Annotated in this window: 46 protein-coding genes, 1 tRNA gene and 1 pseudogene; 23 read left to right on the plus strand and 25 right to left on the minus strand. The window is 37.2% G+C overall.

Features of this window, described 5'->3' with window-relative positions:
- Positions 1–156 precede the first annotated feature (156 nt).
- Positions 157–232: transfer RNA gene (locus AVJ19_RS11600), tRNA-Asn, on the minus strand.
- A 245-nt stretch (positions 233–477) separates the two neighbouring features.
- Between AVJ19_RS11600 and AVJ19_RS11605 the strand changes: the two genes are divergently transcribed.
- A complete protein-coding gene (locus AVJ19_RS11605) occupies positions 478–933 on the plus strand; it encodes a hypothetical protein (RefSeq protein ID WP_111859857.1) in 456 nt (151 codons plus the stop codon).
- 22 nt (positions 934–955) lie between these two features.
- On the opposite strand, the gene AVJ19_RS11610 is transcribed toward AVJ19_RS11605, so the two are convergent.
- The 4 genes from AVJ19_RS11610 to AVJ19_RS11625 all read right to left on the minus strand — a co-directional run bounded on the left by AVJ19_RS11610 (position 956) and on the right by AVJ19_RS11625 (position 5,875).
- The gene (locus AVJ19_RS11610; RefSeq protein ID WP_111859858.1) at positions 956–2,383 is read right to left on the minus strand and encodes a cryptochrome/photolyase family protein; all 1,428 of its coding nucleotides are present in this window, start codon (positions 2,381–2,383) and stop codon (positions 956–958) included.
- Between the two features lie 181 nt (positions 2,384–2,564).
- Positions 2,565–3,047, minus strand: coding sequence for an FKBP-type peptidyl-prolyl cis-trans isomerase (locus AVJ19_RS11615; protein WP_111859859.1), 483 nt, complete (start codon positions 3,045–3,047; stop codon positions 2,565–2,567).
- 143 nt (positions 3,048–3,190) lie between these two features.
- A complete protein-coding gene (locus AVJ19_RS11620) occupies positions 3,191–4,477 on the minus strand; it encodes an NAD(P)/FAD-dependent oxidoreductase (protein ID WP_111859860.1) in 1,287 nt (428 codons plus the stop codon).
- 129 nt (positions 4,478–4,606) lie between these two features.
- Entirely contained in the window at positions 4,607–5,875 is a 1,269-nt protein-coding gene (locus AVJ19_RS11625; protein ID WP_228203354.1) for a D-alanyl-D-alanine carboxypeptidase PBP6B, read from the minus strand.
- 168 nt (positions 5,876–6,043) lie between these two features.
- On the opposite strand from AVJ19_RS11625, the gene AVJ19_RS11630 reads away from it, so the two are divergent.
- Positions 6,044–7,747 carry a M61 family metallopeptidase gene (locus AVJ19_RS11630; RefSeq protein WP_111859862.1) on the plus strand — a complete coding sequence of 568 codons (1,704 nt, stop codon included), beginning with the start codon at positions 6,044–6,046 and terminating at the stop codon, positions 7,745–7,747.
- 74 nt (positions 7,748–7,821) lie between these two features.
- Here AVJ19_RS11630 and AVJ19_RS11635 read toward each other — a convergent pair whose 3' ends face one another.
- The 4 genes from AVJ19_RS11635 to lipB all read right to left on the minus strand — a co-directional run bounded on the left by AVJ19_RS11635 (position 7,822) and on the right by lipB (position 11,935).
- A complete protein-coding gene (locus AVJ19_RS11635; protein ID WP_111859863.1) occupies positions 7,822–9,207 on the minus strand; it encodes an APC family permease in 1,386 nt (461 codons plus the stop codon).
- 263 nt (positions 9,208–9,470) lie between these two features.
- Positions 9,471–10,658, minus strand: coding sequence for an iron-containing alcohol dehydrogenase (locus AVJ19_RS11640; protein WP_111859864.1), 1,188 nt, complete (start codon positions 10,656–10,658; stop codon positions 9,471–9,473).
- A gap of 3 nt (positions 10,659–10,661) precedes the next feature.
- On the minus strand, positions 10,662–11,195 hold the full coding sequence (locus tag AVJ19_RS11645; protein ID WP_111859865.1) for a hypothetical protein: 534 nt from the start codon (positions 11,193–11,195) through the stop codon (positions 10,662–10,664).
- Positions 11,196–11,275: 80 nt separating this feature from the next.
- On the minus strand, positions 11,276–11,935 hold the full coding sequence (lipB, locus tag AVJ19_RS11650) for a lipoyl(octanoyl) transferase LipB (protein WP_111859866.1): 660 nt from the start codon (positions 11,933–11,935) through the stop codon (positions 11,276–11,278).
- Positions 11,936–12,276: 341 nt separating this feature from the next.
- On the opposite strand from lipB, the gene AVJ19_RS11655 reads away from it, so the two are divergent.
- Together AVJ19_RS11655 and AVJ19_RS11660 are read left to right on the plus strand one after the other, a co-directional pair.
- Positions 12,277–13,170 carry a M24 family metallopeptidase gene (locus tag AVJ19_RS11655; protein ID WP_111859867.1) on the plus strand — a complete coding sequence of 298 codons (894 nt, stop codon included), beginning with the start codon at positions 12,277–12,279 and terminating at the stop codon, positions 13,168–13,170.
- 81 nt (positions 13,171–13,251) lie between these two features.
- Positions 13,252–14,136: a metal-dependent hydrolase gene (locus tag AVJ19_RS11660; RefSeq protein ID WP_111859868.1), complete on the plus strand. Its 885-nt coding sequence runs from the start codon at positions 13,252–13,254 to the stop codon at positions 14,134–14,136.
- 85 nt (positions 14,137–14,221) lie between these two features.
- Here the strand turns inward: AVJ19_RS11660 and AVJ19_RS11665 are convergent, their stop codons facing one another.
- Positions 14,222–14,509 carry a YbeD family protein gene (locus tag AVJ19_RS11665; RefSeq protein ID WP_065994933.1) on the minus strand — a complete coding sequence of 96 codons (288 nt, stop codon included), beginning with the start codon at positions 14,507–14,509 and terminating at the stop codon, positions 14,222–14,224.
- A 115-nt stretch (positions 14,510–14,624) separates the two neighbouring features.
- On the minus strand, positions 14,625–16,571 hold the full coding sequence (gene rpoD / locus AVJ19_RS11670) for an RNA polymerase sigma factor RpoD (protein ID WP_265736087.1): 1,947 nt from the start codon (positions 16,569–16,571) through the stop codon (positions 14,625–14,627).
- A 335-nt stretch (positions 16,572–16,906) separates the two neighbouring features.
- Here rpoD and AVJ19_RS11675 point away from each other — a divergent pair, with 335 nt between their 5' ends.
- Both AVJ19_RS11675 and AVJ19_RS11680 read left to right on the plus strand, forming a co-directional pair.
- Complete coding sequence (locus tag AVJ19_RS11675; protein WP_111859870.1) at positions 16,907–17,116, plus strand: PA3496 family putative envelope integrity protein; 210 nt, start codon at positions 16,907–16,909, stop codon at positions 17,114–17,116.
- 66 nt (positions 17,117–17,182) lie between these two features.
- Entirely contained in the window at positions 17,183–17,707 is a 525-nt protein-coding gene (locus tag AVJ19_RS11680; protein ID WP_111859871.1) for a YecA family protein, read from the plus strand.
- Between the two features lie 129 nt (positions 17,708–17,836).
- On the opposite strand, the gene AVJ19_RS11685 is transcribed toward AVJ19_RS11680, so the two are convergent.
- A complete protein-coding gene (locus AVJ19_RS11685; protein ID WP_111859872.1) occupies positions 17,837–18,859 on the minus strand; it encodes an ELM1/GtrOC1 family putative glycosyltransferase in 1,023 nt (340 codons plus the stop codon).
- Positions 18,860–19,128: 269 nt separating this feature from the next.
- Between AVJ19_RS11685 and AVJ19_RS11690 the strand changes: the two genes are divergently transcribed.
- Positions 19,129–19,542: a hypothetical protein gene (locus AVJ19_RS11690; RefSeq protein WP_228203355.1), complete on the plus strand. Its 414-nt coding sequence runs from the start codon at positions 19,129–19,131 to the stop codon at positions 19,540–19,542.
- A gap of 117 nt (positions 19,543–19,659) precedes the next feature.
- Here AVJ19_RS11690 and AVJ19_RS11695 read toward each other — a convergent pair whose 3' ends face one another.
- From AVJ19_RS11695 to trpS, 3 genes are all read right to left on the minus strand, one after another.
- Positions 19,660–21,378, minus strand: coding sequence for a flotillin family protein (locus AVJ19_RS11695; RefSeq protein ID WP_111859873.1), 1,719 nt, complete (start codon positions 21,376–21,378; stop codon positions 19,660–19,662).
- Positions 21,379–21,406: 28 nt separating this feature from the next.
- Positions 21,407–22,051, minus strand: coding sequence for a YqiJ family protein (locus tag AVJ19_RS11700; protein ID WP_111859874.1), 645 nt, complete (start codon positions 22,049–22,051; stop codon positions 21,407–21,409).
- Between the two features lie 648 nt (positions 22,052–22,699).
- Positions 22,700–23,713 (minus strand): tryptophan--tRNA ligase, encoded by a 1,014-nt coding sequence (gene trpS / locus AVJ19_RS11705; protein ID WP_111859875.1) that lies wholly within the window; start codon positions 23,711–23,713, stop codon positions 22,700–22,702.
- Between the two features lie 207 nt (positions 23,714–23,920).
- Between trpS and AVJ19_RS11710 the strand changes: the two genes are divergently transcribed.
- Together AVJ19_RS11710 and AVJ19_RS11715 are read left to right on the plus strand one after the other, a co-directional pair.
- Entirely contained in the window at positions 23,921–24,847 is a 927-nt protein-coding gene (locus AVJ19_RS11710; RefSeq protein ID WP_111859876.1) for a DUF808 domain-containing protein, read from the plus strand.
- Between the two features lie 54 nt (positions 24,848–24,901).
- The gene (locus AVJ19_RS11715; protein WP_111859877.1) at positions 24,902–25,792 is read left to right on the plus strand and encodes a neutral zinc metallopeptidase; all 891 of its coding nucleotides are present in this window, start codon (positions 24,902–24,904) and stop codon (positions 25,790–25,792) included.
- Between the two features lie 43 nt (positions 25,793–25,835).
- Here the strand turns inward: AVJ19_RS11715 and AVJ19_RS11720 are convergent, their stop codons facing one another.
- Positions 25,836–26,381, minus strand: coding sequence for a hypothetical protein (locus AVJ19_RS11720; protein WP_111859878.1), 546 nt, complete (start codon positions 26,379–26,381; stop codon positions 25,836–25,838).
- Positions 26,382–26,620: 239 nt separating this feature from the next.
- Here AVJ19_RS11720 and AVJ19_RS11725 point away from each other — a divergent pair, with 239 nt between their 5' ends.
- Positions 26,621–28,120, plus strand: coding sequence for a cation:proton antiporter (locus AVJ19_RS11725; protein ID WP_111859879.1), 1,500 nt, complete (start codon positions 26,621–26,623; stop codon positions 28,118–28,120).
- 68 nt (positions 28,121–28,188) lie between these two features.
- On the opposite strand, the gene AVJ19_RS11730 is transcribed toward AVJ19_RS11725, so the two are convergent.
- The 3 genes from AVJ19_RS11730 to AVJ19_RS11740 form a co-directional block, all read right to left on the minus strand.
- Positions 28,189–29,064: a histone deacetylase gene (locus tag AVJ19_RS11730; RefSeq protein WP_111859880.1), complete on the minus strand. Its 876-nt coding sequence runs from the start codon at positions 29,062–29,064 to the stop codon at positions 28,189–28,191.
- 13 nt (positions 29,065–29,077) lie between these two features.
- On the minus strand, positions 29,078–30,052 hold the full coding sequence (locus AVJ19_RS11735) for a hypothetical protein (RefSeq protein WP_111859881.1): 975 nt from the start codon (positions 30,050–30,052) through the stop codon (positions 29,078–29,080).
- Positions 30,053–30,290: 238 nt separating this feature from the next.
- Positions 30,291–31,256, minus strand: coding sequence for an alpha/beta fold hydrolase (locus AVJ19_RS11740; RefSeq protein WP_111859882.1), 966 nt, complete (start codon positions 31,254–31,256; stop codon positions 30,291–30,293).
- A gap of 102 nt (positions 31,257–31,358) precedes the next feature.
- On the opposite strand from AVJ19_RS11740, the gene AVJ19_RS11745 reads away from it, so the two are divergent.
- Positions 31,359–31,691 carry an MGMT family protein gene (locus AVJ19_RS11745; RefSeq protein ID WP_111859883.1) on the plus strand — a complete coding sequence of 111 codons (333 nt, stop codon included), beginning with the start codon at positions 31,359–31,361 and terminating at the stop codon, positions 31,689–31,691.
- A gap of 1 nt (position 31,692) precedes the next feature.
- Positions 31,693–32,109 (plus strand): hypothetical protein, encoded by a 417-nt coding sequence (locus AVJ19_RS11750; protein ID WP_111859884.1) that lies wholly within the window; start codon positions 31,693–31,695, stop codon positions 32,107–32,109.
- Positions 32,110–32,159: 50 nt separating this feature from the next.
- Here AVJ19_RS11750 and AVJ19_RS11755 read toward each other — a convergent pair whose 3' ends face one another.
- Positions 32,160–32,591, minus strand: a complete 432-nt coding sequence (locus AVJ19_RS11755) for a universal stress protein (protein ID WP_111859885.1) — start codon at positions 32,589–32,591, stop codon at positions 32,160–32,162.
- A 322-nt stretch (positions 32,592–32,913) separates the two neighbouring features.
- Complete coding sequence (rsmI, locus tag AVJ19_RS11760) at positions 32,914–33,753, minus strand: 16S rRNA (cytidine(1402)-2'-O)-methyltransferase (protein ID WP_111859886.1); 840 nt, start codon at positions 33,751–33,753, stop codon at positions 32,914–32,916.
- 10 nt (positions 33,754–33,763) lie between these two features.
- Here rsmI and AVJ19_RS11765 point away from each other — a divergent pair, with 10 nt between their 5' ends.
- The 4 genes from AVJ19_RS11765 to AVJ19_RS11780 all read left to right on the plus strand — a co-directional run bounded on the left by AVJ19_RS11765 (position 33,764) and on the right by AVJ19_RS11780 (position 36,811).
- Positions 33,764–34,714 (plus strand): penicillin-binding protein activator, encoded by a 951-nt coding sequence (locus tag AVJ19_RS11765; protein ID WP_111859887.1) that lies wholly within the window; start codon positions 33,764–33,766, stop codon positions 34,712–34,714.
- Between the two features lie 24 nt (positions 34,715–34,738).
- Complete coding sequence (locus AVJ19_RS11770; RefSeq protein ID WP_111859888.1) at positions 34,739–35,173, plus strand: YraN family protein; 435 nt, start codon at positions 34,739–34,741, stop codon at positions 35,171–35,173.
- Between the two features lie 65 nt (positions 35,174–35,238).
- Entirely contained in the window at positions 35,239–35,925 is a 687-nt protein-coding gene (locus AVJ19_RS11775; protein ID WP_111859889.1) for a BON domain-containing protein, read from the plus strand.
- Positions 35,926–35,971: 46 nt separating this feature from the next.
- Positions 35,972–36,811: an alpha/beta hydrolase gene (locus tag AVJ19_RS11780; protein ID WP_111859890.1), complete on the plus strand. Its 840-nt coding sequence runs from the start codon at positions 35,972–35,974 to the stop codon at positions 36,809–36,811.
- Between the two features lie 29 nt (positions 36,812–36,840).
- On the opposite strand, the gene nudC is transcribed toward AVJ19_RS11780, so the two are convergent.
- The 3 genes from nudC to dnaQ form a co-directional block, all read right to left on the minus strand.
- Complete coding sequence (gene nudC, locus AVJ19_RS11785) at positions 36,841–37,608, minus strand: NAD(+) diphosphatase (RefSeq protein ID WP_111859891.1); 768 nt, start codon at positions 37,606–37,608, stop codon at positions 36,841–36,843.
- The gene (locus AVJ19_RS11790) at positions 37,608–39,251 is read right to left on the minus strand and encodes a chemotaxis protein (RefSeq protein WP_111859892.1); all 1,644 of its coding nucleotides are present in this window, start codon (positions 39,249–39,251) and stop codon (positions 37,608–37,610) included. The genes nudC and AVJ19_RS11790 overlap by 1 nt, the downstream gene beginning before the upstream one ends.
- A gap of 251 nt (positions 39,252–39,502) precedes the next feature.
- A complete protein-coding gene (gene dnaQ, locus AVJ19_RS11795) occupies positions 39,503–40,933 on the minus strand; it encodes a DNA polymerase III subunit epsilon (protein ID WP_111859893.1) in 1,431 nt (476 codons plus the stop codon).
- 218 nt (positions 40,934–41,151) lie between these two features.
- On the opposite strand from dnaQ, the pseudogene AVJ19_RS11800 reads away from it, so the two are divergent.
- From AVJ19_RS11800 to AVJ19_RS11825, 6 genes and pseudogenes are all read left to right on the plus strand, one after another.
- A pseudogene (locus AVJ19_RS11800) lies at positions 41,152–44,435 on the plus strand (LysM peptidoglycan-binding domain-containing protein).
- 42 nt (positions 44,436–44,477) lie between these two features.
- Positions 44,478–46,322, plus strand: a complete 1,845-nt coding sequence (locus tag AVJ19_RS11805) for an extracellular solute-binding protein (protein WP_111859894.1) — start codon at positions 44,478–44,480, stop codon at positions 46,320–46,322.
- 57 nt (positions 46,323–46,379) lie between these two features.
- Positions 46,380–47,459, plus strand: a complete 1,080-nt coding sequence (locus AVJ19_RS11810) for a microcin C ABC transporter permease YejB (protein WP_111859895.1) — start codon at positions 46,380–46,382, stop codon at positions 47,457–47,459.
- The gene (locus AVJ19_RS11815; protein WP_111859896.1) at positions 47,459–48,472 is read left to right on the plus strand and encodes an ABC transporter permease; all 1,014 of its coding nucleotides are present in this window, start codon (positions 47,459–47,461) and stop codon (positions 48,470–48,472) included. The genes AVJ19_RS11810 and AVJ19_RS11815 overlap by 1 nt, the downstream gene beginning before the upstream one ends.
- Complete coding sequence (locus tag AVJ19_RS11820) at positions 48,447–50,045, plus strand: ABC transporter ATP-binding protein (RefSeq protein ID WP_111859897.1); 1,599 nt, start codon at positions 48,447–48,449, stop codon at positions 50,043–50,045. The genes AVJ19_RS11815 and AVJ19_RS11820 overlap by 26 nt, the downstream gene beginning before the upstream one ends.
- A gap of 117 nt (positions 50,046–50,162) precedes the next feature.
- Positions 50,163–51,407, plus strand: coding sequence for an NADH:flavin oxidoreductase/NADH oxidase family protein (locus AVJ19_RS11825; RefSeq protein WP_111859898.1), 1,245 nt, complete (start codon positions 50,163–50,165; stop codon positions 51,405–51,407).
- On the opposite strand, the gene AVJ19_RS11830 is transcribed toward AVJ19_RS11825, so the two are convergent.
- Positions 51,404–52,108 (minus strand): glutathione S-transferase, encoded by a 705-nt coding sequence (locus tag AVJ19_RS11830; protein ID WP_111859899.1) that lies wholly within the window; start codon positions 52,106–52,108, stop codon positions 51,404–51,406. The genes AVJ19_RS11825 and AVJ19_RS11830 overlap by 4 nt on opposite strands.
- A gap of 91 nt (positions 52,109–52,199) precedes the next feature.
- Here AVJ19_RS11830 and AVJ19_RS11835 point away from each other — a divergent pair, with 91 nt between their 5' ends.
- Positions 52,200–52,796, plus strand: coding sequence for a YiiX family permuted papain-like enzyme (locus AVJ19_RS11835; RefSeq protein ID WP_111859900.1), 597 nt, complete (start codon positions 52,200–52,202; stop codon positions 52,794–52,796).
- The last annotated feature ends 94 nt before the right edge of the window (positions 52,797–52,890 follow it).

The raw sequence follows: 52,890 nt of genomic DNA on the forward strand, positions 1-52,890 counted from the left end.
GCTTAGAAAGCATTCGCAGGGCTTAATTACTATTTTAAATATGTTCACTGCCATGTAGGCAGCTTAGAAAACATCAATCCAAATAAATCCATTAATGTTGTATCTATTTTTAGGCATAAAAAAGCCCACTTCATGATGAGTGGGCTTTTTAGTATTTGGCTCTCCAACCTGGGCTCGAACCAGGGACCTGCGGATTAACAGTCCGTCGCTCTACCGACTGAGCTATTGGAGAATCTGCATGCGATTATAAGGATATATCATTAGCGGTCAAGCCTTTCATGTCATGTTTTCTTCATTTTTATGTTGTATGCTTTTTATTTGAACAAAAATGCTCAAATTCAAAAAAAATCACCGAAAGGGTTGCAATCATTTAAATGGCTTGCTAGATTAAATTTAGAAAGTGAGTTTAAGCCGTTGCTTAAACCGTGTGGATTTAACCAACTTGCCAGCACTAAAATGGCTAAATAGGAGACAGCGATGAATACGCTTAGCATTTCCGATATTTTTTCAAATTTCTCTTTTTACCAAGAAAACTATCTTTCGATTCTTCAAAATCCTGAACACTATTACACTGAAATTGAGCAAGCTTATTTTGAAGTTTGGTCTTTTGGTGAGAAAAAATTATTTTTGGGTGATTTATTGCAGCTTTGGTTTAGTGAAAAATGGCTGATCAATGCAAAGTGCCAACTTCTAACAGATTCAAATACAAAAAATACCAAAACAGCGATCCAACGTGAGCATGATTTATACTTATTTCAATGGGTGGGGAGTACTTTTTCAGGTGCAAATCATGCCAAAGTATGGTCTATTTCTGAGCAAAAAGTCATACACATTGCTTTAGATCGTGTCTTTAAATATTACTGTTTCTTTGAATCAATCGAACGACCAAAATTTTCTCAATTATCATTTAAACATTTTAGACAAGCTGTTTAAGCATATTTGAGATAATCGGCTTTTAGGCTGTTAAATGCTTAAAAGCCTCAATCGCTCTGAGTCGACTCATTTTCAAGTCAACAATGGGCTTTGGATAATCGAGCTGTAAATTAGGATTTTTTGCATACGGCGCATGGATGGTTTTTGCGTCTAAATGTGCAATTTCAGGTAACCATTTTCGTAAATAGTCACCATTTTCATCAAACTTTTGAGACTGACTGATCGGGTTAAAAATACGGAAATAGGGTACTGAATCTGTACCTGTCGAGGCACACCATTGCCAACCACCATTGTTTGCTGCCAAATCACCATCAATCAAGTGCTGCATAAACCACTGTTCACCCAAACGCCAGTCGATGAGCAAATTCTTACTAAGAAACATTGCCACGATCATACGTACACGATTATGCATCCAACTTGTTTTTAACATTTGACGCATACCTGCATCAACGATAGGAATGCCCGTTTTCCCTTGTTGCCAAGCGTTTAAATCTTCAGGGGAATTTCGCCATTTTAAATATTGTGTATTGATTTTAAAGGGAAGGTTTTTAGAAACTCTTGGAAAATCAAACAGGATATGTTGATAAAATTCTCGCCACAGCAGTTCATCTAGCCATGTTTGTTGTCCGATATTGTCAATGTGAAAATGTCCGTGTTGCTGACGAAATAGGGCATTGAGACATTGGCGAATCGACAAAATTCCTAAGTTTAAATAAGGTGAGAGCTGACTGGTAGCTTCAAGATGTGGAAAATCTCGTGCTGTTTGATAGTCTTTCACTTGGTATTCTATAAAATTGTCTAATACCGTATGGGTATGATTTTCGCCCACTTGCCATGTTGAATTAAAATGATTTGGCTCAAAACCTAGCTGTTGTAAATTAGGAATGTCATGTTTAATTTTATGTTCAATATCTAAAAAATTTTGCGGTGCAGGTATTGGATAAGACTGTGGAATTGAAATGCTGAGTTGGTCGTAGCAATACTTTTTAAATGCACCAAAGACTTGATAGGGCTGATTGGATTTATTACGGATCGAACCTACAGGGAAAATGCTGCGATCATGGTATAAAATTAAATCATGACCATGCTGATTTAACAGTTGTTGTACTTGAAAATCACGCTGTAATTCATTGATTCCACATTCGATATTGGCATGTATATTTTCAATATTTAAATTTTGACAGTGTTGCAAAACATGTGCTGCAAGGTTTTTCCATTCAGGAATAATATCAATAATTACTGGAATATTGAGCTTTTTGAGTTGTTGTTGTAACTGCTCTAATTGTTTTAAATAAAAATTGATTTTGATCGGTGCATCATGATGTTTACGCCATTGCTGAGGAGAAAGGGCAATGAATGCAATCGTTTGTCCTTCCTGTGTCGCATGCCACAAGGCGCTATGGTCTTGAATACGTAAATCTTGGCGAAACCAAATCAGTTGTCGTTTCATGATCTTTAATATTGGGCTTGGAGATTAGGGAAATGGATGAATCTAAAATAGAATGATATTGATTTTAGGGTAAAACCTAAAATTCACAAAGTCACCAAAATAAGAATAACGAGAATAAAGCGCACAGTGCATAAAAAAGGCAAAGTATCAAACTTTGCCTTTTTGTCAGATCGAAACGATCTTAGTGGTGATGACCACCTGCACCGTGAACATGACCATGTTCTAATTCTTCAGCAGAAGCATCACGAATTTCAACGATTTCTACTTCAAAAGTAAGATCTTGACCAGCAAGTGGGAAGTTAGCATCTACAACAACGTTGTCACCTTCAACTGCTTTTACAGTCACGATTTGAACGCCATCTTCAGTTTGTGCTTGGAACTGCATGCCCGCTTCGATGTTTTCCACACCTTGGAACATTTGAGCAGGAACTTCTTGAACTAAATCAGGGTTGTATTCGCCATAACCTTCAGCAGCAGGTACGTTTACTGTAAATTTTTCGCCTACAGTTTTGCCTTCTAATGCTTTTTCTAAACCAGGAATGATGTTACCTGCACCATGCAAATATGCAAGTGGCTCACCTTGTGATTTATCGAGAGTTTCACCCTCAGCGTTAGTCAACGTGTAGTGGAAAGAAACCACTTGGTTATTTGCAATAGCAGTCATGTTATTGATCCATACGAAAATAGATAGTTATAAGCGTACATCATAAAGTGAAATGCAATTTTTGTAGACTAAATTTACGAAAAAAAAGCACTTTTACCACTTTTTTGATGGTTTTTTCATTAATAAGGGCGAATTATTAAATTTCAATGCAATTTTATCCGTGGTGCGATTTTCCGTGTAACAAAATCTTTAGCCGTGAGTAATCCTGCATGTGCATAACCATAAATGGTTGCTTGATGTAAACGGTATAGTGATACATACATCGACTTTGCTACAAAGCCTTGTACATTGACCTGACCGAGTAATTCACCCACTGCTTTATTTTTGCTCAGTGATACCAATGAGCCTTTTTCGGAAAATTGGAACATCGGCTGTTTATTACCATTGATACGTGCTTTGAGTGCATCAACCATAAAAGTCGCTTGTTGACTTGCCACTTGGGCACGTGGTCCGAGAGGAGCTTCTCGTGCATCTAATATACAGTTGGCACAGTCACCAATGGCAAAAATGCTTGGATCAGTTTTAGTTTGTAAAGTGGCATAGACTTCTAAACGTCCCATGCGGTCTTTTTTAAAATCAGGTAAATCTGCAATCACTTTTGGTGTTTTGATGCCTGCAGCCCAAACTTTGAGTTCTGCTTGAATACTCGTACCATCATTAAAATAAACTTTTTCTGCATCAACTTTTTCCACACGTTTTGAAGTTAAAACGTCGATTTTCATGCGTTGCAGTTGCTTTTCAGCATGCTCAGCCATTTTTTCTGATAGGGCTGGTAAGATACGATTTGCACCTTCGATCAAGGAAATTTTCACTTGGTTAGGATTAATTTTATTTAAACCATAATTATAAAAATTTTGTTTGGCTTCAACCAATTCAGCTGAAAGTTCAACACCTGTTGCACCCGCACCAATCACGGCAATATTTAAGCTACGTTCAGTATTGGTATTTTGTGCATCTAAATAGAGATGAAGTAAATCTTGTTGGAAAATCTCTGCTTGTTTTGGGCTATCTAAATAATGACAATATTCTTTCACACCTGGAGTATTAAAATCATTGGAGACAGAACCTAAAGCGAGTACCAATGTATCGTATGCAACGGTTTGTTTTTCGCTCGCAGCTTCATATTTACTGGTTTGAGGTTTACTTAAGGTAATCTGCTTATTTTCACGATCAAGGTGTTCAAATCGACCTTGAATAAATTCGTAATGATGCTTGGCAGCATGTGCATAATAGTTGGTTTCTTCATCATTGGGATTCATGGTTCCCGCAGCGATTTCATGTAAAAGCGGTTTCCAAATGTGTGTGAGCTTTTGATCAATCAAAGTGATTTTGGCTTTTTGTGCTTTGCCTAAAGTATCACCGAGTTGTGTGACCAGTTCTAAGCCGCCCACACCACCACCGACAATCACGATATGATGAATTTTTGACATGAATTACCTAATAGTTGTTATTAAAGGATGACTTAATATGCCATCCTATTTACAGTAATTTGTATTTTTTGTATTACAATTTACATACTTATAACAAAAACAAAGTAAATAAGTCAGGTTTTATATCCGTTACAAACCAAATAAGGCTTTGAGCCATTCAAGCAAACGCTCAAACCACGAAGCTTGCTCGATATGTACTTCATCTTCAATGTCAAAAGATTGGAGCAAAAGGTCATTTTGATAGACATTAACCTTAGCTAAATGCATCATTTTCGCCAATGGTGCAGTAAGAGATGCTTCGTTGAGCTCAACATTTAAATGCGTTTCGGTACTTTGCAAAGGATGAATAGCAGATAATAATCCTGTGGCATCAGCCTGCATAATTCTTGAGTTAATATTATCAAAATTCATTAAATCAATAGCTTGTGCATTATTGTATAAACTGGTAGTCACAATTTGTGGCTTTTTAGCTTCAACTTTAAACATTTTTAAAGTGGATTTGACCACAGGTAATTCTGCAATTAATTGTTTATCTTTAATTGCAACTTCATCACGGGTATAGGCATATGCTAAGTTTAAAAGCTTATGTGCAACTTCAGCACGTTTGGCTGCATTTTTTGCACCCATAACCACAACAACAAGACGGCGATCTGGAACATCTGGATCAAAGGTTGGACGATGTGCAGAGAGTGCTAAATTATAACCCGCAGCTTTGGTAAATCCTGTTTTTAACCCATCAACACTTGGGTCTGCTTTTAATACCAAATTGGTTGCATGATGAAAATGTTGTTTGTAGCTAAAACTTGGCATCACTGAATAATTTAAATAATCAGGTGTATGCTGTGCAACGGCTTGTCCAAGTAATGCCATATCATATGCAGAGGAAAAATGATCAGGCATGGTAATACCGGGTGCATTGGCAAAATGCGTATCATTCATGCCCAAAGCTTTGGCTTCTTTGTTCATGCGCTCAATAAAAGCGGGGAGTGTACCTGAAATGCGTTCTGCTAAAGTAACAGCCGCATCATTAGCAGACATTACGATCAAACCTGCGATCAATTGATCGACTGAGATTTGTTCACCTTCTTTAAGGTACATTTGTGACTCGTCCCATTGCACGATTTTTACAACAGGTGTCGCTGTTAGTATTTCTTCTTTTTTAAGATGTCCTGCTTTGATTTCTTTTAATGCAATATAAGCCACCATCATTTTGGTCATAGAGGCAGGCGCACGTTGCACATGGCTATTATGTTCTGCGATGGTTTGTCCTGTTTGGGTATCTAAAATTGTCCAAGCTTCCGCTTCTACTGACATGGGGTTGATATTTAATAAGGCTGCATTAACTAGCGTGGAGCAAAGTGAACAGATGAAGATAAGTAAATAAGTGACAATTTTCAAAGGGGACAGCCTTAGCAAAACAGGAGGTGAAAAACATAAGGAATGCTATGCTTTTTTCACTATTCTGGCTAGTCAGTTTTACAATCAAAATGCACGAATAAAGCACTGCTTTGTAAAAAATGTTAATCTAATAAATAATTACCTTAAATATTTTTTTGAATACGGCTTATGTTGCATTATCAAATTGAATTTGACGACTATCGTCAGCATCTCGTACATGTTACTTTACGTTTTTTAGCAAATCCAACCCAAGTATTATCTCTACCGACATGGATTCCGGGTAGTTATTTAATTCGTGAATTTGCTAAGCATTTGGAAGCAGTAAAAGCCTACGATGAAGCTGGGCGTGAACTGCAAATCACTAAATTTGATAAAAATAAATGGCGCTTATATAACACAGATCATGAGCTAATTACCGTGGAATACGATGTTTATGCCTATGATTTGTCCGTGCGAGGTGCTTATGTCGATCAAACCCGTTTATATATAAACCCTACATGTCTTTGCTTAGGTTTAGAAGATCAAGAGCATAGCCCAATTGAAGTCGAAGTGTTTTTACCGTCTGAGTTAAAACATTTCCAACTTGCGACAGGTTTAAAATCAAAAAGCTTAGTGAAAGGTCGTTATACCTTAACTGCCAAAAATTACGCAGAATTGATTGATAGTCCATTTGAGCTCGCAGAACAAACCCGTTTCAGTTTTGAGGCTCAAGGCATTGCACATGAGTTTGTCGTGTCAGGGCAACATGCCATGAATGCTGAACGGATGCAGCAAGACATTGAAAAAATATGTGCGACAGAAATTGCCATGTTTGGTTCAGCACCATTTGAAAACTATACCTTTATGACGATGGCAACAGGCAATAGTTATGGGGGCTTAGAACATCCAAACAGTACCAGTTTAATTACGCCTCGTGATGATTTGCCTAAAGCTGATGAACCAACAGAACCATCAACGGATTATCAGCGTTTTCTTGGCTTATGTAGCCATGAATATTTTCATTCGTGGTTGGTGAAGTTCATTCGCCCTGAAAATTTAGCAACTTATGATCTTAATAAAGAAAGCTTGACATCTTTATTGTGGATTTTTGAAGGATTCACCTCATATTACGATGATCTGATTTTGTATCGTAGTGGTGTGATTTCTCAAGAATCTTATTTGAAATTACTCAAAGCACAAATTGATCGTTATTTACAAAATCCAGGACGTTTTATCCAAACCGTATCTGAGTCAAGTTTTGATGCGTGGATTAAATTTTACCGTCAAGATGAAAACTCAAATAATGCAGGAACAAGTTACTATAACAAAGGTTGCTTGGTGGCATTATGTTTGGATTTAGGCTTACGAATGAAAGGTTCGAGCCTTGATGCTTTGATGCGTAAATTGTATGAAAATACGCAAAATGGCATTCAAGTCAATGAACGTACGATTTTCACTTTATGTGAAGAATTAACAGGTGTGAAATGGATTGAGCAAATTAACCATTTGATCAATACCACAGATGAGTTGCCTTTAGATCAATTATTCCCTGAGTTTGGTATTGATTTTGAAGTTAAAAATGAAAAATCTTTGCCATTTGGTTTGAAAATTTTAGACAAGCCAGAAGGCGTGTTGATCCAGCAAGCTCATCGCAACGGAGCAGGTGCAAAAGCAGGACTTTCAGCAAATGATGTCATTATCGCAATTGATGGTTTAAAAGCCTCTGAAAAATTACTGACAAAATATGCAAAACAATCTGCAAGTTTCACTGTATATGCTTTCCGCCGTGATGAATTTTTACAATTTGAGCTACAAGGTGGTGAGATTGAACTCAGCACAGTTGAACTCAAAGTTGTTGATCAAAGCAAAGTTGTACAGTGGTTAAGTGTTTAATTTATAAAATTTTATGAAAAAAACAAAAGGCGCATTCAGCGCCTTTTGTGATTTTGAATCATTAAATCAATTTCTTATTCATGTTCATTATGTTGTGGTGCAGGGTAACGGAAGCCTTTAGTTTTATAACCTAGGTACAAGATACCAAACATCGCCCACCATAGACCGAATTTCAAAGCAGTTTCTTCAATTTCAAGCCACATTGCAAAGATACTGATAAAACCAAGCAAAGGAATAATCACAAAGCTGAGAATATCTTTGAATGATTTAGTGCGACCATCACGCAATGCATAACGAGAAATTACTGACAAATTCACAAAAGTAAATGCTGTTAAAGCACCAAAGCTGATCATAGAAATAACAATATCAAGATCCATGAAACCAGCAGTTAAAGCAACAGCACCAACGATTAAGATATTGTACGAAGGGGTAAAGTTTTTCGGGCTAATATGACCAAAAATCTTTTTATTAATAACGCCATCACGACCCATCACATACATTAAACGTGATACACCCGCATGTGCTGAGATCCCTGAAGCCATTACCGTCACAATCGCAAAATAAAGTACGACAGTTTTAAATGCAACACCGCCAACCGCTTGTAAAATGTCAGGCTGTGTTGCAGCAACATCTTCAAAGTAAGTTTTAGGATCATTCGGGAAGTAAATTTGCATGAAGTAAGTGCTGATAATAAAAATTATCCCTGCAAATAACGCTGTCATGAAAATCGCACGGGGTAAGGTCTTTTCAGTGTCTTTGGTTTCTTCAGCAAGTGAGCTTAACGAGTCAAAACCTGTGAATGAGAAGCACAATAAAGTTGCACCTGTAATGAGTGCACCTAAATTGGTCATTTCATTCCAAAATGGTTCTAAACTCCATAATTGATATTTTGCATTGACCAAAGAACCATCAGCATTCACACCGCCTGCAAGCAGTTGATAAACCATCCATGTAAAGTATGCAATCACACCTAACTGTACGAAAACAATAATACTGTTAAAGTTCGCAACGAATTTTGCACCACGCAAATTAACAGCAGTCATGACGACAGTTAAACCAACGACCCAAACCCAGTGGTTTACATCAGGAAATAGTGCCTCTAAATAGATCACCGCAAGGATGATGTTCACCATTGGAGAGAGTAAATAATCTAACCAAGATGACCAACCGACCATAAAGCCGACATTGGGGTGAATGGACTTTTGTGCATAAGTATAGGCTGAGCCCGACGATGGATATCGACGAATCATGTGACCATAACTAATAGATGTAAATAAAATTGCTATTAAAGCAATAATATAAGACGTGGGAACATGGAAGTGGCTTTCTTCTGATACCAAACCAAAGGTATCAAAAAGCGTCATGGGTTGAATATAAGCCAAACCAATAATAATGATGTGCCAGAAACCTAGCGTTTTTTGCAGTTTAGCTGCCGATTGAGTCCCAGAGTTAATTGTCAACGGCGTTATCCTCTTATCGTTGATCAAGGATCAGTCATATATCTAAGGATCGTTTGAGACGAACGATCCCCCCTAAGAATAAAACAAAAGTGCGCCAATCTACTCCAATTGCAAACTTTTGTCAGTAACTTTACGCTTTTTTTTAGCAGAAAATATGCCACTTGGTACAAAAATAAAGCAGTATTTTTCTTCTATAAATGAAAAGCCCAATGTTCGAAAACATCAGGCTTATTTACAGCTTATATTGGCTTATTTTTCAACAATTACCAAGCTTTTTCTAAAATAGATTTTAAGTCTTTAAATGTAGCTTCTTTCGGATTATAAATAATCGAACCATCATTTAGAGCTTTGTCCGCAACCTCATCCAATTGTTCTTTAGTGATTTTGCCTGTTTCACTCAAAGTACGTGGCAATTTGGTTAAAGCATGAATACGGTCACGCATGGTATTGATATAGGCAATCGCTTTGTCTGCACGTTGATTGGCAGGGGTTTGCGCATAAATATCAGGACCTGCAAGTGGTAATAATAAATCAGCGATTTTATGACCATTGACTTCTTTATTGAATTCCAACACATACGGCAAGAAGAGGTTCATACATAAACCATGTGGCAAGTGTGCAACTGCACCAAGCGCATGACCGAGTGAATGCACCAAGCCGACCATCGCATTGGAGAATGCAATGCCTGCCATTGTTGATGCTTGAGCCAGTTCTAAACGACCATCGGCATCGGTTGGATTGTCTAAAACATTGAATAAGCTTGCACTGACTTTTTTAATTGCAGCAGTTGCATAAGCATCTGAAATAGGATTCGCCGCCATACACGTATAAGCCTCAACCGCATGGGTCATTGCATCCATTGCTGTCATCGCTGTGAGATGTGGTGGCAAGGTTTGTGTCATGCGTGGATCTAAAATGGCTGCATTTGGCATGAGATAATTCGATGCAAAAGGCATTTTGACATTTTTCTGATTATCCGAAACTACAGCAACCATGGTCACTTCAGAACCTGTACCTGATGTGGTTGGAATCACAAAAAATGGTTTCAGTGGGCGTGGTAGATTGTGCGCGCCTGAATACTTTGTCAGGTCATCACCACCTTCAGTCACCAAAATATTGGCTGCTTTAGAGGTATCAATCACTGAACCACCGCCTACAGCGATGATCGCATCACAATTATTGGCACGATAAGCTTGTGCAACAGCACGTACTGTTTCTAGACTTGAATCAGGCGGAACATCATCAAAAATAAAACTGATTTCAACATCTGTAGAGGTAAATGCTGCTTCAATCGGTGCAAGTAGGTTGTTGGCACGTACACCTTTGTCAGTAATGATCATCGGGCGTTTTGCACCCAGTGATGATAATTCATAAGGAATATGTTCAAGTGCAGCATGACCAGCAATGACTTTTACAGGACAAAAAAATTCGTAATACGGTTTAGCAGCCATGCGTTATGCACTCCTTTTTAAATATGATTGGGCAACTTTGAGATAAATATTCGCTGCACCTGATAATTTTTCTTTTAGGCTGAGTTCAGTTGGATATTCTTTAACTGCAAGTTCTGCAACCATTTTGGGTAAAATTAATGCTTCCATTTTATTTAAGCAACGGACCAAACGAATCGCATTGGATAAATCTCCATCAGCGATCATACGGTCATTGGCAAAAGCTTGTGAGGTGCTTTCTTGAAATGAAAACACTAAAAAAGCATGGTGTATATGTTTAAACGTAATGGTGAGATCAGGTTTGCCTTGCAAAGAAGTCACCAGTTCCAGCTGATGTTTTTCATTCACTTTGGCAACAAAAGATGCTCCATTTGGAAAAACTTTCATTGAAAGTACAAAGCCGACAGGGAATTTAGATACTTCATGTCTAATTTCATCATCAACTTGGCTCGCCATGACCAAGCCTCTGCCAATCACGTCCATCATGAGTTTGACATAGGCTTGTTCTAAAGCGGGTTTTACAGATTTACTTGAAATCACTCGCTTATCCCTTCATTTGAGTTAGTATTTATAATTTAGAGTATTTACTCTAATTTGTTTTTGTGCAAAAGGGAAGTGCTTTATTGTGAAATGACTTCTACGTCATTAAAAAAGCCACTTTCTTTAAAATATGTGCTGACATCATCTGCCAATTGATTGAATTTTGGATAATTTTCCATTAAATCACAAATCCGCACCATTTCCAAACCTGCATAGCCACATGGGTTGATGGTGTGAAAACCATCCAAGTTACAATCAATATTCAGTGCCAAACCATGATAACTGCGACCTTTACGGATTTTAAATCCCAATGAGCCTATTTTCCGTTCATTGACATAGACCCCAGGCGCATCGGGTTTTGCATAAGCTTCAATGTCGTATTTTTTCAGCAGATCAATCATCAGATTTTCTGCATAAGTGACCAAGCTACGGACATTCCATTTTAAACGATTCAAATCGAACATGAAATAAATCACCATTTGCCCAGGCCCATGCCAAGTGACTTGCCCACCACGATCTGACTGTACCACAGGAATATCGGTATGCATCAGGATATGTTCAGGTTTTCCAGCTTGTCCCTGTGTTAATACATCGGGATGTTGCAGAATCCATAATTCATCAGGTGTATTTTCATCACGTTGTTCCGTGAGCATTTTCATTTCTTGAAAACGTGTTGCATAGTCAGTGAGTTGATGGAATTCACGAATAATTAAGTCGGGTAAATCCACGGATTGATTCATAACAAATATCGATTAGAAACTTTAATTTTCTCCTATCTTAAAATGTTTCGCAGACTTTAAGTACTATTTCTTGCAAATAAATCATCAAATAACCATAAAAAAATTATGGAATTGTCCTAGATTGACAATCTTTGTCCTGTATTCATTTTTCAAAGTCGAATTAAGCAGCTTAGTATTTAGTCATTGAAATAATATTATGATAAATTTTTCATATTATTTAAATTAAATGTGAATTAAATAGTGTTATTTTTAAAATTGAATCTATATCAATTGATATTTTGAATATGAAAATATTTTTAAATATAGATTTATTGTATGTATAAAAATTTATGGGGGTATTTATGCCAATATTTTCACCTTTTTTCCAATATACACAGCATCAATTACAATACCCAACGATGGATGAATTGGCAGAGTTTCGTCAAGTACAGCATCTAGCGTATCAATGTGCAGAAGAAGTGGCTAAAGAACTGAAACCTGGTATGACTGAAAAGCAAGCCGCAAAAATGCAAAAAGTATGGTTACTTGATCATGGCGTGACAGATTTTTTCCATGCACCATTTGCATGGTTTGGTGAGCGAACTGCATTTAATAATTTTAAAATTGCATTGCAATTTTTCCCAACCAATAAGCGTCTTGAAGAAGGTATGCCTTTTATTTTAGACAATGCACCAATTTTGGGTGAATACATGGCAGATATTGGTTATACAGGCTGCCTAGGTGAAAATGCTGTCCTTGAACAGGTCATGGATGATTTGGCATTTTTCCGTGAGAAAATTTTACAGTTGGTTAAAGAGCGTAAAACCATTCGTGAAATTAGTCAGCAAGTTGATCATTTTATTGATTTAAAGGGCTATGAAGCACGTCATAAAGCTTATCCATTTGAAACCTTGGCGCATGAAGTCACTAAAATTCCTGCACGTACCAATCATAAAGATCCATTTACTATTTTAGGTTTTGTTGTTGATTCATTAAAAACTTTAGGTCGTTTAATAGGTACAGGGGCAACACAGGGTTGGTCACCAATCTGGAACTCAGGAAAAATGGCAAATCACAAACCTGTTGCAGGTCTTTGGGCTGTTGAGCCGCATTTAGGTTTGAATGGGGTTGGTGCAAAATGGGAAGAAATGTTGGTGATTACTGATGATGATGCTTATTGGTTGGATGATGAAACACCGCAAATGCGCCGTTGGCGTGAACGTCAGATCGTGATTCCTGAACAAAAAATAGCTTAAACATAATTTTAAAAACTGTCGAAAGATTTGATGGTGATTTGAAAAATGATCATCATCAACTGCATAAAAAGGAAAAAATAAATGAATGCAGCTGTAGAACATTTGATCCAAGCACGTAAAGTCCAGTTTGACTTAAGTCAATCACCGATTTATTGGGCTGAAACACCCTTCGTGACGCATGCAATTAACCCTTTACATATTTTGCTACCACAAGGTGAACTTTGGTTTTGTCGTGTGTTTAATCGAGCCTTGCCAGACATTGCAGATCCACAACTTTATGCTGATGTAAAAGGTTTTATTGGGCAAGAAGCGGTGCATTCTCGTTCACATAGTAATGTCATTGATTTTTATAAACTACAGGGCATTGATTTAACTGATTTTGTTAATATTACTGAAACTTTATTTAAAGATTTAATAGATGAATTACCTTTAAAACAACGCTGGTTAGCAAAATTATTGGGAAAAAATTGGTTAGTTTTTCAGGTGGGATTGATTGCTGCAATTGAACATTTTACGAGCATTTTAGGCATGTGGGTGTTAGAAGAAAAAGCGATTAATAATTTTGATCCTGAAATTTTACGTTTGATACGTTGGCATGGCGCAGAGGAAGTAGAACATCGTGCTGTGGCATTTGATTTGTTCCAACACTTATGTAAAAGCAAACTTGGCTTTTATGCAGGGCGACAATTTACCATGAGTTTAGTTTTTCCATTGTTTGTAATTCTTTGGACACGTGCGATTGGTTTTACCATTGAACAAGATCCAAATTTGAAAAAAGGGCAGTTACCAACTTCAATGTTGTCTATTTTAAGAGAAGTAGAAAAAGAGTTTGAACGGTCAGCACGTTTACCTTCAGTGAAACTTTTAATCAAATCTATTGGTCGTTGGATGAAGCCATCTTATGACCCACGTCAAGAAGGTAATGATCAACTGGCTGCATATTATTTTAAAGCTTATGATTTTTAGATTCATTGATTTAATTTAGGTTAATGCACGGCACAATAAAAAATCAGAGCACTTAGGCTCTGATTTTTTAGTTCTTACTGAATAATTATAGTGCAGTTTTAATCAGCGGGCAAGCAGCCAAATCTGCATATAATTGATGGACTTGTTCTAGTTCATCAAAACGTAATTGTGCAGTAATTGAATGGTATTTACCTGTACGTGATGGTTGTACTTTTAAAGTGGCTTCATCAAATTCAGGGAAATGTTTAACTAAAATTTCAACAACAGCACCACGCAATTCTTCGCCAGCATCACCAATCAATTTGATTGGATAATCCATTGGAAATACCCAAAGATCTTCACGAAGTTCGCGAGAAGGTGTACGGTCTAACATTGACATGAGTGTCCCCTAATTTCAAACGCCTGCAAAAGTGCAGGCGTTGTGTTGCATTTCATTACTTAATGGAGATGAATGAAAAATTTTCAAGTCCCCATCAGGTCAGTAAATGTTAGTCATTTTCAAGGAATGAACGTAAGTGTTCAGAACGTGAAGGATGACGTAATTTACGTAACGCTTTGGCTTCAATCTGACGAATACGCTCACGGGTCACATCAAACTGTTTGCCCACTTCTTCCAAAGTATGGTCGGTTGGCATGTCGATACCAAAACGCATTTTTAATACTTTCGCTTCACGTTCAGTCAAGTTTTCAAGAACTTCACGAGTCGCTTCTTTTAAGCCTTCTGAAGTTGCAGCATCGACAGGTGATGTGATGTTGCCATCTTCAATAAAGTCACCCAAGTGCGAATCTTCATCATCACCGATTGGTGTTTCCATTGAAATCGGTTCTTTGGCGATTTTAAGCACTTTACGAACTTTAACTTCGTCCATTTCCAAACGTTCACCCAATTCTTCAGGTGTTGGTTCACGCCCCATTTCTTGCAGCAATTGACGAGATACACGGTTGATCTTGTTAATGGTTTCAATCATATGCACAGGAATACGAATGGTACGTGCCTGATCTGCAATCGAACGAGTAATCGCCTGACGAATCCACCAAGTCGCATACGTTGAGAACTTATAACCACGACGGTATTCAAACTTGTCTACTGCTTTCATCAAACCGATGTTACCTTCTTGAATCAAGTCAAGGAATTGTAAACCACGGTTGGTGTATTTTTTCGCAATTGAAATTACTAGACGTAAGTTGGCTTCAACCATTTCTTTTTTCGCACGACGAGCTTTGGCTTCGCCAATTGCCATACGTTTAGAAATGTCTTTGATGCCTTTAACATCTAAGCCTAAATCATTTTCAATATCAGCAATCTTTTGTTGAAATGCCAATACATCAGGGCGCACTTTTTCCAAATAGCCTTTGAGTTCAGCTGGTGCTTTGGTAATTTGTTCATCTAACCAAGCAAAGTTTGACTCCTGACCTGGGAAAGAAGTACGGAATTGGGTACGATCCATACGACCACGACGTACTGCATAACGCATCACTTCACGTTCAGAGGTACGGATCTGTTCGTGTGTACCACGAATCATTTCAGAAATAATGTCAAATAAACGAGGCGTAAATTTAAACATCATAAATACAGTTGCCAGCGCTTCCATAGCTTCTTTACTTTCAGCACTGTTACGTCCTGATTTAGCAATAGATGCTTTAGCTGTATCCCAAACAGCTTGTAATTCATCAAAACGTGCTTTCGCGATTTCAGGATCTGGACCAGACTCTCCTTCAGAATCATCATCACCTTCGGATTCTTCTTCTTCGTCATCATCATCCAACTTTACATCTTTGGTTGGCTTATTTGATGATTCCGCTTCGTCATCATCTAATTCTTCAGCTTCATCCTCTAGTACTTCTGGGATAGCTTCATCAGATTCAGGGTCTAAATAACCTGATAAAATGTCCGCTAAGCGACGTTCACCTGCTTCATAATCTTTATATTCTTGTAAAACAACTTCAACAGCATTAGGCCAGTACGCAATCGAATGCAGAACATCACGAATGCCTTCTTCGATACGTTTTGCGATGCTGATCTCGCCTTCACGTGTTAAAAGCTCAACTGTACCCATCTCACGCATATACATACGTACAGGGTCGGTGGTACGACCTGGCTCATTTTCCACAGAGGCAAGCACTGCAGCAGCTTCTTCTTCAGCAACTTCATCAGTTGCTTCGCTGTTGCCTTCAAACATTGCGTCATCGGTTTCAGGTGCACGTTCATGCACAGGAATACCCACGTCTTGAAGCATTTGAATAATGTCTTCAATCTGTTCGCTTTCTGTGATTGAGTCTGGGAGATGATCGTTAACCTCAGCATAGGTTAAGTAACCTTGTTCTTTGCCTCGGCTAATCAGCGCCGCTACCTGTGAAGTAGGGGATTGCATATCGCTCATCTTTACTCTCTTTTCATTGAATCTGTGGCAGTGAAAAACCGTGCAAGATTGTATAAACCCTGACAATATGTTGTGACATGGTTTATATTTTCATCAGACAAATATGTGCTGATAAAATAATCTGAATGTGGTTTCGCTAAATAAATTAAATGGGGATGAATTTGTTGTTTTCAAGCTCAACCCTGAAACGAATTTCTATACAATTGCTTAAAATGAACAATCAAATAGAAGGACGTAGGGTGGATTATACCATGCCATAAAATTCGGCACAAAAAAAGCCCAAATTACACGAAAAATGGAAAATAATTAAATAAAACTTGACAAGATTTCAGAACAAAGATAAATAGCGCCTAGACCCATTCACATTTTTTCATTATGAGGTAGTTTTAGTGTCTTCTACAGATTTTGAACTAGATGATAGCTACGGTGATGATGATGTTAGTTTTGATGAGTCATCAAACAAAATTAGCGCCAAAGAATCATTAGAAAAGCGTCGTTTAATCGATGATTTACTTGCTCAACGCCGTTTAGATCGCGAATTAAAAGATTTTGATTATGACTTTGATGATGACGATGAATTTGAAGACGATGATGCTTAAAACAGATTGGGCATAACACTAAAAAATGTTATGCTTTTACACTGATTATAATCGATTGGAAATAAAATGAGTGCTTTAGATTTAGACCAATTAAGTGACTATCTAGATGGCGACCAAAACGAGTATGGTCTAGATTTCGCGGCGACTCATGGTTTTTTATGTGCAATTGCAGTTGGCCCAAAATTTGATCGTTGGTTAGATGAGCTTTTTGAAAGCAACCAAGACAAAGCACCTAAAGAAATCATTGCGCAGATTAAGCTTTGGTTGGAAGATATTCGTCAAAAATTATCCAATGAAGAAGGTGTTGAATTTCCTTTTGAGATTGAAGAAGCCGATGTTGAATCAAGTTTAGGCGATTGGTCAGTGGGTTTTGTTGATGCCATGTTCCTCAATGAAGAAGCTTGGTTTAGCCCTGAGTATGAAGAGCAAGTGGTTGATTTAACCTTGCCAATGATGGTATTCAGCGGTGTGGATGATGAAGATCCACAAATGGAATCTTTCCGTCGTAATGGTCAATTGATGGACGAAATTGCAGAAGAAATTCCTGATAATTTAAATGAAATTTATTTGATGTTTCATTCAGATCAATAAGTTACATTGAATAAAATAAGGTCTTTGTAGATCATGCCAATCAGTTCAACTGATTGGCATTTTTCTTGGAGGCTTCTATGCTTTCATTTGTATGATCTAAGTTACTTATCGTATCGTGTTGTTATATTTTTAAGCATAGACTTTATGCTTTTTACGAGAATGAGCCATTTTCTGAAAATGTCCTTGGAAATAAAGCATATCTAATTGTCGCACTAATGGCGTAATCATCTCTGCTCTTTTGATTGGGCTGTAGTGTTCGATAATCTGCGCTAAATGAGCAATAGATTTTCTTTGAATGTATTGATAATTCAAATATTTTTCGACCAACTCATCTGTTTTTTCCTCATTCAAGCAAATCGCCGTGACTACTGCTCCAGTATGAATCGCTTCAGATAACATGGTAATACTATCTTCTGTCACAAAAATATATTTACACTGTGCCAATTTTTCAGACAGTGTAATTTTTTGCTGCTGATCTATGTAGTCTATTTGCTGATCATGTAATAAATCTAAGCTTTTTAGGTCTAAATTAGGTGTTCTACGTGAGCAAATTACGCTACCTTTCAACTGATGAAGATGCACAAAATGAGCAAAGTTCCGAATCATGTTGGAAAAGTCTTGCTTTGAGAAAGGATATTCTGTTGTTGAACCACCCAAAAGCAGTACAGCTTCATGTTGTTTCTCTAATTCAGTGGATGTTGTAAAATCTGCAGAAACAGGCGGTGTGGGTAAAATAATTTGTTCACAATTCACATTTTGTGGCAAAGCTGTAATACTTAAATCAATCAATTTTTCATTAAATTTTCTTAAATTTCCAACATATAAAAGCGGTCGCTGATATTTTTGAGCCAAATATGCTGCATAAATTAAATTGGGCATTCCAGAGCAGATGATGATTTCAGCCTGCTTGATCTCAGTAGGTTCAATTTTAAAAAATAATTGTCCAAATACTTGATAACACATTGGGAAATTAGAAATTTTTTTAAATAAACTGACCCATTTTTTACTTAGCTTAATTGGAAGTTGAAATGTCTGAAATTGTAGTTGATATTTTTCTTGAATCACTTCAGCGACAGCAAGTGATGGATTTAAATGACCTTTGCGACCATCATGAATCACGAGAACAGCTTTATTGGATGTTAAGGTATTCACAATTCAACCTAATCTAGTGTTTTGCTTGTGATTAGGCTAACGAGCTTTTATTAAATCATGCTGAAGCTTAGATTAAAGGTTTTTGACAAAGTTAGTCACAGAAAGGATGTGTATGCTCAACTTTAACAAGAATAATTATGTGAATAGGGGAGTCACAAGAAATAACACCTTCACTATACGACTGTCATGTTGTAATCAAAATAATATTGAATAATAAAAACGAAAATTTTAATCATTAATTTTGAATTGTTTTAATGTTGGAGAACATGATGCAAAAAATAATTTCACGACTAGTACTTCCGATGCTGCTAACCTGCTCAAGTTTCAGTTTTGCCGCAGTATGTAATAAAACCATTAGCAATACCGCATTAGGGCAACTCACTGTACCTGCAGGTGCTACTTGTACTTTGAATATGGCAGCCGTAGAGGGATCAATCAATGTACAACAAGGTGCGAATTTGATTTTAAATAATACTGCGGTATCTGGTGCCATTCAGGCAAGTGCTGCAAGATCACTGAAATTAGTAAATTCAAGCATTGAAGGCGATGTAAATGCAGCACAGGGTGCAGCACAAATCAGCTTGGATAAAGCGATGATTTCTGGAAATTTATATTGTTCAAGCAGTAAGTTGCGTTCAAGTATGAGCAGTATTGAAGGTAAAGTTGTAGGTAAGTGTCAGTAGTTGTATTGATGATTGACCATGATTTAAATAAAAAACTGCTGAGATTTAATCCTTGCATAGATTAAAAATCAGCAGTTTTTATGTATATGACATCTAAAAATAATTTAGATATCAGGATTATTTTGCATCAGTTTTGGCTTTCAAGCTTTGAGTTAAACCATTAATGTCACCACCTTGGATGCCTAACTCATTCATTAAGCTGTCGATCAAAGGTGCTTGTGTACGGTAACGTAAAGCACTATTTACCACTTGATCAGATAGAGCAACTTGACCTTGTTCAGCACCTGAATCACCAGAAGCTGCAGACGAACCACCAATACCACCTAAGCCATTAACTTGTAAAATCTTAATGTCATCAATATTTTCCATTGGTTTAACGCTTTCACGAATAATCTCTGGTAAATATTTCAACAATGCCAAGCGGATTTGCATTTCAACTTGTTCAGTTGACAAGATATTGTTGGCTTCGTTGACTGCACGTGTACCTTCTGCATCAACATGGTATTGTTTCTCTTGTGCTTGAGCGAGCAGAATTTTTGCATCAGCTTCACCTTGCGCTTTTAAACGCACTTTTTCAGCTTCAGCTTGTGCTGCAATACGTACTGCTTCAGCATCATCTACAGCAGCTTGTTTTGCTGCTTCCGCTGCAACTGTGATTGCAATTGCATCTGTTTCTGCAACTTGTTTTGCGGCAACCAATTCAACTGCTTTGATACGTTCTGCACGTTGAGTTTCACGTACTGTTAAAACTTCTTCTTCGGCTTTTACAGCTTGTGCACGTGCTTGGTCAGCTAATGCTTTTGCTTCAGACTCAGCACGAGATTTTTCAGCAATTGCAATGGCACGATCTTGCTCAGCCAATTCGATGGTTTTCTTTTGTTCAACTTGTGCTTTTTGAATTAATTGTGCTTTGACAATGTTTTCATTTTCGACATCACGTGCAGATGCAATACGTTTTAATTCAACTTCACGTTCTGCTGCAATACGAGCTTCTTCTGCTTCACGTTTTTTTGCTGCTTCTTGTGATGCAATTTCTGCTAACTGTTCTGCTTTACGAATTGAAATTTCACGTTCTTGTTGCATTTTTGCATATTCTTCTTCACGTAAAATTTGCAACTGCGCTTGTTGAGTTTCAAGATTTTTGGCTTTAATTGCCAGATCGGCATCTTGTTCAATATCATTACGTTTTTTACGACGATCTTCAATCGTTTCAGTGAGCTTAGTTAAGCCTTCAGCATCAAATGCATTTTGTGGATTAAAGAATTTAAAACTCGTTTGGTCTAAACCTGTGAGTGATACAGTCTCAAGTTCTAAGCCATTTTTAAATAAATCTTCAGAAACGACTTGTTGAACTTTTTGCACAAAATCAACACGCTTTTCATGTAATTCTTCCATTGCCATTTCTGCGGCAACAGCACGTAAAGAATCGACAAATTTACCCTCAACCAAGTCTTTTAAGTCTGGTGGTGACATGGTTTTTTGACCCAATGTCTGCGCTGCTGTTGCAATAGATTCTGCGGTCGGTTTGACACGTACATAAAATTCCGCCATTACATCTACACGCATACGGTCGCGTGTAATCAATGCTTGATCCGCAGCACGTTTAACTTCTAAACGTAAAGTGTTCATATTGACAGGAATAACTTCATGTAAGACAGGCAATACAATTGCACCACCACCTAAAATAACTTTTTCACCACCGAAACCAGTTCGAACAAACGATACTTCTTTACTTGATCGTTTATAAAGACGGGCAATAATCACCCCGATGAAAATAAGTGCAGCTAAAATAAGACCTGCAAGGATTAAAATTTGGTTGAAAGAGGAGTTCATCATGTAATTATCTCTACGTTGTTATTAAAAATTAAAGTTGAATCGCTTGAAAACCATTTGCAGTTTTTTGCGTTAAAATCACCTCCTGACCTTGTGAGAAAATAATATTTAACTCTGGTTCGACCAATACATAATGTGTTTGACCAAATTGATCGAGTACCTTTGCTTGAGCAGGGTAGTTTTGTTTTGCTTCACCTAAGATGATCAATGCAGTACGACCAATCAGTTCTTCACTATAAATCGCTGTGGTTTCATCTTTAGGTAAAATTTTGGCAATAGCAGCAGCACTGACACGCACTAAGGGCATACATAAAAATAAACACGCAGGTGCTGCAATCCAAAGGGCTAAATATTGTTGTGTGAATGCAAAATATAAACTTTGCATGATAAAACCAAACAAAGCATAAACAGTTAAAAAAATAATCAGCCAAACTAAAACAGGAACACGTCCTAAATACAACCAATCTAAAAACTGGACAAATAAGTTGTGATCTGTATCAAGGTCAATGCCAAGATTTTTACTGTCACCCACACCTTCTGGAATAAATTGATCTAAAAATCCTTGAGACGATGAGCCTAGGAGTAAAAGTAAGCATTCAAAAATACCCAAGAGCAACATTAAACATAAGCTGACACTAAAAAATAAGTTTGAAGCATGAGTAAATAATTCCCACATAGTGCGTACTCTTGTTCAATTCACAATTTTTGTGATGTGTTTTTAATATTTGGCAACTGCCAAATGATGAGTTAATTCTATTAATAAGTTCAGTTTATATGGTTATTTCAATATTGACAATATTTTTTTAATAATAATAATTGTAAATCAATAAGTTATTGATTTTTGGTGAGCATGGGAATTTCAAATAAAAAATTTGTAATAAAATTAAAAGTAGATTATAAATTATGCATAATTAGACGAAAGAGTAATCGCCATCACAAGGAATGTATGGGACTTATTTTAAAAGGATTTTCAAAAGGAGTTGTTCACATCACATATTCTTTTTATTTAAGTTAATTAGAACTAAAGGAAAAAGAGCATATATTTACTATTTCAAGCTCAAAAAAATACGCAATGATTGGGGTGATCACTGCGTATGACAACGAATTTGTATACACAAATCCGGTTAAGGAGAAATGTTATGAACTTTGGGGATTGCTCATAACTTGAAATATATATTAATACTGCTCAATAAATGCTTCATTAGTTTTAACGTTAATTCATGTTAATAAACGTTAAATATTAAGAGATTTATGTTTTTTTGGTATCTAATGTAAAAAAGCCTTTCGATTGAAAGGCTTTTTTATTGAACAACTTATTTATAACTTAAAAGTGAAAAACACCTAAACCATGCTTGATTTCATCTAGAGTATCTTGGGTGATAATACGACATTTATCTGTACCTGTTTTTAAGATATCCATGATGTAATCAGGATCTTTAGCAAGTTCCATACGACGTTCACGAATCGGTGTAATCAACTCTTTTAATACACCTTCAAGACGTTTTTTCACTGTACCATCACCTAAACCACCACGGCGATAATGTGCTTTTAATTCTTCAACTTCTTCTTTATTTGGATCAAAAGCATCTAAATAGGTAAATACGATATTGCCTTCAACTTGACCTGGATCTTCAATACGAAGATGGTTTGGATCGGTGTACATGGCATTGACCGCTTTTTTAATGTCTTTATCAGATGCATCTAAGACAATTGTATTGCCTAAAGATTTAGACATTTTTGCTTTACCATCAAAGCCAGGTAAGCGACTCATATTGGATAAAAGTGCTTTACATTCAGGTAAAATTTCTTGACCAATCTGACGGTTTAAACGACGAACGATTTCGTTGGTCTGTTCGATCATTGGAATTTGGTCTTCACCTACAGGTACGACTGTTGCTTTAAATGCTGTAATATCAGCAGCTTGTGCTACAGGATAGCATAAGAAACCAGCAGGAATGTCACGTTCAAAACCACGTAATTGAATCTCAGCTTTAATCGTTGGATTACGCTCTAAACGTGAAACTGTCACAAAGTTGAGGTACAACATAGTAAGTTCATTGAGTGCAGGCAAACATGACTGAACACAAATGGTTGTTTTTGTTGGATCAATACCTACTGCTAAATAATCTGTCGCAACTTCAATAATATTGCGGCGAACTTTTTCAAAGTTATCTGCATTATCAGTCAGTGCTTGTGCATCTGCTAAAAGTAGATGTTGGTGATGAGAGTCTTGTAGACCAACACGTGAGCGTAATGAACCCACAAAATGTCCTAAGTGAAGTTGTCCTGTTGGACGGTCGCCCGTTAAAATGATAGGACGATTGTCTTGATTACTCATTATATATTCCACAGCCGTAAGCGACGACATCTGTTGTTACTCAATATGCGCACATTGTACGGCATAATTTTTTTTTTATGTCAGCGAAAAAATGTGCTTGATTGCAAAATATAAAAATTTCAAAAATGAGATATAAAGATAAAGTGCCTATATAAAGCATTTGCAAACTTCATTAAAATATTTAGAAACGCAGATTAGGATAAGAACATGGCGAGTAGCTTACTATTACTATTAGATGATATTGCCACCGTATTAGATGATGTTGCAGTCATGAGTAAAATGGCAGCAAAGAAAACCGCAGGGGTATTGGGTGATGATTTAGCACTTAACGCACAGCAAGTCACAGGTGTCCGTTCTGAGCGAGAAATTCCTGTGGTTTGGGGAGTTGCAAAAGGTTCATTTATTAATAAATTGATTCTTGTTCCTTTGGCGCTTTTGATCAGTGTTGTTGCACCATGGTTAATTACACCTTTATTGATTATTGGTGGGTTATTTTTATGTTATGAGGGGGTGGAAAAAGTCATTCATACTTTGATGCATAAAAAAGCCAAAACAGAAGAAGCGGCTAAAGCTGAATTTGCAGCAGTTGAAACTGATTTAGAAAAATTTGAAAAAGACAAAATTAAAGGTGCGATCCGTACAGATTTTATTTTATCTGCAGAAATTGTGGTGATTTCATTAGGCACGGTTGCTGCTGAACCTTTTATGACCAAAGTTTTAGTACTTTCTGTTATTTCGATTTTAATGACAGTTGGTGTTTATGGTTTTGTAGCGATGATCGTAAAAATTGATGATTTAGGTTTGTATTTAACAGAACAAGCATCAAATCTAAAGCAAAGTATTGGGCGTGGTTTATTGGCATTTGCACCAATGTTGATGAAAACATTATCTATTGTCGGTACGATTGCGATGTTTTTAGTGGGTGGAGGGATTATCTCGCACGGTGTATCCGCTTTACATCATTTTACTGAGCAAACAGTTGATCAAGTTCAGCATATTCCTACAGTGGGTTCAATCATTGGTGCAATCACCCCGACTTTAATTAACTTAGGTATTGGTATTGTGGCAGGTTTTATCGTGCTTATTTTAGTGAATATTTTTCAAAAAATTCGTGGGCAATCAAAGGCTATCTAATTAAGAAAATATCATTAAAATAGAATTAATTTTATAAAGAATAAGGATAAGACTATGCGTTGGAAAGGACGTCGGGTCAGTAGCAATGTCGAAGATCGCCGTGGCGGTGGTGGTGCAAAAGCAGGTGGCATTAGTATTCTTGGCTTAATTGTGGCATTTGTGGCTTGGAAATTTTTTGGTGTAGATCCACAACAAGCCTATCAAGCCACGAAGCAAGTGACTTCGAGTGGTGCGAGTCAACAAGTTGCACCCGAAAATTTAAGCCCAGAACAAAAAGAAGTATCGGATTTTGTGGGTACAGTACTTGCCGATACTGAAGATGTGTGGACTCCTATTTTTCAAGCACAAGGTGTGCAATATGCTGCACCTAAATTGAGATTATTTACAGGAAATACAGATTCTGCTTGTGGGACAGCGCAATCTGCGATGGGACCGTTTTATTGCCCTGCGGATCGTAAAGTGTATATAGATACCCAATTCTTTAAAGACATGCGTCAGCAAATGGGCATTTCAGGTGAGCAAAATCAGTCTGAACTATCAGCTCAAGATGAAGCAGGAGATTTTGCACAAGCCTATGTGATTGCGCATGAAGTTGGTCATCATGTACAGAATCTTTTAGGGATCTCAGGGAAAGTTCAACAAGCACGTCAACGTGCAAGTGAAGCACAAGGTAATCAATTGTCTGTACGTCTAGAATTGCAAGCGGATTGTTTGGCAGGGGTTTGGGCAAATAAAACCCATCAAAAAACGCAGTTCCTTGAACAGGGTGATGTTGAAGAAGCAATGGATGCTGCTGAGAAAATCGGTGATGATTATTTGCAGAAAAAAGCCCGTGGTTATGCTGTTCCTGATAGTTTCACACATGGTACGAGTCAACAGCGTATGCAATGGTTTCAAACAGGTTTAAAAACAGGTGATATTAATCGCTGTGATACTTTTAGTTAAAATGTCACATTGTTTATAAAGTGGAGGAGAGTAAAGCTCTCCTTTATTTATTTAAAAATGTCTGAAAATCACGTAATATTCTGATACATACATAGATCGCAAATAGACTAAAAAACCACAATAAAATTAACTGAAATTTTAAACTCTCAATGTCTTTTGCATAAAATGCTGTGATTTGTTGCTGATCGAAATGAAAGTGCTTATTTTCTAAGCTCTGTGTATTTTGATAGCTTATATTTTGAATATAGTGATGTGAACGATAATGAATGAGATCAATTGCTTTAATTTGTCGGAAATAATGTTGGTTATCTGCATCTGTACATAAGCTATTCATATAATGTTCACAGGAAATGGTGAAAATATAGCCTTGATTTGGAATAGTAATAAAGATTTTCTGATCAGGTTTTTGATTATTACTGACCAAACGAAATTCTTTATTTGTGGTGCTTGCCAAATGCGTAAATTGAGCTTGCACCTGATGTGCAGTGAAAGCTTCGTAGGTTTTGACGACAGTTGTCCAAATGAGCAAAGCACTGACAATAAAAATCAATGTTGCAAAAAAATATCGGAAGATGATTTTAAAGCGCATAAAGCAATAACAAAATGGAAATGCTGATCATACCTATTTCAAAGCATATTTTATATATGTTTAGGTTTGATCATCATTTGTTGGAGATTTATGTTAAAAAAATTATTTTTTTCGGGTGCTTCTTCGCATTTTTTTGTAAGATTATATAGATTTAAAAAATCATCTTTATTTCTTGATTCATTTTAAAAATGATTAGGTCGTGGTTATTTACATATATTAAAAACTGAATAAGGGTACGCATGGGTAATTATTTTTTTCTACAGGTCTTTACAGTCGTTTTTGCTTTATCCATTGCAACTACCATTTTTAATAAGCGAATTTTAGGTTTTCCACAAGCCATAGGTGTGCCTTTAGTTTCTGCTGTTTTTGTCTTTATTTTGCAATGGGGCGCAAGCCTCTTAAATGGTAACCAGTTCATTTCAATTAATATTCATAATATTGAAGAGGCGGTTAGACATATTGATTTTTATGACTTTTTAGTCAATGGCGTAATTTGTTTTATTTTAACGTCCTCTGCATTAAAGTTTAAAGTCTCAGATTTAAAAGTTCATTGGAAGCCGATTAGTATTTTGGCAACCATTGCATTAGTGCTATGTGCTGGATTTTTTGCAGGTCTTGTATTTGGGTTTCAATATATCATTGGCAATCCTGTGCCAATTTTGGTGTTGTTATTACTTGGCTCTGCATTGGGAGCAACCGACCCGATTGGAATCAAAGGTGTACTGAGTTCAGTGCGTGCACCACACCATTTGATGGTCAAACTTGAAGGTGAATCATTGTTTAATGACGCAATGTGTATTGCCGTTTTTATGACTTTACTCAATGTGTTAGAAGGTGAACACTTTAGTTTGCTCGCAACTTTACAAACTTTGTTATATGAAATTGTTGTTGCCGTAATTATCGGGTGGGCATTTGGTTTAGGGATTTTACGTTTACTACGTGGTAAGCATGAGATGGAATCTTTGATTCTGACTACAGCATTATTGGCTTGTGGTTCATATCTTGTGGCATTATTTGCGCATGCTTCTGCACCAATTGCCTGTGTTATTGGTGGTTTGATTGTCGGGAATAAATGGAAAGAGATTTTACAAGATCGTGAAATTCGTGAAGTAAATCATTTTTGGCATACAGTGGAAGGGATTATTAATTCGTTCTTATTTACACTGATTGGCTTAGAAATCTTTATTTTAGACTTGAGTACCAGTTTGATTCTTGGTGGTATTTTTGCCTTTTTTGCACTGCATTTATCTCGCTTTGCAGCCAACTATTTGGCATTTGCATTTTTCCCATCTTTCCGCCGTAATAGTTATAACGGTAGTTTAGCGATTTTATCTTGGGGTGGGGTACGTGGTGGTATCTCGCTTGCATTAATTTTGGCAGTAGCAAACGTACCTGAATTACGTGACTATAGTAGTATTTTAATTGGTTATACATTTATCAGTGTATTGCTGTCAGGAATTGTTTGTGGTCTAGGTTTGCCAGCAGTGATGAATGCCTTTTATTACAATCCTAAAGAAGAAAAGAAAGGCTTCAAAGGGTGGTATCAACGTATGTGCAATAAAATGAACCGTAAAGGGGTGAAATATATTGTGGGTGAAGATGCTGAAGGGCATGAAACTATTACGATTTATAATCCAGAAGCACTAGTTGATAAAAAATCAGATGATGGCGTGACAGCTGTGCATCGTCCTGATAAGGCACAAGAAGTAAAACGTTTGGAAAATCCAAGTAACTTTTAAAATAGTTTGATTGAATAAGAAATAAAAAACCGAATGTTTAACATTCGGTTTTTTCATGAGAAAAACATTTAATTTTCTATGGGGAAATACACTTCATTGGCAGCTTTAAAGGTATTGACATGTAAAGGAACTAAGTCCTCTAGTTTTTGATAACCACCTGCCAATACAAACATAATCGGTAAATTATATTTTTTAGCCAGTTTAAAGACCATAAGATCACGTTCATACAGCATTTCAGTACTAAACCATTTTGAACCACAACGGTCGTTTTGATGGCAGTCCATACCTGCTTGATAGACGATCAAATCAGCTTGCCATTCTAAAGCATGTTCAAAGCCTTCTACAACAGCTTCGGCATATTGTTCAAATGAGCCTTTTTTGTTATGAATATGCCGTGTAATACTGCGTTCATAAGTTGCACAACCAAAAGCTAATGCATAAATACTGAAATTAAATAGGTTTTCAAATCTTTGAGTATATTCAGCAGTACCATTTCCGCCATGCTGGTCACAATCCAGCACAAAGATTTTTTTATGTGGATACTGCTGTGCAATCAATGCCAAACCATTGAATGTACAATAGGCATTACCATGCTCATATACAGCATGATGAAAACCTTGTGCAATATTGGCTGCGATCCCTTCTTTAAAAGCAATTTCAGTGGCGAGTAATTGACCTGCTTGTACAGCAAAAATTGCCTCTCGGAATGATAAACTCCACTGTTTAAAGCCTTGCATAATGGCAAGCGGTTTTTTGCCTTTGACAAATGCTTGTACATAAGCAGGGTCATGAATGCCATATAAAATTTTAGGGTCGATACTTTCAGGATCGACTAACTCAACCATTTCATCCGCTTCAAGCACTTGCGCAACTGCGGTCAGTTTTTCCATGCTATTCGTATGCGTTTTTGCAAAATATTGAGGTGAATAGCAAGCTTTTAACATGACGTACTCTCGACTAAATCTGTTCTTTGGCGACTGCAATTAATTGTTTTAGCTCAGTGGTTTCTGGGCTAAATAAACCATTATCAATTTGCTGTTTAAAGTGCGAACTAAATGCACGTGCTCTATTTTCTGGCGAAATTGCCAAAGTAGTTAAACGTAAAAACCAAAAACCAATCACATCATTGACCGAGATCACATGACCTTTAAAGTTTTTGTTTGGACGCTTGGCAATATTTTCTTCATCATAATATACCGAAAATAAGCTTCCAAGGGGAATACGAATACCATTAATAATTAAAGGCACTAGATTAATACAAGAATGGTCATCGCCCATTTTGATTTTTTCCATCAAAATCGGGGTTTCATGCTGATCAACAAAAATATTAATATTACCCTGACGTAACATACGTCCATGTGCAATTTTAAGGAAGAAGTTTTCTGCCATTGGGCATGAGCCGACTTTAGGTTTTTCACTGAGATTTTTCAGTTCCAAGCTTTGTACATCTTGAGGATCTTTACGCAAAATAATATCTTCTAAGAACTGACAAAGAACCTTACTTTCTTCCTTTTCTACACGTTCATGGATATTACGCAGTTTGGCTTGAAAAGCAACTTCGTTGGCTAATGTGCTGACAAAATTATCATCACTGCCTTGGTTTTTTTCTAAAAATTGTTGTACTTCAGGATTTAGATCTAGATTACGCCATGTTTTTAATTCTAAGCCATGTGCTACAGCATTTGCCAAAATCATTTTGAGTGCTTTGGTATCATACTGATCAAATATTTTAAAATCTTTAAAATCAATCTCATCTTGTTCTGAGTTGATAAATTCAGCAACCACACGTGTTGCTTGGGTATAACCACAGCCTCGACGCTCAGTTTGATGACTAAAATGTTCATTTAACATTTCAGTTAAATTTTTAGCCAAAGGATGTAAGTGTTCGCTAAAACATCTTAAAACTTCGTGTTCTAAAATGACATCGCTCATGTGTATTCCCCAATAAAATTTTTATCGTTTTTTAAATTATTTAGCGAGTTAACAATAATAAATTTCTATAGATTTCACAATACTTTCATAAAATTGATGTTCTATTTTGTGTGAAATTTATTCAAAAAAGCAGTTTTTTAAGGATAGAAATAGAAGAAAATGCTAAATTTTAAAAAAATAGAAGATATAAAACACAAGGTAGTCGATATTTTTTCTACCTTGTGTGATGTGTTTGGTGTTATTTTAAGCTGTTTAAGAAGTTCAGATAAGGCTGTACCAATAATTGTTCTTGTTCCATGATTGGCATGTGACCGACACCTTTTAAGATCAAAGGTTCTTTGGCATTTTTCAGTAAAGATTTAAGTTCTGCTGCAGCTTCAACATTAATGACCTTGTCTTTTTCTCCCCAGGCAATCAGCACAGGTTGATCAATCGAACGTGCTGCCAAAGCAAAGGTTTCAGGCGTATAAACCTTAGACATTAAAATCAACTGTTCAACCAATTTTGCATTGTTTGCAGCCTGTGAAATCATGAGTTTTTCTTGTGCTTCTTTGAGTTCATTTGGAATAAAAGGTGGCAGTGCAGTTGCAATACTCAGCACTTTATCTAAATCCCCTTTTTTCGCCACAATCATACTACGTAACGTGGTTGGGTCTTTGAGATAAGGCGTATTTGCAGATTTAAATACACCCGCACTATCGACTAAAAACAAAGACTTGGTATCAACTGGATATTGTGCAGCGTACAGAAGTGCAATGGAACCCCCCATACTGTGACCTGCAACATGTAAACCTTGTTCGATTTTTGCAGCTTCAGCAAAGCGACGTAATTTTTCGGTCATGTTTGGAATGGTGTAATCAAAATCAGCAGCAACTTTACTATCACCTTGACCTGGTAGATCAGGAATAATCACATGATAATGAGGTGTTAAATAACGTGCTAGACGATTCCAGTTATCACGACTACCAGCTAGACCATGAACCAAAAGTAGAGTTGGCTTTCCTACTTGTCCACCTTCACTATATGCCCAGTCAACCTCACCAACTTTTAGGCGTTTTGATTGTAAGCCTGCCCAAGTGCGTTCTTGCTGTAATACGCTTTGAATATCAATGGCAGCAAAAGCTTGGCTAGGTAAGCTTGCAGTTGCAACGAGACCAAAACTTAATGCTGTAGAAAGCATGAGTTTACTGAAGATTCCTTTCATTTGTAGTACTCTATGTTTTTGTTGTTCAATATGATTTAAGACTAAAACAGTATTTTTTAAAATACATTTGCCAAAATATAAAATTAGAGTGTATTTAAGTCAATGATTACTCAGACATCTTCCGCATCGACTGAACTGGCACAGATGATTATTGCTGTGGTGCTGCAAATTCCCTATGGAAAAGTGGCGAGTTATGGGCAAGTTGCCAAATTAGCAGGATTGCCCAAACATGCACGTTTGGTTGGGCGAGTTTTAGGACAGTTAGAAGCAGGGCATGAAGTCCCTTGGTATCGGGTGATTAATGCTCAAGGAAAAATAAGTACCCATACCCTTGATGAGCAAGGGATGAATGTGCAACAAGCAAAACTGTTGGCTGAAAATGTGGTGGTGTTGAATGGTAAAGTCAATATGAAAAAATTTGCATGGCAACCTTAAAATGAATCCAACATTTTTATTTTATCTGGCATTACTTGTGACAATATTTTTGAGCATCGGGCTGTGCTTAGACATATTGTGTAAAGTCTTTGGTCATAAAGTTCCTGTGCAAAAGTTGCAACTGACTTATTATTCAAATTATTCTCAAGTGGGTGATGTTTATCATATTCAAGGAGAATATCAGTTTGAGTGGAATGGGAAGGTTTATTCGGCAAAAAGAATGAATTATCTCAGTTTAGCAGCAGGTGCACTGAGTAAGAAAAATGTCGAAACGCATATCGAGAAAGTGAAAAATCGTGGCTATGTCTATGTATTTACCCCTTATCCTAAAATCAACTGTTTAATGCCATTTTATTATTCTGGGATGTTTTTGGCTGCAATGATTCTATTTGGTCCATTGGCTTTATGTGTGTTGTAAATAAAAACATCCCTATTCAGGTAAATAAGGATGTTTTATGTTGAATAAAATTAAGCGTGTTTAACAATCAAAACAGGTACTTTAACCGCAGTCAGTAAACTTTGCGCTACACTACCGATCAATAATTTTTTAAAACCACTACGACCGTGAGAACTTACGATCACCAAGTCTGATTGTAGTTCTTCAGTTGCATGCGCAACAGCTTTGGCAATATTTTCACCTTCAAGCAGTTTTACCTCTACATCTACGCCTTGTTCTTTAAATTTAGCTTTCGCAGTTTCCAAATTTTCTAAAATATAATTACGTGCACGTTCAATCAGTTGGTTGGTTTGACCATGTGCCATATATTCATTTGCGATATAAGGATCTAAAGTCATGACCTGCACGACAGTGATATTGGCATTAAATTTTTTAGCCACTTCTGCTGCTTCAGGAACTACAGCAAGGGATGTTTCAGAACCATCGACAGTGACTAAAAATATTTTGAAAAGTCATAAAAATTTTCCTTATAGTTATTGCAAAAATACAAGTGTTTTTCGGCTATAAAATCATCATATATGAAAAAAAATGATTTGAAAATGCTTAAAAATAAGTGAGATGTAAATATTCATTTTTTAATTCTTATTTATTATAAGATTTTGTATTTTAAAATAATTTATACTAAATTGGTCGGATTTGAAATTGTAATATTGAAATGAGGCACACTTGGCTTTATAGATTTCAATATTACAATTTTTTGACATTTTTTGCTTTCTTAAATCATGTGAAATAGAAAGTAAAAACATAGAGCTGATTAAGATAAAATTAATCTTGCTGTGTGAGTTCTAAAGCACGTTGATAAGCGATTTTTTTCTTGATCCCAGTGAGATCAGCCGCCAATTGTGATGCTGCTTTGACGGATAAATCTTCAAGTAAGCGCAGTAATAGCTTATCTAATTTTTCCTGATTTACATCATGTTCTTGTGTTGCGCCACCAACGACCAATACGATTTCACCTTTTTGTTGATGATGATCATTTTCAATAAAAGCTTGTAACTCTGCTAATGTCATTTTTTTGATGGTTTCAAAGGTTTTGGTGATTTCTCGTGCAAAACCAATAGGACGTTCAGCACCAAATACTTCAACCATATCTTTGATACAATCTAAAATACGATGTGGTGCTTCATAGATGATTAAGGTTTGTGTTTCATGTTTCAATTTTTCAAGTTGTAACAAGCGTTGTGATTGTTTGGAAGGTAAAAAGCCTTCAAAGCTAAAACGATCACTTGGCAAGCCCACCGCACTGAGCGCTGCAATTGCGGCACAAGCACCTGGTACAGGAATGACACGAATATTATTTTCTTGAGCTGCACGTACTAACTTAAATCCTGGATCACTGATCAATGGTGTACCTGCATCACTAACCAAAGCAATATCTTCACCATTTTTTAATCGGTCAATGAGTATATTAATTTTGTTACTTTCATTATGATCATGACATGCAGTTAATGGCGTTGAGATATTATAATGCTTTAAAAGTTGTGCAGATTGGCGTGTATCTTCTGCGGCAACCACTGAAACAGACTTTAGCACCTCAATGGCACGAAAAGTCATATCGTCTAAGTGCCCAATTGGGGTCGCTACAACAAATAACTGAGCACTCATAGGGTTCTCCATGATTAAGAATAAAAAAGTGAATTATAGACAAACCATACTCGGTTTTGGATTGCTGAGCATGGTATGGACAGCGCATGCGGATGTTTTGGTTATTTTACCTGAAACAGGACCTTTGGCGCGAGCAAGTAGCAGTATTAAACTGGGAATATCGACTGCATATCAGGCAATGGGTGCAAAAACAGTTTTAAAATTTGTTAATACTGACCAAAAAACCATGAGCGCAGTGTTAAAACAAAATGTAAATAAACAAACACAAATGATTATTGGACCTTTGGCACGGCAAGATGTAGAGGAAATCATCAAGCTTGCACCCAAAGTGCCCGTATTGGCTTTAAACGAAGTGGCAATCAAACATCCCAATGTGATGCAATTTAGTTTGTCGAAAAATGATGACGCTGCAGCCTTAATTGATGCTATGCAAAATGATCAAGTTGCTAAACTATATATTTTTCAACAAGCTGAAACTGCTCAAGAGAATAAAGCCTTTTTTAATGCGGTATCTGAACAATTCAAAGGACAAATTGAATTGGTGAATAATGTTCCTGCAAAAATGGTCAAAAGTGAAGGGCTATTATTGTTGGGTAATTATGCATGGATACGTCAAATCAAAAAATTACCTGTCCGTAATTTATATATGCAAGCACTTGCTGTAGAGGACAGTCAGCCTTTACCTAAAGGGATCAAATTTTGTGATGTACCATCACTTTATATCGCTGATTGGAAAGATGTTTTAATTGCCTATCAACAAAATCCAACACCTATGGCATATCAACGCTTATATGCATTTGGCGGGGATGCTTGGCAAATTACCCAAAGTTATTTAGAAAAATCTAAACAAACTACGATTGATTTTAATGGGCGTACAGGCAAAATTCATATTGAAAATAACCGAGTGGATCGTCAGCCGATATGCTTTGTCAGCAATGGTAAAGGTTTGGCGGTCACTTAAGATCGTATTGTCGGAAAATAAAATATGAAATCTACGACTAAAACAGTACGACAACAATTGGGTGAATGGGCAGAACAAACGGCTCGTCATGTACTTGGGCAACAGGGCTATGTATGTCTAAGTCAAAATTATCATAGCCGTTTTGGTGAAATTGATTTAATTGCCCAAAAAGATAATGAGCTGATTTTTGTTGAAGTAAAAGCACGTGCAAAAACTGAATATGGTAATGCCTTAGAAGTGATTACCATTGCGAAACAACGCAAAATTTTGAAAACTGCCTTAATATTTCTACAAGATCATGTAGAACTACAGGATTTATATTATCGTTTTGATGCAATTTGTTTTGATTTTCATCAAGAAATTGCAAAAAATGTACAGCATGACTTTTCTAAAATCTCGTATGATTTACAGTGGATTGAAAATGCATTTACTTTAGATGCAGACTTGATTAATCTGTGAGTGAAATTTAGGCGTAGCAGCTTAAAAAATATAGAAATAACGATTTCAATGAGGAGTCTTGCTGAGTGTTAAACCGAATTGTCATTACAATGTTGTGTGTAGCAAGTTTATCTGGATGTGCAAGCTTCATTTCTGGTGGTACAGGCAGTATGCCAGTCGGCACAGAAAGTGGAGTGAGATCATTAGGTCAGGTATTTATTGATTCTTCCATTGAACGTACTGCAAAAATTAATTTATATAAATTAGATGCGAGGTTTAAACAATCTCGTGTCAATATCAACAGTTTTCACAGCAATGTATTGCTTACAGGACAAGTGCCTGATGCGCATTTAAAACAACTTGCTGAAGATAATGTGCGTGCGATGAGCGATGTAAAAGCGGTACATAACTATATTACTGTGGGCGATCAGATTAGTTATAACACCATCATGCAAGATGCATCTGTCACAGCAAATACCCGTGGTTTGATCATGAAAGCACCTGTTGTATCCGATAATAAAGTATTGGTGCATACTGAAGATGGGGTGTTGTATGTCATGGGGCGTTTAAACAATGCTGAAAGTGATGACTTAAATGATGTGCTACAAAAAGTTGGAAATATCACCAAAATAGTCGCACTTTTGGATAATGTAGAGTTGGCGAATCGTCAAATTCAAAGTTCATCTTTTACTGCGCCTGTGGGAGCAAATGTTCAACCTGATGTGCAAACACCAGTTGCTATTGATCCAGATGCTGTAGAGCCGAGTAATTAATGCTTATTCGTAATTTTCAAGACAAGCAACAGCAAGTGCTGAAAAAATCCAAGCGCTGAAAGCATTTTATGCTGATTTTCGTTTATATGATCTTGCCAGTATTACGATTAATGGTTTGACCTCTAAAAAAGGTTATCAATTCCAATCTAATATTGCTTATGGTTTAAAGGCGAGACAACGCTTGGATTTGTATATTTCCAAGAAAAAGCAAAATAAACCTCTGATTGTATTTGTACATGGAGGGGCTTGGAGTCATGGTGACAAAAGTGCCTACAAGTTTGTTGGTGAGGCTTTTAGTCGCTATGGTTATGATGTTGCGGTATTGAATTATCATCTTGCACCACAGTTTAAGTTTCCAACTTATGTAGATGACTTGGCGATTGCGTTGAATTTTTTAGAACAGCAGCAGGTTAAACTGGGTATTTCAACACAAAATATTGCCTTGATGGGACATTCTGCGGGGGCATTTAATATTGCATCATTGCTATATAATCCTAAACGCTTTCAGTCACCTATAAAAACACGTATTAAAGCGATTATTGGTATTGCAGGACCTTATCATTTTGATTATAAAGGCGATCCTTTGGCTGAAGATGCTTTTGATCAAGATGTGCCATATCAACATGTGATGCCCTATTATTTTGTTGAAAAAAATGAAGTGCAGCATTATTTGTTCTTGGCTGAAAATGATCAGATTGTGAAAGAAAATAATAGTTTAGATTTAAAAAAGCAGTTAGAAGCTCTTGGAAATCATTGTCAAATTCATGTCATTCCAAAAACAGGGCATGTTTCGATAATGGGGAGTGTCTCAAGCCTATTTAGCCGTTTTTATCGTACCCGTACTGAGATCATCAAAGCTTTGGATCAGACTTTTAAAGATATTTAAATGAATTCACATATAGCAAAATGCCTGAGTTAATCAGGCATTTTTTTATTGAAAATTACATGTTCTATCATGGCGTGGGCGATACTGCCAGCAAATGGAATTTCAGGCAGTGCATCAAATTTAAAGAATTTGGCATCACTGATTTCTTCTTCTTGTAACACAATATCACCTGACTCATATTCTGCTTTAAACGCTAACATGAGATTACTTGGAAAAGGCCATGGCTGGCTGGCTAAGTATTGAATATTTTTAACTTTTATCCCAACTTCTTCAAGTGTTTCACGTGCTACAGCTTCTTCAAGAGTCTCACCGACTTCGACAAAACCTGCGATTAAACCATACATGTTGCTCGTGTTCTTGGCATTTTTTGCCAGTAAAACTTCATCTTTACCTCGTGTAATCACAGTGATGATACACGGTTGTACACGTGGATATTGATGGTAGCGGCATGCAGGGCAGACCATCGCATATTCGCTTGGATGAACCTCAGTTTCATGTCCACAATGGCTACAAAATTTATGATTACGGCGCCATTCTAAAAGTTGTAAAGCACGACTGGCTTGTTCAAATTGAACTTTTGTCCACTGTGAAATCAACTGACGAATCGGAACAAGTTGATAACCTTCAGGAATATTTTCCTCAATGAACAAATCTCGGGCAATGATCTGATCTCCTGAGCGAAACACCAAATCACTTGCCAGTTGTTCAACTTCTGGAAGTTGGAAATGCTCATCTACCAAAAGTTGGTGATGATGGAAAATATAGGCAAGTGATAATTCAGTATTTTGCTCAGACATTAGGCAGTCGCTTTTAAGTTTTGGCTACTGCGTAATGCTATATCAAACATCGACTGTAAAACAGGTTGTTTGTTTTGCAAATTGTCAATCATCATATCCGCACTTGCTAAAACTTCTAATAAAGATTGTACTTGTTGTGGATTTAACAAAGCTTGTTGAGCTAATTCATTTTCTACAAAATGTGCGCTGTCGAGTAAAGTTTTTTGACTTTCTTGTGAGCCTAAGAACAACATTGCACCACTGATTTCAGTTAGTTGAGCAGGAATATTGGCAATATTTTCATTATTTTGTTCAGAAATATATTGCACAAGTGCTTGACTAGTCGCATCAATTTGTAGCTTTGTTTCTGTGAGTAATACAGTATGTGCATCATCTAAGCGATCAAGTGAGATTTGTAGATTATTGACACGAAGTTGTAGGCGATTAGAGGTGTAATTACGCTCTAAAATACCGATAGAGTTCATGGCAGATAAAATACTATTCATCAATTGTTGTGCGTAGTTTTCATTATTCAAAGAAGTATGATCTGACAATAATGCGGCTTGTTGTGTGAGTTCAGTTGCGGCTTCATTTAGGTTTAATACTTTGAAAATATTGGCTAAAGCAAGCAATTTATCTTTGAGTTCAGCCGTTTTTTCATCTGACATATTTTGATAGTTATATTCAATGTCATTACGGATTTCACTCATTTCATCAGTAATGAGTTTGCTTGCAGTATGAATCGTTTCAAAGTCTGGTCCATACAAATGACGACTAAATACTTGAAGTTGATTATCTGTTAAAATATCATCGCCTGCATTGATTTTTTCACGTAAATATTGTGCTAAATCATTATCTTGGCTAATACATAAACTGAGAATATTGGCAATGGCAAGAGTGTCGACATTGAATTGCTGTGGGTCTGTAAAGAATGCAGCAATATGTGTTTCAATTTGAATCAGTGTACGTAAACGTGCATCACTGAGAATTGTATCTTCAAGGCTTTGTAAAGCATTGGCAGCCAATTTCCAATATTGAGCGCTCGGTGTATTTTCCGATAGATGCGAAAGATATGTTCCAACGAGTTGAAAACCTTGAAAATCAAGTGCAGTTTCTTGTTGTTTGAGTAGATTGTTCAAGCAAATTTTATAAAGTTTATGTACATAAGTAGATTTTTCAAGTTCAGGTGCAGCAGCAAGTTCCAATTCAGGAACAACGCAATCTAATAATGGTGCAATATTTTCACCTTCTTGGGTGAGCGTTTTACCTAAGGCTAATTCTAAACGGTTTAAAGTATCTAATAAAAACTGATGTACTTTGACTTCACGTAAGCAGGTAAACTCAACGAAACGTTTCAACATCGTTGTCCCTTCACTTAACGCAAGGACATCTGAAGTTTTAATGTTTTGTGGATCTTGCATAATTTTACGCATCAGTTCAGCAGCGTATTCAGTCAGTTGTGCCAATTGGGGCATATTAATCAAACGAATGACATGCGCACATTGTTCAAACTGATTGAGTGCATCATCAATACCAAAAGGCAAGGTTTGATCTTCAACCAAACTGCTGACAGCGGACTCAACCAATTGAATCGAGTTATCCACTTCATTTTTTATTATTAATAAAGCCGTTGGATCAAAATAAATTGATGTTTGATAAGACATCAAAGCCCCCTGATAAAAAATACATGTTTTAGTTTTTTAGTCTTTATAATAAAGACTAATTTTTAGATTTTAATATCGCTTAAATGCAGATATTTTACAATAGACTTGTGCCATCATTCCCTAATGTTTCTGTGTTCTATATGTGAATTGCATGTGATTTATCCAAAAGTGATATCTCACAATCATGGTGATCGAATAATTAGTTCATCACAAGCAGATCGGTTAATATTATATCATTGTATGAAATGATATTACTGTGCAAAGATACAAGCTGCACCATTTTTCTTTTGATATTCATTGATCCATGCTTGGTGTGCTGCAAGTTCTTCTTCCGAAGCTAAAATGACAGGGGCATCTAGCTCAATTTTTTGACGGACTTGTGTGTCATTGGAAAATTCTGCTGAGTTCGAGAGAGCATCCATATCAAAAGATACTTGTCCACCCGTCATTGCGAGATAAACGTCAGATAAAATCTCCGCATCAAGCAATGCACCATGGAATGTACGATCTCGTTGAGGAATTTCATAGCGACGAACTAAGGCATCTAAGGAGTTTTTTTGTCCTGGATGTTTACTTTTCGCCATAGCCAAGGTATCTGTGACGCTACAGACTTCAGACAAAGCCACAAAGCCACTACGTTTAAACTCCATATCTAAGAAGTTCATATCGAAGCTTGCATTATGTGCAATGATTTCGCTGCCTTTTAAATAGTCAAATAAGACTTGGGCAATCTCGTCATATTTAGGTTTATCTTTTAAGAAATCATCAGTGATGCCGTGAATTGCTTCAGAGTCACCAACAGGTTTTTCAGGGTTAATGTAAATGTGAATTGAACTGCCTGTGAGTTTGCGATTAATCATTTCAATCGCACCGACCTCAATAATTCGATCGCTGTCTTGGAAATAAAATCCCGTGGTTTCTGTATCCAAAATCAGTTGTCGTGGACCTTCTATATCAAGTTTCTTCGGGGTAATCACAATCTGTGGATGTGATGACATTGCAGTGTTAAGATTTTCATCTGCATTGAATGGTACGCTAGATGCTGCTATTTGTTGTGAATATGTTTCAGTGGTGACATGATCATCCTGATTTATTTCATTATTTTCAAACTCTTCAGAGATGTCTTCTTCAGCCAAATCAAAACCAAAGGGATCATCTAAAAGCCAGTCTTTTTCAACTTTTTTTTTATCTTCGCTCATTGGTTTAGGTGCCTGTGTTGCTGATTTTTGAATGGTGGTAATTTGTGGTGTTGTAATGCCTTTGGCTGTATTTGCAGCCCCTAAATTGGCAAGTTGATCTGCCATTTCATTGCCTGCATGTCCCGCATGTCCTTTGATCCAATTCCATTCTATTTCACGCCCTTGACAGGTTGCATCAAGCTCTTTCCATAGGTCTGGGTTTTTGACATCTTTCCAGTTTTTCTTTTTCCAATTTTCGATCCATTCGGTAATGCCACGTTTGACGTAGTTTGAATCTGTCCAAAGGGTCAATTTTGCATCTTTCGGACAAAAGGCAATGCCTTGAATCGCTGCTGCAAGTTCCATGCGATTATTGGTTGTCTCAAGTTCACCACCACAGAGTTTATGTTCTTCTGTTGCTGTAATGATGTATGCACCCCAACCACCGAGTCCAGGGTTGCCTTTGCATGCACCATCTACATAAAGTGTGATTGTTTGAGACATAATGATAACCAATGAAATTGAATTTAGTGTTGAACATAAGGGACTAAGAATTTATTGTATACGCAAATCACGCTTTTCTACGCTTAGAACGGCGATTTTTTTAATTTTTTGTAACATTTGTAGGCAATTTGCTTGCAATAAGTGCCTTGTATGAGTGAGATGCTCTACTAAAATGGCACGGATAAAATAATTTACTATATTGATGTTCGGAACCCTGTATGTCTAAACCAACCACTCTTACGTGGCAGCCCAATTCTTCTGCGTTATTTAAATTATCATTCATGACATCAGCACTAGCTGCCATTGGGTTAATGACAGGGTGTACTTCTTCACAAACTGTGAGCAAACCACAAACCACAAAACAAACAGGTATGCTAGATGCAAGCAGTTTAGATTCCTTAGAGGATTTATTGTCTGCGACCGATATGCGCGCAGTAGAAGGTGATCGTTTACTCATTTTAAAACATGGTGATGTCTGGAAACGTATGTCCGTTGGTTTTAAAATGAATGAAGATCATTGGGACCCACGTATTGATGCACAGCGTAGTTGGTTTGCTGCACGGCAGCCATATATTGATCGCTTGAGTGCCCGTGCATCTCGCTATTTGTACCATACGGTGAAAGAAGCTGAGCGCCGTGGTTTGCCAACAGAGTTAGCATTATTACCGATTATTGAGAGTTCTTATGACCCTGCCGCAACCAGTAGTGCAGCTGCAGCAGGGATGTGGCAGTTTATTCCAAGTACAGGGAAAATTTACGGTTTACGACAAACGAGTGCTTATGATGGTCGCCGTGATGTTGTTGAATCAACCCGTGCCGCTTATGAGTTTTTAGGGAGTTTATATAATCAGTTTGGTTCTTGGGAGTTGGCACTGGCTGCATATAATGCAGGTCCGGGGCGTATTCAACAAGCCATTAATCGTAATGAAGCGGCAGGTTTACCTACAGATTACTGGTCACTGCGTTTACCACAAGAAACTATGAACTATGTACCACGTTTCTTGGCAGTTGCTCAAATTATTAAAAGTCCACAAAAATATGGTGTAACCTTACCACCAATTGCCAATCGTCCACATTTTAGAGAAGTTTCTGTCCCTGCGGGTGCGCAGTTAAACCAAATTGCAGCAATGACAGGTTTAAGTCGTGCTGAATTGTATGCTTTAAATCCAGGTCATCGTGGTGAAATTGTTGATGTTTCTAGCCCGATGAAAATTTTGATTCCTGCGGATTTAAATCCAAATATTGATGCAAATTACAAAATTTACAGTCTAGTTCTGGCGGGTATTGGGCAAGTAGTGCACCGACGTATGTGCCTGCACCAACTTACGTTCCAGCCAATACAGGTATGCCAATTGTTCCAGCAACAACCAATCCACCTGTATTAACCGCAAGTACTACACCTGTTCAGCCTGTTAAACCTGCTGCAACGACAACGGTAGCGACAGTAACTACTGCACCGAGTACGTTGAAAACGACACCTCAAGGTTCTTCTGCTTTAGCTGCGTTTGCTGCTGATGCAACTGTGCCTAGTGCACCACGCATTCCTGTAGCAGTAACACAGGCAACCAACGTGAAACCTGTGGTTACAGAGCCACCATTGTCTGCTCGTGAACTTGAGCAAATTACTGCTGCTGTGAAAGCAGAAGATGCTCAAGTGACTGTGAAACAAGTGGCTGAGCCGCAAGCAACACAAGCTGAAAAAGACGAAGTCGTTAAAGAAATCAAAGCCATTGCACCACAAGGTACAGAAATTGTGGATCCTTATGATGGTAAAATTAAGCTTACTGCAATCCAAACCAGTCAATCTGTTGCAGAACAACAGGGTCGAGAAAATACAGTAGGCTTTGCTTATCCAAAAGGTTTGGCAGAACCAGCAGCAGTGACTTCTGATGAAGCAAAATTAAACCAAGACAAAAAGTTTGCAAAAACTGAAAGTGAAGTTGTGGTTGTACCACCAACGGGTAAGCGTAGTACATATACAGTTTTATCTGGTGATACATTAGCAACGATTGCCATGAAAAATGGTGTGAACTGGCGTGACATTGCTAAATGGAATCAAGTTGATCCAAATGGAACTTTATTTGTGGGCGCAACATTATATTTATATGATGCTAAACCACAAGAAGTTGAAGCACCTGCGAAAAAAGCGGAGAGTACACCTGCAACATATGTGGTAAAAGCCAATGACAGCCTAACAGGTGTTGCTAATCAATTTAATTTATCAGTGTCACAATTGGCAAGTTATAATAATTTAACGACGACAAGTAATTTATTTGTTGGTCAAAAACTTAATTTAAAAGACAATGGCGATGATAAGCTTTCAGCACTGAATAAAACTTTAGTGCGTTCAGATACCAGCAAACCTGAAGCAAAAATTAAAACCAAACCTTATGTGGTAAAACGTGGTGAATATTTAAAAGTCATTGCAGATCGTTATGCGCTATCAGTGCAGGAGTTAGCAGATTTAACCCCGGGCTTAGAAGTCGGGAACTTATTTGTTGGACAAAAAATCAATGTCCCTATGCAAGAAGTTGAACAACATGTTGAAAAAATTGAATCTAAAGTTGTAGACCAAACTAAGTTTAAAAATGTTCAAGCTGAAACGCGTTATAAAACTGAAAATTATCATGTGAAAAGTGGCGATACTTTATCGAGTATTGCTGTGCAGTCGAAGATCAGCTTATCGGAGCTTGCTGAGTTAAATAATCTATCAATATCAAAAGGTTTATTGGTTGGGCAAACAATTAAAGTACCTGAAGGAAGTACAGTTCCAGACAATTATACTGTGCAGTCAGGTGATAGCCTAAGCAGTGTAGCCAGCAAATATAATATGTCTGTTAGTCAAATTGCTGATTTAAATGGTATAAATAGCAATGCAGGCTTGTTTGTTGGGCAAAAAATAAAACTGTCTGGTGAACCTGTTCAAGCTAAAAATAAACAGGTTGAACCTGAAGAAGTGGTTAACAATAGTCGTACTGCTGAAAAAGATATTCATGTGGTCAAAGCAGGTGATACAATCGCTTCAGTGGCTAAAAAATACCATTTACAAGTGGCTTTTTTAACTGAGTTGAATGGTTTGTCTAAAAATGCCAAATTACGTGCAGGACAGCGTTTAAAAATTGATGGGGAATTGCCCAGTAAAAGCTCAGTATCTAAAGAAACAGAGAATGTAACAAGTACAAAAACGACACGTTCAATACAAAATACTGAAGCCTATACCGTAAAATCAGGAGAATCTTTAAATCTGATTGCAAATCGCCTTGGAATTTCAGCAAATGAGTTGGCTGAACTCAATAACTTGAATGGTCGCACAGGTTTACAACGTGGTCAAAGTATTCGTATTCCAAAAACTGTGATCGAATATAAAGTGAAAAGTGGTGATTCTTTGATTCGTTTGGCAAGCAAGTATGGCATTGCTAGTAATGAGCTTGCGGAATTAAATGATATGAAACCCTCTACGCAATTGCGGATTGGTGATGTGATTAAAGTTCCAAACTTGTAATTGAGTTATGTAAGAAAAAATAAGTAAAAGGATAGACTTAATATGCAATTAAGCTTTGCCTATGCAAAACAGTTTGGGGTGACCTTTGTTTTATCTGCAATGTTGAGTCAAGTCTGGGCGGCAGTCCAGACAACACCTTATATTGCCATTCACACCACCGCTAAGTATGCAAATGTGCAAGAGATGCCCTATGCCAATCCAACTGCACCTAAAGGTGGTTGGATCAGCCAAGCAGGCAACGGTACTTTTGATAATTTGAATGGATTCAATGGTAAAGGTACGAGTGCTGAGGGGACTAACTTTTTATTTGATAGCTTAATGAGTTCATCACTCGATGAGCCAAGTGTTATGTATCCTTTGCTTGCAGAAAAAGTGACTTTTGATCCTGAAAAAACCAAATTTGTGATTTTTCATTTAAATCCCAAAGCACGTTTTAGTAATGGTACGCCTGTGACTGCCGAAGATGTCAAATTTACTTTTGACAGTATTCAAGCCAAAGCCAATCCTGGTTTTCAGATGTATTTGTCTGATTTGGACAAAACCGAAGTTTTATCCAAATACCAAGTTAAAATGACATTTAAATCAGACAATAATTCGGAAATGCCGTTAATCTTGTCCTCACTTTCGATTTATTCCAAAGCCGATTGGAAAAATAAAGATTTTGCCAAAATTACGATGCAGCCAATCTTGGGTTCAGGTCCTTATGTGATTGATCGGATCGATGCGGGACGCAGTATTTCTTATAAGCGCAATCCAAACTATTGGGGTAAAGACTTAGCAGTCAATAAAGGTCGCTATAATTTTGATATCATTAAATTTGTCTATTACCGTAGTTTAGATATTGCATTTGAGGGTTTTAAATCGGGACAGTTTACCTTTCATGAGGAAAAAATGTCTCGTAAATGGACAACCGAATATAATTTTCCTGCAATAACTGCGGGAATGGTGAGCAAATATATTTCCAAAACTGCAAATCCTGCACCTACGCAAAGTTTTGTGTTTAATACCCGTAAAGCACCATTTAACGATATCTATTTTCGGCAAGCTTTAAGTTATGCTTATGATTTTGAATGGTTAAATAAAGCTTTATTTTATGGGCAATATATTCGTTTAAATAGTTATTTCCAAAATAGTGAGTTGGCGGCTACTGGCAAGCCGAGTGAGCAAGAGCTGAAAATTCTGCAACCTTATTTGGCACGTTTACATCCTGTGCAACGTCAAGGGGTGTTAGCAGATTGGAAATATCCACCATCAGATGCCAGTGGTTTTAACCGTAATAATTTATTGATTGCACGGGCTTTATTGCTCAAAGCAGGTTATCGTTATAAAGATACAGTGTTGGTGGATCAAAAAGGGCAGCCGATTCGAATTGAATTTATGATATTTCAGGAAAGTTTAAATCGAACATTGATGCCATTTGTACGTAATTTAAAAAAATTGGGTATTCAAGTATCTGTGCGTCAAGTCGATGTCCCACAATATATTGAACGTATGCGCCGTTCGGACTTTCAGATGACCACCAATGTCATGCCACAATCTCTAACACCGGGCAATGAGCAAGCGCAGATGTGGAGTAGTAAAGCAGCAGATGAAGTTGGAAATTATAATTATGCAGGAATTAAAAATCCTGTGATTGATGAGGCTGTACAGCAAGTGATTCGTGCACCAAATCGTGAGCAATTGATCATACGTACCAAAGTTTTGGATCGTTTATTGCGTTCAGGTTATTATCATATTTTAACTTATGGTAATGATAAAAATTGGTATGCCTATTGGAATATGTATCAACAACCGAAAGTGAAACCCAAATTATCTTTAGGTTTAGACTATTGGTGGTCTGATCCAAAGCAGGCACAAAAAGTCAGTCAATATTTACGTAAACAATAATTTAGGCTGTATTTGGGCAAAAATAAAAGCCATGCGCTGATAAGGAATGTCTAATCAATGGGCACATACATTCTCAAACGACTTCTACTGATCATTCCCACATTGTTTTTTATTTTATTGATTAACTTTGTGGTGATCCAACTCGCACCGGGTGGTCCTGTAGAACAAGCCATTCAACAGGCTGAAAACTTTCAGGGTATGGCTAATGCACCTGCGGGCGCAGAAGTAACATCTGCTTCAAATAATCCCAGTCAGTATCAAGGCGCACGGGGTTTAAGTGAAGATATGGTGGAAAAAATCAAAGCACAATATGGCTTTGATCGACCTGCACATGAACGTTTTTGGATGATGCTTAAAGGGTATATGCAGTTTGATTTTGGGACGAGTTTTTTTAAAGATAAACCTGTAACACAGTTGTTGTGGGAAAAAATGCCTGTGACGGTGTCTTTGGGTTTATGGAGCACTTTGCTGATTTATTTGGTGTCGATTCCGCTTGGAATTAAAAAAGCCAAACAGCATGGCATGATCTTTGATAAATCAACCTCACTCATCTTAGCCGTGGGCTATGCTGTCCCTTCTTTTGTGTTTGCTGTTTTATTGATTGTATTCTTTGCAGGTGGTTCATATTTTCAATGGTTTCCGCTGCAAGGTTTAGTTTCGGATGATTTTCAAAGTTTAAGTCTATTGGGCAAAATTAAAGATTATTTTTGGCACATGACTTTGCCTTTGATCGCCATTGTGTTGGGTGGTTTTGCAGGTTTGACCTATTTGACCAAATATTCATTTATGGAAGAACTGAACAAGCAATATGTGATTGCTGCACGTGCCAAAGGCTTAAATGAAAATCGGGTGTTGTATGGACATGTGTTTCGTAATGCGATGTTGATTGTGATCGCAGGCTTGCCTGAAGCTTTGGTGGGGATTTTCTTTGTTGGAAATTTATTTATTGAAATTATTTTCAACTTAGATGGTTTAGGGTTACTTGGTTTTGAGGCGATAACCCAACGTGATTATCCTGTGATTTTTGGCACATTGTTTTTATTTACCTTATTAGGTTTAATTTTACGTTTGATTAGCGATGTACTCTATCAAATTATTGATCCACGTATTAATTTTGAATCGAGAGGTGCAAAATAATGTCACCGATCATGCAAGCCCGATTGAAAAGATTTAAGAATAATCGTCTTGGTTTTGGCTGTTTTATTTTATTTATTATTATTTTTATCTTGTCTTTGGGTGCGGAGTTCATTGCCAATGATAAGCCATTGTTAGTGAAATATGATGAGCAATATTACACACCAGTTCTAAAAAAATATCCTGAAACGACTTTTGGTGGTGTGTTTGAGACTGAGGCAGATTATCGTGATCCTGCGGTACAACAGATGATTGATGCCAAAGGTTGGGCAGTATGGCCAATCTTACGTTATTCCTATCAAACGCCTAATTTGGATTTGGCTGTGCCATTGCCATCTCCACCGACTACACAAAATTGGCTAGGTACAGATGATCAAGGACGAGATGTTGTTGCACGTATTTTATATGGTTTACGTGTGTCTTTGTTGTTTGGTTTGGCACTGACTTTATTTGCTTCAGTCATCGGCATTATTGTCGGGGCGATTCAGGGCTATTATGGTGGTTGGATTGATTTATTAGGGCAGCGTGTGCTTGAAGTGTGGGGCGGATTGCCAACACTTTTTATGATCATGATTTTGGTGAGTTTATTTACTCCAAGTGTCTATTGGTTATTTTTGATCATGTTGGTTTTTGGCTGGCCTGCTTTAGTTGGTTTGGTACGTGCGGAGTTTTTGCGTGCTCGAAATTTAGATTATGTTCGTGCAGCACGGTCTTTGGGTGTGCGTGATATCACGATTATGTTTCGTCATATTTTACCGAATGCCATGAGCTCAAGTTTGTCGCAGTTACCCTTTATGTTGACTGCGAATATTACTGCGCTGACTGCACTCGATTTTCTCGGTTATGGTTTGCCCCCTGATGCTGCATCTTTGGGTGAGTTGTTACTACAAGGTAAAAATAATTTAACTGCACCATGGTTGGCATTGTCAGGCTTCTTTACTTTGGCTTTGGTACTTTCTTTATTGATTTATATTGGGGAGGCGACTCGAGATGCATTCGATCCAAGACGTCAATAAAGACGCAAAACTTGTGTTATCAGTACGCCATTTACATATCCAAAATCAGCAACAGGATCTAGTTAAAAATCTGAGTTTTGATCTACATGCGGGTGAAACTGTTGCCATTGTGGGGGAAAGTGGTTCAGGTAAGTCGATCAGTAGCTTAGCAATGTTGGGTTTATTGCCTGAACATTTAAAAATCACAGGTGAAGCTAACTTGGACGGGCAAAATTTATTGACCATGAATGAAGCACAGCTTCGCCAAGTTCGTGGGCAAAAAATTGCCATGATTTTCCAAGAGCCTATGACTGCACTGAATCCTTTGCATCGGGTAGAAAAAATTATCGGTGAACCTTTATTGCTCAATGGGCTGTCGAAAGCAAAAGTGCGTAAGCGGGTTATTGATCTACTGACCGATGTTGGGATTCCTGATCCTGAGGAAAAGCTCAGTCGTTATCCGCATGAGTTGTCAGGTGGGCAACGACAACGGGTGATGATCGCCGCTGCGTTGGCTTTAGAGCCAGATATTATTATTGCCGATGAGCCAACTACTGCTTTGGATGTGACCTTACAAGCGCAGGTGTTAAACCTCTTACAATTGCTGATTTTAAATCATGATATGTCGATGATTTTGATTAGTCATGATTTGAATTTGGTCAGACGTTATGCCAATCAAGTAATCGTGATGAATAAAGGCATAGTGGAGGAGCAAGGCAAAGTGAGTGAAATTTTTAATACGCCAAAAGCTGACTATACCAAGCATTTATTAGACCATGATTTTGGTGCAGCTAATCCTACACCACCAGATGATCCATCGCATTTGGTTCTGTCTTTGCATCATGTGGGGGTTAAATTTCCCATCAAAGAGGGGTTGCTCAATCGGGTCAAAGATTATTTTGTCGCAGTTGAGCCTTTGGAATTACGTTTACATGAATCTGAGTCCATCGGCATCGTAGGGGAAAGTGGTTCAGGTAAAACCTCTTTGGCGTTGGCTGTAGCACGTTTGATTGAGAGTGATGGCTTAATTGTTTTGTTTAATCAGGATTTAAATAAACTGAAAGAGTCAAAATTACGCCCGCTGCGTGCGGATTTTCAAATGGTATTTCAAGATCCATTTAGCAGTTTAAATCCACGTATGACTGTTGAACAAATTATTGGTGAAGGTTTAGCATTAAAGAAACTCAAAGCATCCGAAATTGCTGAGCGTATTGATGAAGCTTTGTTAAAAGTTGAATTGCCTGTAGATTTTAAACAACGTTATCCGCATGAGTTATCTGGTGGGCAACGACAACGTATTGCTTTGGCACGTGCCTTGGTGCTACGTCCGAAACTGATTATTTTTGATGAGCCAACTTCAGCTTTGGATCGAACAACGCAACGTGCCATTGTAAAATTGTTAAGACAGTTGCAAGCTGAGTTTCATATTAGTTACTTATTTATTAGTCATGATTTACAAGTGGTGAAAGCGTTATGTCATAAAGTTTTGGTACTACGTCATGCAAAAGTGATTGAATTTCAAAGTACTGAAGATTTATTTGCACACCCAAAAACTGACTATACCAAACAACTGATTTCAGCGAGTCAGTATTGATAATCCATATAAAATAGCACAGTGAGCAAATTTGACATGAGATATTGTCAGATTTTGCTTGACCATTTTAAAAAATAATTTAGAGTAAATATTCTAAAAATAATTTCGAGAACGATCATGAGCCATATTGCACAAGCATTTACCATCCGAAATACCACATTTAAAAACCGCATTATCAAAGGTGCGATGAGCGAAGCTTTGGCAAATCATGCGGGTCAGCCAAATAAATTGCATTTAGGTTTGTACGATGCATGGGGCAAAGGTGGTTTGGGTTGTGCTATCACAGGCAACGTCATGGTAGATTTTCGTGCCAAGAATGAACCGGGTGTGGTCGTGGTTGAAACTGAGCGTGATCTCGCAAAGTTAACCGAATGGGCGAATCTTGGTAAACAACATGGCATGGTGCAATTGGTACAATTGTCACATCCGGGGCGTCAGTGTCCACGTGGTTTAAATAAAGAAACGGTTGCGCCATCTGCGGTGGCATTTAGTCCATTATTGGCATCTACTTTTGGTACACCACGTGCACTTGAAGAGTCTGAAATTTTAGATTTGATTCAACGTTTTGCTGAGTCTGCACGAATTTGTGAAAAAGCAGGTTTTGAAGGTGTGCAATTACATGGTGCACATGGTTATTTGATCAGTCAGTTTTTATCACCATTGACCAATAAACGCCAAGATCAATGGGGCGGTTCGGTTGAAAACCGTATGCGTTTCCTCTTGGAAATTTATAAAGCAGTCCGTGCAAAAACATCTGAAAACTTTATTATTTCTGTAAAACTCAACTCTGCGGATTTCCAGCGTGGGGGGATTACAGAAGAAGAAGTGATTCAAGTATTTAAAGCGATTGATACAGCTGGGATTGATCTGATTGAGGTCTCAGGTGGGACCTATGAAGCACCTGCAATGGCAGGCGCAAAAGCGGATCAACGGAAGGCAAGTACGATTGCTCGTGAAGCTTATTTTTTAGATTTTGCTGAAAAAATTCGCAAAGAAGTGAAGTGTCAGTTGATGGTAACTGGTGGTTTCCGTACAGCGCAAGGCATGAATGCTGCTTTGGACAGTGGTGCATGTGAGTTTATCGGCGTTGCACGTCCTTTCGCTGTAGAAACAGACATTAGCAATAGTTTGATTGCAGGGCGTGATGTGCGTTATGCAGTAGAGCAGATTAAAACGGGTATTCCATTTGTTGATAAAATGGCGATCATGGAAATTCTTTGGTACGCAGCACAATTTAAGGCGATTGGAGAAGGTAAAAAACCAAATCCAAAATTGTCACCGCTCAAAGTATTTTTAAATTATGCAAAAAATAACGTGAAAGCCGTGATTCAGGGGCGTGTCAATTCACGTAAATCGGCTTAATCCGCTTTTTGCCAATACTGTGCAAAAACTGAAGTAGACCATTGTCCTTTCAAGCATGCAGTTTGAAAGGCGGGTCTATTTTCGATTTGTAAAAGGTATCTATTAATATTTTTAAAATTTTGCAAAGTTGGGTTTAACTGAATACAAGCCGATAAAGGAAACCACATTAAAATATCTGCACTACTGAATTGTGTGCCCGACATCCATGTATGTTGTTGTAAGTGTTGATCTATAAATTGCATTTGTTGTTGTAATGCTGCATTTAAATAAGCGCGATCAAAACCATATTTAAAAAATTTGGAAATAAAACGTACAGGAAAAGGTGTATGTTGCACAATTTGTGCAAAGATCTGTTTTAACGCCAAATTTGGCATAAAAGAAGCATCAGCAAAATTTTTCCAATAATAAAAATATTCAATTTCTTTTAAATCTGCACAGACATTCACATTTAACTTATTTTGCAAATGACATAGAAAATCTGCAATTGCTGAACTTTCAGTTAGGATTGAGAAGTCTTCTTGTTCATTTTGACGAAAAGCCACAGTAGGAAATTTTTTAAAAGGATGTGGATGGTTGTGGCTATGTTGTTCTTGTATATGCTCAGTAAACGTGATTAATTCATAATCGAGGTTTAATTCTTCACATAACCATACAATGCGCTGTGAACGTGAGTTTTGCAGATGATATATTTGTATTTGCATTTAGATTTCTACTTTTGCAGCGATTCTAATATTCGATGCTACTATTGTTGTGTGATGATATTTAAAACAATAACATGGATGATTTTAAGCTGTGAGACAATTAATTTATAAATTATTTTATCTGATTTTATTTTTGAGTTGCAGTCATACCTATGCGATACAGTTACAAACGGGTGATATTATTTTCCACACTTCAAAGTCTACACAAAGTCAGGTGATTCAACTTGCAACGCATTCTCCCTATAGTCATATGGGAATGGTGGTCAATAAAAATGGTAAATTATGGGTGTTAGAAGCAATTCAGCCTGTGAAATATACCGCATTTCAGGCATGGGTGAAGCGTGGTGTGGGGCAAAAATATGTGGTGAAAAGATTACATAAAGCTTTGAATGTACAACAACAAGCAGCTTTAGTACAACATGCTGAAAAATATTTGGGCAAACCTTATGATATTTATTTTGAATGGGATGATCAGGCGATTTATTGTTCTGAAATCGTGTGGAAAGCCTATAAACATGCGTTGGGGATCGAGTTAGCGCCTTTAGCACGATTAAAAGATTTTGATTTAACCCATAACAAAGTTAAAAGTTTGATGCAGCAACGTTATGGACAACGTATTCCATTACAAGAGCAGGTAATTAGCCCGAAGGCATTGTTTGATTCGAAACTGCTCAAAACAATTCAATAATGGTGACTTAGACTGAATTTTAGATTAATTAGGCATAAAAAAACTGAGTCATGATGCTCAGGTTTTTTATAAGAATGCAAAACATTCTAGAATG

The sequence above is a fragment of the Acinetobacter sp. CFCC 10889 genome (assembly GCF_003268395.1).
In the GTDB taxonomy this organism is placed as follows: domain Bacteria; phylum Pseudomonadota; class Gammaproteobacteria; order Pseudomonadales; family Moraxellaceae; genus Acinetobacter.

Coding starts and splice junctions, on each gene's coding strand:
- AVJ19_RS11605 (WP_111859857.1), top strand. CDS start 478: ATGAATACGCTTAGCATTTCCGATATTTTTTCAAATTTCTCTTTTTAC.
- AVJ19_RS11610 (WP_111859858.1), bottom strand. CDS start 2,383: ATGAAACGACAACTGATTTGGTTTCGCCAAGATTTACGTATTCAAGAC.
- AVJ19_RS11615 (WP_111859859.1), bottom strand. CDS start 3,047: ATGACTGCTATTGCAAATAACCAAGTGGTTTCTTTCCACTACACGTTG.
- AVJ19_RS11620 (WP_111859860.1), bottom strand. CDS start 4,477: ATGTCAAAAATTCATCATATCGTGATTGTCGGTGGTGGTGTGGGCGGC.
- AVJ19_RS11630 (WP_111859862.1), top strand. CDS start 6,044: ATGTTGCATTATCAAATTGAATTTGACGACTATCGTCAGCATCTCGTA.
- AVJ19_RS11640 (WP_111859864.1), bottom strand. CDS start 10,658: ATGGCTGCTAAACCGTATTACGAATTTTTTTGTCCTGTAAAAGTCATT.
- lipB (WP_111859866.1), bottom strand. CDS start 11,935: ATGAATCAATCCGTGGATTTACCCGACTTAATTATTCGTGAATTCCAT.
- AVJ19_RS11655 (WP_111859867.1), top strand. CDS start 12,277: ATGCCAATATTTTCACCTTTTTTCCAATATACACAGCATCAATTACAA.
- AVJ19_RS11660 (WP_111859868.1), top strand. CDS start 13,252: ATGAATGCAGCTGTAGAACATTTGATCCAAGCACGTAAAGTCCAGTTT.
- AVJ19_RS11665 (WP_065994933.1), bottom strand. CDS start 14,509: ATGTTAGACCGTACACCTTCTCGCGAACTTCGTGAAGATCTTTGGGTA.
- AVJ19_RS11680 (WP_111859871.1), top strand. CDS start 17,183: ATGAGTGCTTTAGATTTAGACCAATTAAGTGACTATCTAGATGGCGAC.
- AVJ19_RS11690 (WP_228203355.1), top strand. CDS start 19,129: ATGCAAAAAATAATTTCACGACTAGTACTTCCGATGCTGCTAACCTGC.
- AVJ19_RS11695 (WP_111859873.1), bottom strand. CDS start 21,378: ATGATGAACTCCTCTTTCAACCAAATTTTAATCCTTGCAGGTCTTATT.
- AVJ19_RS11700 (WP_111859874.1), bottom strand. CDS start 22,051: ATGTGGGAATTATTTACTCATGCTTCAAACTTATTTTTTAGTGTCAGC.
- trpS (WP_111859875.1), bottom strand. CDS start 23,713: ATGAGTAATCAAGACAATCGTCCTATCATTTTAACGGGCGACCGTCCA.
- AVJ19_RS11710 (WP_111859876.1), top strand. CDS start 23,921: ATGGCGAGTAGCTTACTATTACTATTAGATGATATTGCCACCGTATTA.
- AVJ19_RS11715 (WP_111859877.1), top strand. CDS start 24,902: ATGCGTTGGAAAGGACGTCGGGTCAGTAGCAATGTCGAAGATCGCCGT.
- AVJ19_RS11720 (WP_111859878.1), bottom strand. CDS start 26,381: ATGCGCTTTAAAATCATCTTCCGATATTTTTTTGCAACATTGATTTTT.
- AVJ19_RS11725 (WP_111859879.1), top strand. CDS start 26,621: ATGGGTAATTATTTTTTTCTACAGGTCTTTACAGTCGTTTTTGCTTTA.
- AVJ19_RS11730 (WP_111859880.1), bottom strand. CDS start 29,064: ATGTTAAAAGCTTGCTATTCACCTCAATATTTTGCAAAAACGCATACG.
- AVJ19_RS11735 (WP_111859881.1), bottom strand. CDS start 30,052: ATGAGCGATGTCATTTTAGAACACGAAGTTTTAAGATGTTTTAGCGAA.
- AVJ19_RS11740 (WP_111859882.1), bottom strand. CDS start 31,256: ATGAAAGGAATCTTCAGTAAACTCATGCTTTCTACAGCATTAAGTTTT.
- AVJ19_RS11745 (WP_111859883.1), top strand. CDS start 31,359: ATGATTACTCAGACATCTTCCGCATCGACTGAACTGGCACAGATGATT.
- AVJ19_RS11750 (WP_111859884.1), top strand. CDS start 31,693: ATGAATCCAACATTTTTATTTTATCTGGCATTACTTGTGACAATATTT.
- rsmI (WP_111859886.1), bottom strand. CDS start 33,753: ATGAGTGCTCAGTTATTTGTTGTAGCGACCCCAATTGGGCACTTAGAC.
- AVJ19_RS11765 (WP_111859887.1), top strand. CDS start 33,764: ATGATTAAGAATAAAAAAGTGAATTATAGACAAACCATACTCGGTTTT.
- AVJ19_RS11770 (WP_111859888.1), top strand. CDS start 34,739: ATGAAATCTACGACTAAAACAGTACGACAACAATTGGGTGAATGGGCA.
- nudC (WP_111859891.1), bottom strand. CDS start 37,608: ATGTCTGAGCAAAATACTGAATTATCACTTGCCTATATTTTCCATCAT.
- AVJ19_RS11790 (WP_111859892.1), bottom strand. CDS start 39,251: ATGTCTTATCAAACATCAATTTATTTTGATCCAACGGCTTTATTAATA.
- dnaQ (WP_111859893.1), bottom strand. CDS start 40,933: ATGTCTCAAACAATCACACTTTATGTAGATGGTGCATGCAAAGGCAAC.
- AVJ19_RS11805 (WP_111859894.1), top strand. CDS start 44,478: ATGCAATTAAGCTTTGCCTATGCAAAACAGTTTGGGGTGACCTTTGTT.
- AVJ19_RS11810 (WP_111859895.1), top strand. CDS start 46,380: ATGGGCACATACATTCTCAAACGACTTCTACTGATCATTCCCACATTG.
- AVJ19_RS11815 (WP_111859896.1), top strand. CDS start 47,459: ATGTCACCGATCATGCAAGCCCGATTGAAAAGATTTAAGAATAATCGT.
- AVJ19_RS11820 (WP_111859897.1), top strand. CDS start 48,447: ATGCATTCGATCCAAGACGTCAATAAAGACGCAAAACTTGTGTTATCA.
- AVJ19_RS11825 (WP_111859898.1), top strand. CDS start 50,163: ATGAGCCATATTGCACAAGCATTTACCATCCGAAATACCACATTTAAA.
- AVJ19_RS11830 (WP_111859899.1), bottom strand. CDS start 52,108: ATGCAAATACAAATATATCATCTGCAAAACTCACGTTCACAGCGCATT.